40 protein-coding genes and 1 tRNA gene (2 of these 41 only partly in view) are annotated in these 57671 nt (G+C 40.6%); 16 read left to right on the top strand and 25 right to left on the bottom strand.

What is annotated here, in order from left to right:
- The 7 genes from ACEQ81_RS05205 to ACEQ81_RS05235 form a co-directional block, all read right to left on the bottom strand.
- Positions 1–1492, bottom strand: the 5' portion of a protein-coding gene (locus ACEQ81_RS05205) for a WD40/YVTN/BNR-like repeat-containing protein (RefSeq protein ID WP_411029787.1). It extends 1472 nt beyond the left edge of the window; the window shows 1492 of its 2964 coding nt (coding positions 1–1492); it begins with the start codon at positions 1490–1492; the stop codon falls past the left edge of the window.
- Between the two features lie 19 nt (positions 1493–1511).
- Entirely contained in the window at positions 1512–3080 is a 1569-nt protein-coding gene (locus tag ACEQ81_RS05210) for a hypothetical protein (RefSeq protein ID WP_411029788.1), read from the bottom strand.
- 10 nt (positions 3081–3090) lie between these two features.
- On the bottom strand, positions 3091–4308 hold the full coding sequence (locus ACEQ81_RS05215) for a dicarboxylate/amino acid:cation symporter (protein WP_411029789.1): 1218 nt from the start codon (positions 4306–4308) through the stop codon (positions 3091–3093).
- A 12-nt stretch (positions 4309–4320) separates the two neighbouring features.
- On the bottom strand, positions 4321–5493 hold the full coding sequence (locus tag ACEQ81_RS05220) for a pyridoxal phosphate-dependent aminotransferase (RefSeq protein ID WP_411029790.1): 1173 nt from the start codon (positions 5491–5493) through the stop codon (positions 4321–4323).
- A 107-nt stretch (positions 5494–5600) separates the two neighbouring features.
- Complete coding sequence (locus ACEQ81_RS05225) at positions 5601–6728, bottom strand: hypothetical protein (protein WP_411029791.1); 1128 nt, start codon at positions 6726–6728, stop codon at positions 5601–5603.
- A 28-nt stretch (positions 6729–6756) separates the two neighbouring features.
- A complete protein-coding gene (locus tag ACEQ81_RS05230; protein WP_411029792.1) occupies positions 6757–8226 on the bottom strand; it encodes a RagB/SusD family nutrient uptake outer membrane protein in 1470 nt (489 codons plus the stop codon).
- Between the two features lie 10 nt (positions 8227–8236).
- On the bottom strand, positions 8237–11197 hold the full coding sequence (locus ACEQ81_RS05235; protein ID WP_411029793.1) for a SusC/RagA family TonB-linked outer membrane protein: 2961 nt from the start codon (positions 11195–11197) through the stop codon (positions 8237–8239).
- A gap of 120 nt (positions 11198–11317) precedes the next feature.
- Between ACEQ81_RS05235 and ACEQ81_RS05240 the strand changes: the two genes are divergently transcribed.
- The 3 genes from ACEQ81_RS05240 to ACEQ81_RS05250 all read left to right on the top strand — a co-directional run bounded on the left by ACEQ81_RS05240 (position 11318) and on the right by ACEQ81_RS05250 (position 16798).
- A complete protein-coding gene (locus tag ACEQ81_RS05240; protein ID WP_411029794.1) occupies positions 11318–12448 on the top strand; it encodes a hypothetical protein in 1131 nt (376 codons plus the stop codon).
- A gap of 66 nt (positions 12449–12514) precedes the next feature.
- Complete coding sequence (dinB, locus tag ACEQ81_RS05245; protein ID WP_411029795.1) at positions 12515–13729, top strand: DNA polymerase IV; 1215 nt, start codon at positions 12515–12517, stop codon at positions 13727–13729.
- Positions 13730–13771: 42 nt separating this feature from the next.
- Positions 13772–16798, top strand: a complete 3027-nt coding sequence (locus ACEQ81_RS05250) for a DNA polymerase III subunit alpha (protein ID WP_411029796.1) — start codon at positions 13772–13774, stop codon at positions 16796–16798.
- On the opposite strand, the gene ACEQ81_RS05255 is transcribed toward ACEQ81_RS05250, so the two are convergent.
- A complete protein-coding gene (locus tag ACEQ81_RS05255; RefSeq protein ID WP_411029797.1) occupies positions 16751–17929 on the bottom strand; it encodes an acyl-CoA dehydrogenase family protein in 1179 nt (392 codons plus the stop codon). The genes ACEQ81_RS05250 and ACEQ81_RS05255 overlap by 48 nt on opposite strands.
- Positions 17930–18012: 83 nt before the next feature.
- The gene (locus ACEQ81_RS05260) at positions 18013–19101 is read right to left on the bottom strand and encodes an aromatic ring-hydroxylating oxygenase subunit alpha (protein ID WP_411029798.1); all 1089 of its coding nucleotides are present in this window, start codon (positions 19099–19101) and stop codon (positions 18013–18015) included.
- 77 nt (positions 19102–19178) lie between these two features.
- Here ACEQ81_RS05260 and ACEQ81_RS05265 point away from each other — a divergent pair, with 77 nt between their 5' ends.
- A complete protein-coding gene (locus ACEQ81_RS05265) occupies positions 19179–20495 on the top strand; it encodes an amino acid permease (protein ID WP_411029799.1) in 1317 nt (438 codons plus the stop codon).
- Between the two features lie 11 nt (positions 20496–20506).
- Positions 20507–21385: a dimethylarginine dimethylaminohydrolase family protein gene (locus ACEQ81_RS05270; protein ID WP_411029800.1), complete on the top strand. Its 879-nt coding sequence runs from the start codon at positions 20507–20509 to the stop codon at positions 21383–21385.
- 3 nt (positions 21386–21388) lie between these two features.
- Here ACEQ81_RS05270 and ACEQ81_RS05275 read toward each other — a convergent pair whose 3' ends face one another.
- From ACEQ81_RS05275 to ACEQ81_RS05290, 4 genes are all read right to left on the bottom strand, one after another.
- The gene (locus tag ACEQ81_RS05275; RefSeq protein ID WP_411029801.1) at positions 21389–22102 is read right to left on the bottom strand and encodes a tRNA1(Val) (adenine(37)-N6)-methyltransferase; all 714 of its coding nucleotides are present in this window, start codon (positions 22100–22102) and stop codon (positions 21389–21391) included.
- A gap of 5 nt (positions 22103–22107) precedes the next feature.
- Positions 22108–23532 carry a sulfatase gene (locus ACEQ81_RS05280; protein WP_411029802.1) on the bottom strand — a complete coding sequence of 475 codons (1425 nt, stop codon included), beginning with the start codon at positions 23530–23532 and terminating at the stop codon, positions 22108–22110.
- An 84-nt stretch (positions 23533–23616) separates the two neighbouring features.
- Positions 23617–24144, bottom strand: coding sequence for a ribosome maturation factor RimM (gene rimM, locus ACEQ81_RS05285; protein WP_411029803.1), 528 nt, complete (start codon positions 24142–24144; stop codon positions 23617–23619).
- 11 nt (positions 24145–24155) lie between these two features.
- Positions 24156–24845 carry a 30S ribosomal protein S16 gene (locus ACEQ81_RS05290; protein WP_411029804.1) on the bottom strand — a complete coding sequence of 230 codons (690 nt, stop codon included), beginning with the start codon at positions 24843–24845 and terminating at the stop codon, positions 24156–24158.
- A 221-nt stretch (positions 24846–25066) separates the two neighbouring features.
- On the opposite strand from ACEQ81_RS05290, the gene dnaE reads away from it, so the two are divergent.
- The 10 genes from dnaE to ACEQ81_RS05340 all read left to right on the top strand — a co-directional run bounded on the left by dnaE (position 25067) and on the right by ACEQ81_RS05340 (position 37962).
- Positions 25067–29452: a DNA polymerase III subunit alpha gene (gene dnaE / locus ACEQ81_RS05295; RefSeq protein ID WP_411029805.1), complete on the top strand. Its 4386-nt coding sequence runs from the start codon at positions 25067–25069 to the stop codon at positions 29450–29452.
- 152 nt (positions 29453–29604) lie between these two features.
- Entirely contained in the window at positions 29605–29922 is a 318-nt protein-coding gene (gene trxA / locus ACEQ81_RS05300) for a thioredoxin (RefSeq protein ID WP_411029806.1), read from the top strand.
- Positions 29923–30000: 78 nt separating this feature from the next.
- A complete protein-coding gene (locus ACEQ81_RS05305; protein WP_411029807.1) occupies positions 30001–30930 on the top strand; it encodes a DUF58 domain-containing protein in 930 nt (309 codons plus the stop codon).
- A gap of 107 nt (positions 30931–31037) precedes the next feature.
- Positions 31038–31111 (top strand) — tRNA-Asp (locus ACEQ81_RS05310).
- Between the two features lie 138 nt (positions 31112–31249).
- On the top strand, positions 31250–31405 hold the full coding sequence (locus tag ACEQ81_RS05315; RefSeq protein ID WP_411029808.1) for a hypothetical protein: 156 nt from the start codon (positions 31250–31252) through the stop codon (positions 31403–31405).
- A 305-nt stretch (positions 31406–31710) separates the two neighbouring features.
- Entirely contained in the window at positions 31711–32547 is an 837-nt protein-coding gene (locus ACEQ81_RS05320; protein WP_411029809.1) for a LytR/AlgR family response regulator transcription factor, read from the top strand.
- Positions 32548–32672: 125 nt separating this feature from the next.
- Entirely contained in the window at positions 32673–33335 is a 663-nt protein-coding gene (locus ACEQ81_RS05325) for a CPBP family intramembrane glutamic endopeptidase (protein WP_411029810.1), read from the top strand.
- Positions 33336–34163: 828 nt separating this feature from the next.
- Positions 34164–35297, top strand: coding sequence for a hypothetical protein (locus ACEQ81_RS05330; protein WP_411029811.1), 1134 nt, complete (start codon positions 34164–34166; stop codon positions 35295–35297).
- Between the two features lie 632 nt (positions 35298–35929).
- Complete coding sequence (locus ACEQ81_RS05335) at positions 35930–36781, top strand: DUF5694 domain-containing protein (RefSeq protein WP_411029812.1); 852 nt, start codon at positions 35930–35932, stop codon at positions 36779–36781.
- A gap of 167 nt (positions 36782–36948) precedes the next feature.
- Complete coding sequence (locus ACEQ81_RS05340) at positions 36949–37962, top strand: zinc-binding alcohol dehydrogenase family protein (RefSeq protein WP_411029813.1); 1014 nt, start codon at positions 36949–36951, stop codon at positions 37960–37962.
- A 104-nt stretch (positions 37963–38066) separates the two neighbouring features.
- Here the strand turns inward: ACEQ81_RS05340 and ACEQ81_RS05345 are convergent, their stop codons facing one another.
- The 6 genes from ACEQ81_RS05345 to ACEQ81_RS05370 form a co-directional block, all read right to left on the bottom strand.
- A complete protein-coding gene (locus tag ACEQ81_RS05345; protein WP_411029814.1) occupies positions 38067–38423 on the bottom strand; it encodes a hypothetical protein in 357 nt (118 codons plus the stop codon).
- A gap of 198 nt (positions 38424–38621) precedes the next feature.
- Positions 38622–40667, bottom strand: a complete 2046-nt coding sequence (locus ACEQ81_RS05350; RefSeq protein ID WP_411029815.1) for a c-type cytochrome domain-containing protein — start codon at positions 40665–40667, stop codon at positions 38622–38624.
- A 15-nt stretch (positions 40668–40682) separates the two neighbouring features.
- Positions 40683–41486 (bottom strand): chitobiase/beta-hexosaminidase C-terminal domain-containing protein, encoded by an 804-nt coding sequence (locus ACEQ81_RS05355; protein WP_411029816.1) that lies wholly within the window; start codon positions 41484–41486, stop codon positions 40683–40685.
- The gene (locus tag ACEQ81_RS05360) at positions 41483–42520 is read right to left on the bottom strand and encodes a 6-bladed beta-propeller (RefSeq protein ID WP_411029817.1); all 1038 of its coding nucleotides are present in this window, start codon (positions 42518–42520) and stop codon (positions 41483–41485) included. Before ACEQ81_RS05360 ends, ACEQ81_RS05355 begins: the two co-directional genes overlap by 4 nt.
- Positions 42517–44010 carry a DUF1501 domain-containing protein gene (locus tag ACEQ81_RS05365; protein WP_411029818.1) on the bottom strand — a complete coding sequence of 498 codons (1494 nt, stop codon included), beginning with the start codon at positions 44008–44010 and terminating at the stop codon, positions 42517–42519. Before ACEQ81_RS05365 ends, ACEQ81_RS05360 begins: the two co-directional genes overlap by 4 nt.
- A 1-nt stretch (position 44011) precedes the next feature.
- Positions 44012–46279, bottom strand: a complete 2268-nt coding sequence (locus tag ACEQ81_RS05370; RefSeq protein ID WP_411029819.1) for a PSD1 and planctomycete cytochrome C domain-containing protein — start codon at positions 46277–46279, stop codon at positions 44012–44014.
- Positions 46280–46665: 386 nt separating this feature from the next.
- Here ACEQ81_RS05370 and ACEQ81_RS05375 point away from each other — a divergent pair, with 386 nt between their 5' ends.
- Positions 46666–48228 carry a sulfatase gene (locus tag ACEQ81_RS05375; protein ID WP_411029820.1) on the top strand — a complete coding sequence of 521 codons (1563 nt, stop codon included), beginning with the start codon at positions 46666–46668 and terminating at the stop codon, positions 48226–48228.
- 14 nt (positions 48229–48242) lie between these two features.
- Here ACEQ81_RS05375 and ACEQ81_RS05380 read toward each other — a convergent pair whose 3' ends face one another.
- The 6 genes from ACEQ81_RS05380 to ACEQ81_RS05405 all read right to left on the bottom strand — a co-directional run.
- Positions 48243–50093 carry an FAD-dependent oxidoreductase gene (locus ACEQ81_RS05380; RefSeq protein ID WP_411029821.1) on the bottom strand — a complete coding sequence of 617 codons (1851 nt, stop codon included), beginning with the start codon at positions 50091–50093 and terminating at the stop codon, positions 48243–48245.
- Entirely contained in the window at positions 50090–51199 is a 1110-nt protein-coding gene (locus tag ACEQ81_RS05385) for a glycoside hydrolase family 10 protein (protein ID WP_411029822.1), read from the bottom strand. The genes ACEQ81_RS05380 and ACEQ81_RS05385 overlap by 4 nt, the downstream gene beginning before the upstream one ends.
- A complete protein-coding gene (locus ACEQ81_RS05390; RefSeq protein WP_411029823.1) occupies positions 51199–52368 on the bottom strand; it encodes an AGE family epimerase/isomerase in 1170 nt (389 codons plus the stop codon). The genes ACEQ81_RS05385 and ACEQ81_RS05390 overlap by 1 nt, the downstream gene beginning before the upstream one ends.
- 37 nt (positions 52369–52405) lie before the next feature.
- Complete coding sequence (locus tag ACEQ81_RS05395; protein WP_411029824.1) at positions 52406–53335, bottom strand: DUF4434 domain-containing protein; 930 nt, start codon at positions 53333–53335, stop codon at positions 52406–52408.
- A 1-nt stretch (position 53336) separates the two neighbouring features.
- Positions 53337–55166 (bottom strand): sodium:solute symporter family protein, encoded by a 1830-nt coding sequence (locus ACEQ81_RS05400; RefSeq protein ID WP_411029825.1) that lies wholly within the window; start codon positions 55164–55166, stop codon positions 53337–53339.
- 76 nt (positions 55167–55242) lie between these two features.
- Positions 55243–57671 carry the 3' portion of a DUF5107 domain-containing protein gene (locus tag ACEQ81_RS05405; RefSeq protein ID WP_411029826.1) on the bottom strand. The gene runs 709 nt beyond the window's last position, so 2429 of the gene's 3138 nt are visible here — the last part of the coding sequence; the start codon falls outside the window, past its right edge; the stop codon is at positions 55243–55245.

A 57671-nucleotide genomic window follows, 5' to 3' on the forward strand; every position in this document is an offset into this window, starting at 1 on the left:
TTCTATCATATACGCCAAATTGCCCTTTACAATTGGTGTATACAACGTTAGGATTGCCAGGTTTGGGCACTACGGGCCCCGTTTCGCATCCGCCTACACTTTCCCAATATTGCAAAGGAGATAACCCATGGGCATCATTGGAACTTAATACGTCTTCCCTAGGGCGTCTACTGGGTACACGGATTGTACTGTTATCTTGCTGTCCAGAATATAGGTAATACGGGTATTGATCGTCAACCTCCATGGAATACAATTCTGCTGTTGATTGATTGAACAAAGACGACCAATTTTGACCCGAGTCTACCGAAACACTGGCTCCGCCATCGTTGCCGCAGATAAAAACATTGGGGTTTGTGGGATTGATCCACATGGCATGATGATCTGCATGTGGATAAGATGGAATGGCTTTCCACGATTTGCCTCCGTCCTTGGAATTCCAAAAAACCTTGGTTCCGGACCACAACTCATCCGCATTTTTTGGGTTTGCAGATAAGTTTGTAAAATAAAAAGGGCGGTACATTATGGAAGTTTTGGTCTTCTTGGGCATAGGAACATATTCCCAGGATTCTCCATAGTCATCACTTTTATAAAGGCCTTCAATATTGGTCTCTGCCTGTACCAATGCCCAAACCCTATCTGGTTTTGCTTCGCTGACTGCAAAATCTATTTTCCCCATTGGGCCTTGCGGTAGTCCTTTGGTGATTTTTTTCCATGTTTCCCCTCCATCCACGGATTTGAAGATTCCACCGGTAGTATCTCCGCTTATGATTGTCCAGGGCCTACGTACCGCACGCCACATGGCGGCGTAAATTATGTTTGGGTTTTTCGGTGCAAATTCAATATCTACTGCCCCAACACTGTCAGATACAAACAGTTTGTTAACCCATGTTTTGCCAGCATCCTCTGACTTATAGATTCCCCTCTCCCTCGAATTACGAAAGGGTTGCCCTATCACTGCTGCAAATATGTTATTAGTATTTATGGGGTCTATTTCCAAAGCTCCTATCTGCCCCGCTTGGCTAAGTCCTAAAAAGTGCCATGTTTTGCCTGCATCTACAGACTTATAAATACCCTTCCCTACAATAACATTACTCCTAATTCCATCGGAACCCGTACCTACATAAACAATATTGGGGTTGGATTGATCTACGGCAATAGCACCTATGGACGGAGTTTCAAAAAAACCATCGGAAATGTTTTTCCAATGATTTCCATTATCTGAAGTTTTCCACAGACCACCACCGGTGGCTCCCATATAAAAAGTGCTAATACTGTCTTGTACACCACATACGGCGGTAACTCTCCCTCCACGGGAAGGTCCGATATTCTTAAACTGAAACACCTCTTTTTTGGCAATACTGTCCCTGCTCTTTGATGATAAGCTATCTTCTTTTTTATGGAACTCGTTTTCTTGGGAAAATACAAACATGCCCACCAATAGGAGTATTCCGTAGATTATCTTTTTGATTGTATTATGGCCCTTATTTTTCAAAATAGTGTGTTGGGGGTGTTTACTCCGCATCCAAAAGGGTCAATGCCTTTTGGAGTAGTATGTTTTTGTAATCTAAATAGTTTTCTTTCGTAACCGGGACGTATTCATCCACTTGGGCAGGGTTTCCTTCAAGTATTTGGCCATTTGGGCGAATGGTATGTCCAATATTCCACATAAATTGTGCTACCGGCTTTTTACTAATTGGGAATTGTAATTCTTCTTCCCACTCCCAAGTGTTGCTATATCCTCCAGAAGGCATGCCTATGGAATATCCCATGTCATTATCATTGATCATAGCCGAAAATTGATCCATATGGGATCCTCCCCAAGGCCCAGAAAAAAGAACAAGCTGGCCTGTAAAATGTTCTTTTGCAGGTTGCATTATCCAATCAGAATAGTACGGTAGGTGGGCGCATTTAAAAGGTACATTGTTACTATAGGCCTGTCTGTTGGCCAGCCCTTTAAGTACTGGGCCATGAAGCCACTCCATAAGGCGAGATCCGTCGTCCTCCGTTTCGGCAGATTCCCCATCCATAATGGCTTTTTGTTCTGTAAATCTTCGGGTGTTTTTCGCAATAAAATCGTCCGTGATATCGCTTAACTTCAGATTTCCACCGGTAGTTTTAAAGGGTTTGGGGCTAAAACGTGCCAACGCATAAGCTCCCTGACTGCCACCCCTGCTGTTAACGGCATCTATAATTAGGTCGTAATCCAGCATTTGGTGTTCTCTGGCATAATCCACTAACTTATTCGTAGCTTGTTGAAGATCACTTCGAAACCCGTACCACCAAAGTAACAGGGATTTGTTGTCAGTGTCGTTGGGAACATACAACCAAAATGTATCTGTTTTCCATGCCAAATTATACCCCTTATAATTCCTTAGGAATCTTCCATATTGCCATTCAACATCGTTCAAATAAGGTAAGGTAAGCGTATATTTTTTACCTTTTTTTGGTTTAAGGGTGATCTTAAAAGTATCGTTAAAAAACTTTTTGGGCAAATGAGGGCCTTTCTCTGAAATGGCGTCCGCACTGCGGATTAAAAAGTTCTTTAAGTTAGAAAATTTTGTATAAACTTTAATTTGATCGATATATTCTTCCAATGGAATTCCGTTGATATCAATAAGCTGGTCACCTATTTTTGGCAAAACCCCATTGCTGTGTGTACTTATATCCTTGCTAAAGTCAGAAATAAAGAAAACCGTTTTGTCTTTTGAGGAAAAATCGGGGTGAAAACGAATGGGGGCTTGTCCTTTCGCAATATCGGGTTCTTTAAGTCCGCCATCAACGACATCTATGTATAGATGCTTGTCGTGTCGGGCGGCGCTTAACTTCTTAAGTGCAAACCATAGTTCATTATTGGTGGTCGCATTTATAAATTCTTCCTCCAAAGCCATCATGTTTTGAACAGGGTCAAATTTTAAGGCCTTGTTCTTGGGTTCTGAAAAGGCTTCTCTTTCTTTGGTCTTGGCAATGATATAGTCAAAGAGTGCTTTTCTGTCTTCTTCGGTGCTTATGTTCCCTTTTTGAGCCTGCGTAAAAGAAGACAGAAAGATCGAAAACGATAATACTATGCAAATACGTTTCATAAGATGTGTTTTACTGCGTTTTTATTGGAACCCATTTCGTTTCATATTTAGATACTATAGTGGTTGCTACCATATCTCCCATGCAGTTTACCGTGGTATTTCCCATATCGATCAAACGATAAATGCCTCCAACAATCGCAACAATTTCCAGGGGGAGGTTAAACGCCTCCGCAAAGAGCATGGCTACTACCAAACCTCCACCAGGAATCCCAGATGACCCCTCAACCACTAACAAACCGATTAAAACAACTTGCACCAGTTCGGGGAAGCTAAAGTCCAAGCCCGCAGCTTGGGCCGTAAAGATCAAAATACCCGCTAACATTATGGATGTTCCGTCCTTATTGAACTGGGCTCCCATGGGAAGCGTAAAGGAGTATATTTTTTTGGGTAGCTTTAATTTGGTTTCGGCGATATCCAAGGCAACTGCCAAACTTGCTAAACTGCTACAGGTGGCAATGGTAGTGGCATACAATTCCTTGGTTTTTTTTAGGAACCACCCAATTGGCACTTTGCCTAGACCTTTTAGCAATATCATATAGACTACGACCATTAAAAACTGCCCCAAATAAATAGTTCCTATGAATTTTCCCAGGGAACCTAAGATTTTAGATCCAAATTCACCAAAGGTAGCGGCCATTAGAGCTCCTAGGCATATAGGTGATAGAAGTAATATATATTCTACCAGTTTCCGCATCAGTTCAGCAAGTTTATCATAGGCATTAACGATAGGATTTTTTTGTTTTTCGGGTAATTTTAATGTTACAATACCCAACAATACTGCAAATACCACTATCTGAATTAGGTTTCCTTCAGCAAATGATTTAAAGATATTTACAGGGATCATATTTAGAAGAAGATCTCCAATTGCGGGTATTTCACCAATATCGCCGGAAACCTCTCCTTTTAGTGTCATGCCTTCTCCTGCTTTGGAAAGCGTCATTAGACCAATTCCGATAACAATGGCCATAATGGTTGAAAAAATATACCACAACATTACGCGGCCACCTATTTTACCTAAGCTAGAAACATTGCCCAAGGACGAAATGCCCGAAAGCAAATTAAAAAACACTAATGGAATGGCGGCCATTATCAGTAAATTGAGAAAACCAATTCCCAGAGGTTTTACTATAAGGGCCTGTTCTTTTAGGACCAGACCAAGAATCGCCCCCAAAAGCATCCAAATTAGAACCCTTGTGGCAAATGGGATGCTCAGATATTTTTTTAACATTTAGTTATGTACTTAACTTAGATTATTGATGAATTTTTTAATTCGATTTAGACCTTCCTCTAGTTCTTCCCAAGATTTTACACAAGTAAAACGCACGTAGTTTTCGCCGTATTTACCAAAAGATGAACCGTGGACAATGGCAACCGATTCTTGATCTAAAAGTTGTTCCGTAAAAGATAGGGAATCGATCTGAAGTTCTGAAATATTGGTCCAGGCGTAAAACCCTCCTTCTGGCGTATGACAAGATAACCCAGGAATGTCATTTAAGTATTCCGTACAGTAATTTACTTTTTTCTCCCATTCCAACCAGTAATCCAATACCTCTTTTTGTGGCTCGCCACATGCTATGGCAGCACCGATCTGAACAAAAGAATTTACACTGGTAATGAGGTGCTGCTGCAATTTCTCCAATTCTTTGGCAATGGTTTCACAGGCGTAGATGAAGCCTATGCGCCACCCACCCATAGAGAAGCTTTTAGTAAAACTCATTAGCGTAATGGTGCGTTCTTTCATTCCGGGTAAGGACGCCAGATTGGTGTGGTGATGGCCTTTCCATACTACCCGCTCGTACACTTCGTCCGTAAGTACAATAAGATTGTTTTTTATAGCGATATCTGCCACTATTTGCAGATCATCCCGGGTATGGACAACACCAGTAGGATTGTGTGGGGAACACATTATTATGGCTTTGGTCTTGGCTGTGATGGCTTTGCTTAAATCTTTTTTGGTCCATCTAAAATTGTTTTCTGCCCGCAGCGGAACCTCAACTACCTTACCGCCTACGTATTGAATGGTTTGTTTGTAACTTACGAAGCAGGGATCCTCCACAATAACTTCGTCACCAGGGTTAATAGAGGCTATTAGTCCTATGGTAAGACCTTGTTTGCACCCCATGGTGGCTACGATTTCGGTTTCCGGATTGGCTTCAATACCATTATCTCTAATCAATTTATCTGCAATGGCATTTCTATAAAACGTTTTTCCCTTGGCCATTGTTTGGTGGGTATCCCCAGCGGTTATTGCGTCCATGGTTGCTTGGGCTATGTAAGAGGGGGTGGGTTCAAAAGCTCTTCCGGCCGAAAAATCATATACTGCCTTTCCTTGTTCCCTTATAAACTGTGCTTTATCCGCAATGCCCACAGTTGCGGAAAAACTAGAATTCAATACTCTTTTTGATAAAATCATTTAATAAACTTTAATGTTTTAAAATAAGCGGTAGATAGACTACCGCTTATTCTGACTAACTCAAACAATACCTAATTGAAAACAAAATCCAAAAAAATATGCTTGCACTATTTTAAACCTATTTTTATTGCATCTAAAAAAACTATCTCAGATCCCGAGTTATTGCCAATTTGTATAACCAGCCTACCGGTTTTGATATTTTGTACAAAGGCATTGAAGGTAAACCAAGCACCTTCTATGATGTTGCCCAGACCATCTGGTTGATCTGTCATATCTGCATCTGCATTACCACGAAACGAAAGCAGCAATTCATCGCCATCGGCGGTTCTCCAAAAAATATCGAATTCATCACTATCTTCCCAACTGCTGTCGGCAAAGTGGGTAGAAAGAGTTACGAGTAATATTTCGGAACCGGAAGGGATACTCACCTCGTCAAAAACAATTTCTGCCAAACCGTCCGCATCAGATGCCAAGTAGGCCTGTGCTCCATCTTGGAAAAAGGGAAGGTCCCACTCGTCCGGTTCGTTAAGTACATTGGTTACTCCCCAAAAAACTTCAGCATCCTCTCCCCCCTCTTCTCCTGGGATATAAGAAAAATCGAATCCCATTTCGCCTCCGGTTGAAGTATGGTCTACCGCATTTAACCCGTCCTTGTTTATTTGTTCTACCCCATCGTCCATGGCATAGTTATTTATTGCTCCAGCAATGGGCTCCTCAAAACCTGTGAAGGCAATAACATCCAAATTCTTGGTTCTATCCTCTACGGCTGCTGTAAACGCGCCGCTTCCATCTGCCAATCGCAAGCCACCGGTTACACTTTCCACTTCGAAGATTATGGAAAAATCCTTCACCTCGTCCGTTAAAATAGGGATAACCTGTATTGCAGATCCAGAGGATCCGGAATTGAGGGAAAGAACTATCTGTCCGGAAGATCCATCGGGTTCTGTTCTAAAATCCGTCCCATATGTTGCGCCGTTTTCTGAAGTGAGATTTATGGTTGCCGTAGCATTTTCGTTTAAAATGTAACCTATAGAAAAGGGAACAATAATGGTCTTGCCTTCATCTTCAAAAACAGTTTGGGTAAGTCCGCCGGCTATTCCGGCCACAAAATTTTGTCCATCTCTTGGTGCCACCTCGTTTACATCTTCATTATCACAAGAAAGTAAAAATGTAAGGCAGAATAATGTAAACATGCGAAAGCAGACTGACCCTACATATAATCTGGATGTGTTCATATTGTTGGCTTTAGTATTCAACTTTTTTTTAGTATCCATCATTTTGTATCATATTAGGGTTTCCATTAAATTCTGCTTGGGGTATGGGCCAAGCGTAAAGAAAAGTGGGATAATCCAAAGTGCAGATGTCGGCAGAACAATCATTTCTAATGAACCCTCGTTGTAAACGCTTAAGGTCGAACAGTCGGTTTCCTTCGAATGCCAGTTCTTTCCTTCTTTCCGTTATGATATCTTCTATCAACTGGTTTCCCGTTGAAGTTATTGAAGAAGCGTTTGCCCTTGCAGTGATTTGATTTACCAATCCTTGTGCTACAGCATCTTGCCCATTACGCGCTTCAATCTCGGCCTTCATCAAAACAAGTTCTGTAAGTCGGATAACCGAATAAGGGGTATCGTCGGGGGCTGCTCCAAATTCTCCGGGATATTTAAAAACATGCTGGTCCGTATCTTCTACCTTGTACCAGTTTAGCCTTAGGTCTTGGGCTTCATATAGATCAAACAGGTCAGCTGAAATAGCATGTGCTGCATTTCCATTGTTGGAAGTGTAAATATCTATTATAGAACGATTAGTGGTTGTTTCTTCCCCTGCTTCATTGATATATAATTGAAAGATGCTTTCCGGAACAACTATACTAGTACCTGTCCATTGATTTATAAATTCTAGATCGCCAAGACCGGCGGAGGGGAAGGTTCCTGTAGTGTATTGTGAAATTAGGCTGTAACGCCCAGAGTTGATAACTTGGTTTGCATCACTTAAAGCAGCCGCATAATTGGCGGTATAGAAATATATTTTGGCCCTTAAACTTAGGGCGGCAAAGTAATTTATAAAGTTAAAATCTTCGCCCGCCCGCTCAATAGCGTTGCTATTCTGTAAATCGGGAAGGGCTTCGTTAAATTCTTGAAAAATAAAGTTGAACACTTCCGAGGTGGTATTACGCTCTGGCTGATTTGACGCTCCCGTTGCGGTGACTATGGGAACCCCAAGATGTGTTTGGTCTGCGGTAAAATTATAATCTTGCGCAAATACCTGCATAAGGCAAAAATGTGCATACGCCCTAATTATGCGTGCTTCCGCTACAGCCTGAGTCTTGGCCTCATCGGACATGTCCGAAACACTTTCGATGCCTTCTAAAAACGTGTTGGTATTGTTGATCAATACATAGGCATCATCCCATAGGATAGATGTTGTATTGGCATTTAGATTTAATAAATAAGCATGCGGCATGCGGTCAGCATTGGCCCCTGCGTCTTCCCTATCGGAAGGAATTAAACCGTTATCCGAAGAGGCATCCCCGATAATCGCAAAATCTGTTCCATACAGCCCTTTTAACTTTAATGAGGTGTATATGCCATTTAGGGCTGCCAAGGCACCGTCTTGGGTCTGAAAAACCGAAGAGGAAGCCACTTGGGTTTCGGGTGCTACATCCAAATACTTCTCACACCCTGTCAGTCCAAACATAAAGAGAAGAATAAAGTATATTTTATAAATTGATTTCATAGTACAGTTTTTAAAATGATAGATTAACACCAAAGGTTATGGTTCTGGGAAGCGGGTATGATTCCGAAGTGGGATCGTACCCCGGAAAATCCGTTAAGGTCCATAAATTCTGGCCACTTAGCCTAAAGGAGATATTTTCCAAACCGATATTCCTAACTACTTCCCTGGGAATAGCGTATCCTAGTGTTACGTTTTGCAGACGAACATAAGAAGCGTCGTATAGAAAACGTGTGCTTTCCAGACCTCCGTTAGGATTGTTCAGTCTAACCCTTGGTACATTGGTAATATCGCCCGGCTGCTGCCAACGATTTAAGGCGATGGCCCATTGATTGGCGGGGAAGTTTTGTCCGTCACCGTTAAGGGTTTCTCCTAAATTGAAGTATTCCTGATTGCCTTCATTGAAGAAAACCATAAAAGACAGGCTTATATCCTTATATGTAAAGGTGTTGGTAACACTGCCATATGTGTCGGGACTCCTTTGTCCTACGATTGCCCGACTTTGTTCGCCGTCATAGTCCGATATTACATTACCGTCAACATCCAAGTAAAGGGGGTCGCCTGTAGCAGGGTCTACCCCGGCATAACGCTGGTAGAAAAAGTTGTCCGAACGTTCTCCTTCTTGCCAAATCCGGTCCGAAAAAACCACTTCCTCAGGGAGCTGCTGTATTTCCTGGTCATAGAAAGCGATGTTGGCATCTGCCCGCCACGAAAAATTATCAGTGCGTACTGGGTAGGCAGATAGGGAAATTTCGAACCCGGTATTCAATAACTCTGCATTGGAATTTACTGCCTGCTTTTCAAATCCTGTGGTCAGGGAAAGAGGTAGTTCAAATAAAAGGTCTTCCGAAACCCTTCTAAAATAGTCTATACTTCCAGATAATCTGTTGTTGAACAATCCAAAATCGAGGCCTACGTCCAACTGTAGGTTTTTCTCCCATCGTAGACTTCTGTTGGGTGCAAAAGAAACCGTTATTCCGGGGAGGAAGTCGGTAGGATTGATAGCAAAGTCCTTTTCCAGGGCAAAGAGATCTCTCCACAGGAAATTACCAAAGTCCAGGTCATCAGTGATGAAATCGTTATTTCCAGATGAGCCATAACTACCTCTTAGTTTTAAGTTGTTGATCCATTCGGAGTTTGGAAATAGATCTTCGGAAAATACATAACTAAGCCCAACGGCACCAAAAGTACCCCATCTACTGTCCGGGCCAAAGTTTGAAGCTCCGTCCCTTCGTAGGGAACCTTCCAAAAATGCCTTGTTCTTATAGCTATAATTGACCCGTCCAAAAAAACCGGCTACGGCATTGCCGTCAAAGGATGAGCTTACATCGGACGGGTCAATAGGCCCAGAAGCCAAACCTACGTCGTTGAGGTTGGCAAAAGTGAAACCTCTTCTTGCCACTTCCAGGGCATTGCTTCGGAAGCGGGTGGTTTCGAAGCCTGCTTTTATACCCAATTTGTGGTCTTCGCCAATAGTTGTGTTGTAAGCTAATGAACCTACAAAATTAAAGGTGTTTTCGGAAAATCGTGCTTCTTCGGAGTTTCCGTCTTCAGTTTCGGCCAAATAGGCTTTACCAATAGTTTCCTTATTTATGAAGGAGGCATAATAGTAGTTTCCCAATACTTCTGCTCGGAATTTGGGAGTAAAGTTGTATCCTAGATTAAGAGTGGAATTCACGCTCCAACTCTCGCTGTTATTGGAATTAAGAACGGCGGTAGCCACCGAATTGTGTTGGGCATTACTTGGGATATCAAAATTAAATCCTGCCCCTACGAGTGCCGGATCGGTTTCTGGGGTTCCAAAAATCGATTCTGTAGGAGCGGTATTGAAGGCTCCTGACAGTTGCCCCGATCTTCCACCTTCGGAGATCAGATTATCCCTATTTCTGTAATTTAGTTGCATTTTGACCCCAATATCGATCTTGTCGTTTAGATTATGATCCAGATTAAGGGTTCCATTGATTCTTTCAAAGCCGGTTCCTACAACGGTCCCTTCCTGATCGGTATACCCCAATCCGGCATAAAAGCTGGTGCTTTCGTTACCGCCCCTAGCAGAAAAGTCGTATTTTTTAAAGCTCCCGGTTTTAAATGCTTCGTTAACCCAGTCGGTATCAAATTGTTGGTTTATTGGCAAATAGAATCCGGTAGAGGGGTCATCGGGGTTTCTTCCGTTATTGATGAGGGCCTCACGATAATATTCTACATATTCTGCCGCATTCATTAGCCTAAAGTCATTGGGGTTGGTGTTTTCGGTAAACCCTGCTTCGGTATTTATGGTAAAGACCGTTTTTTGGTTTCGTCCTTTTTTCAAATTGATTAAAATAACCCCATTTGCTGCCCTAGAGCCATAAATAGAAGCGGAAGCTGCGTCTTTTAATACGTTGATGGATTCAATATCATTGGGGTTGATCTGTGAGAGTCCCCCGTTAAAAACGGCGCCGTCCAGTACAATTAATGGGTCCGCACCTGCTAGAAGCGATCCAATGCCGCGAATTCGAAATCCGGCCCCGGATCCTGGCTGACCATTGCCTTCAAATACTTGAAGCCCTGGGGCCAAACCTTGTAGGGCATTGGTGAAATTGGCTTGTGGTTGTTTAGAGATCTCTTCCGTTGTAACCACTTCCAATGCGCCCGTTAATGCTTTTTTGGTAGATGTGCCAAAGGCCACTACCACCACCTCGTCTAGTTCGCTTAAGTCTTCCAATAGAACGATGTTCAAAATATTGGAATTTACGGTCAATAACTTGGTCTTGTATCCCAAATAGCTATAGACAAGTACATCGCCAGTATTGGCCCTAATACTATAATTGCCATCAAAGTCTGAGGAAGTACCTGTGTTAGTTCCTTGTACTAAGATCGTTACCCCGATCAAAGGGAGTTGATCTATCCCGGTGATTTTTCCCTGAACCTGATTTTGGGCCTTTAGGTTGTAAAGGGAAAGAATCGTCATAAAAATGAGTAGTTTTACTTTCATTCCACTATGGAGTTAATTTGATAGAATTGATTTTTGGTAAATATTGAGGAAAATATGATTATCCACTGTTAAATTTTGAAAAAAGAAAATTATTTCAGAAATTTTCAAAAAAATTCTACAATGGAACGTTCAAATAAAGAAGTAGCACTACTCATAAAACATGTCATAGACTATCTTAAGAGCAAGAAAATTTCGCAGCAAGATATCGAGAGTAGAATCAACTATACCTCGTTAAGCAAAGCCAAGAATCTTGATAAATACCCACAACCAGTTATTGAAAAGAAAACCAGAGCAGAGCTTTTGGCCTTGCTTTTTGAAGAGTTTTCACTTTTTTATAACGAGGCAAACGAGCGGGTAGAATCTATGGAAGGGGCAACAATAAAGACCAACCTTAGCGATGTTCAATACTTTATTATGCATTATTACGCTTTTGCCCGTGGGGTTGTAGATAGAGCCTTGGTACAGGTGGTCAATAAACGCAAGGTAATTATGGATTATAGGATACAGGAACATTGGGAAGGTACCTATAATGTTGTGGAGAACTATACTTTTATAGAGGTTACAAAAATGGGATATGCCACTCCCGTAAAAAAATTACTTTCCCTTTTTTCCGGGACCATGAAATATGGGCATAACTATCTTTTGGGAACCTATTCTACAGTGAAGAGAGATGGTTTCCCCGCTGCAGGTCGGGTTATCCTTGAAAAAGCCAAAACCAAGACCGAAGCAGACCTAATACTCAATAGGGATAGTGATTATAGAATTGTAGGCTATTTAAAAGACAACGTATATCTTACTAAATTATCTACACCGAAAGATTTGGACGATATTGTTTCCACGCACCATAATCACTATTTAAAGTTAGTAGGTGCTTATAAATTTATAATCCCTACAAAACAGAATTCATGGTCAATGACCGAATTGATCATTAAAAAAGATTTTTCGGCCTATATGGAAATCAATGATGTGCAGTATGATGGGTATGCAAGTTTTATTAATATCAATGTGTTAAATTTAAAGTTCACCCGAAAAAAACAAGATAGTATCTCTATTCGAAAACAGATTTTGAATATGCACATCAATGTACGAAGAACTTCGGACAACCATGTTTATACTTGTGCGGCATCAAGTCCCATTATTCATGGAGAACCCAGTGCTTTTTCGGCCTATCTTGTTCTGCACAGTAATTTTAAAAAGAAATTACTGGATAATCTTGAACAGCGAATTTTTTTGGCAAAACCTTTGGATTAAAATAATATGGAATATTTCCAATTAATTGGAAATATTCCATATATTGTATCGCTTTATCAAACCATAGTGAATAAAACGATACTACATCTAGATCTAGATACTTTTTATGTATCCGTAGAGCGACTCATTAACACCGAGTTGCAAAACAGACCCTTACTTGTTGGGGGTACTAGCGACCGAGGTGTGGTGGCCGCTTGCAGTTATGAAACGCGTGGCTTTGGCATACACTCCGGAATGCCCATGAAAATGGCAAGGGAACTATGCCCCGAAGCTGTTGTAATAAGAGGCAATGCAGGTACCTATAGCAAACATTCCGATGTGGTTACCGATATCATTAAAGAGCATGTGCCCCTTTTTGAAAAATCGAGCATCGATGAATTCTATGCGGACCTTTCGGGAATGGACCGTTTCTTTGGCTGTTATCAATACGCCTCGGAGCTGCGCCAAAAAATAATCAAGGAAACCGGACTCCCCATTTCCTTTGGACTATCGGTCAATAAAGTAGTATCCAAAGTGGCCACTAACGAGGCCAAACCCAATAATCAGTTAAAAATAGATTACGGTTATGAGAAGCCGTTTTTAGCGCCCTTGTCCATAAAAAAAATCCCTATGGTAGGCGATAAGACCTATCAAACCTTAAGAAATTTAGGATTGCGAAAAATTAAAACAGTCCAAGAGATGCCTATGGATTTGATGCAAAGAGTATTGGGGGCCAATGGCAGGGTGATTTGGAAACGTGCCAATGGAATGGACAACACCCCGGTAGTTCCTTTCTGCGAACGGAAATCCATTTCTACGGAACGTACTTTCGATAAGGATACTATAGATGTGGTAAAACTGAAGGGCATCCTTATGGCCATGGCAGAAAATTTGGCATACCAATTACGGAGAGGAGAGAAATTAACAGCTTGTATTGCTGTAAAGATCAGGTATTCGAATTTTAATACCTATTCCAAACAATTACGGATTCCCTATACCAGTGCGGACCATATTTTGATTCCTAAAATTTTAAACCTGTTCAATACCCTATATAACAGAAGATTGTTGGTGCGTTTGGTGGGCATTCGCTTTAGCCACTTGGTACAGGGAAATTATCAAATCAACCTTTTTGATGATACCGAGGAAGTGCTAAATCTATATGCGGCAATGGATCATATTAGGGGACGTTATGGGGATAAAAGTGTCATACGGGCCTCGGCAATGGATGCCAGAACCATTGGAAGAATGCACAACCCGTTCAATGGGCAACCCCCAATAGTATTGGCACATCGAAAACAATAACAAAGAAAAATAAAGGCCCTTAAAATAAGGCAAACCTAAAACATGTACCTAAACTGTCACACATATTATAGCATGCGTTATGGTGCGTTTTCAGAAATTGAGCTGCTACAATTGGCCCAAGAAAACCATGTTACCCAGTTAGTGCTTACAGATATCAATAACACTTCGGCCTGTCTAAACTTTGTGCGAAAGGCAGAAGAGTTTGGTGTAAGACCCATTTTGGGCATCGATTTTAGGAACGGGGCGGAACAGTGTTATGTGGGGATTGCAAAAAATAATAAAGGTTATCAGGAGTTGAATTCTTTTCTTTCGGAATATCTACATCTAGACAAAGAGTTTCCGCCCATTGCCCCCAAATTTGATGATGCCTATATCGTTTATCCTTTTGAGAAGGTATTACTGAACGATCAAAATACATTTGCCCCGCACGAATATGTTGGTGTATCCATTACTGATTTAAGGCGATTGCCATTTTCTAGGTTAATGGCGTGCAAAGATAAATTAGTGGTACAACAACCCGTTACGTTTCGGAACAAGCGCGACTTTAATGCGCACCGATTGTTAAGGGCCATAGACAACAATGTTTTGTTGAGTATGCTTCCCAAAAGCGAAGTGGCCCATGAGGATGAAAAAATGTTCCCTATCCAAAACTTGGCGGCAGCTTTTTCCGAATATAGTTTTATTCTGGAAAATACAGAACAATTACTACGCTTGTGCAGTATCAATTTCGATTTTTCCGAAGGACGGCGACCACAAAATTTAAGTACCTACACCGGAACACGGGAAGAAGATGAGCGCTTAATTCAAAAATTATGCGACGAGGGGTTGCCCTATCGCTATCCCGATGGAGGGAATATTATCATGGAGCGCTTGGAAAAAGAACTAAAACTCATTAAAAAAATGGGTTTTGTATCCTACTTTCTAATCAATTGGGATATTGTATCAGAAGCAAGGAAACGTGGGTTCTTCTATGTGGGCAGGGGCAGTGGGGCCAATAGTATTGTGGCTTACCTGTTACGGATTACGGATGTAGATCCTATAGAGTTAGATCTCTATTTTGAGCGTTTTATCAATCTTTATAGGGCCAATCCGCCCGATTTTGATATCGATTTTTCATGGAAAGACAGGCCGGCAATGACGGAATATATTTTTGAACGGTTCAAAAATGTAGCCCTATTGGGTACCTATGTTACATTTAAGGAAAAAGGGGTGGTCAGGGAATTGGGGAAAGTGTTTGGGCTTCCCAAAAGCGAAATCGATTTTTTAAGTGGTGGCCGATACCAAGTTTCAAAGTTGGACGAGGTTTCCCAATTGGTCTTAAAATACGGAAGATTGATAAAAGGGCTGCCCAATTATTTAAGTATCCATGCCGGAGGTATTTTAATCAGTGAGCGGCCATTACACTATTTCTCGGCCACCCACCTACCCCCAAAAGGATTTGCCACTACACAGTTTGATATGGTAATTGCAGAAGACGTAGGCCTTTATAAGTTTGATATTTTGGGACAGCGGGGCCTTGGAAAAATTAAGGAAGCCATGGAAATAGTGGCCTATAATAGACCAAGCGAGTTTACTGCTCTGGATATCCACAACATAAAAAAGTTTAAAACAGATCCACAAATAAACGACCTGATCAAAACCGCACAATGTATGGGCTGTTTTTATGTGGAATCGCCAGCCATGCGCATGCTGTTAAAGAAATTGGAAGTAGACAACTATTTGGGGCTGGTGGCAGCTAGCTCTATTATACGCCCCGGGGTTGCCAAGAGCGGTATGATGCGCGAGTATATTCTACGTCACCGAAATGAAGGTAGGGCAGAAAAACAGGCACATCCGGTGATGTTGAATATTATGCCCGATACTTATGGGGTTATGGTCTACCAGGAAGATGTTATAAAAGTGGCCCACTATTTTGCAGATCTTACCTTAGGGGAAGCCGATGTATTACGACGTGGAATGAGTGGTAAGTTCCGTTCTCGTGAAGAGTTTCAAAAGGTAAAGGACAAGTTTATAGAGAATTGTCGCAAGAAAGGATATGCGGAAACACTGATCTTTGAGATTTGGAACCAAGTGGCCAGTTTTGCAGGTTATGCCTTTGCCAAGGGACATTCTGCCTCTTATGCGGTGGAGAGTTACCAAAGCCTATTTTTGCGGGCCTATTTTCCATTGGAATATATGGTGGCCGTGCTTAATAACGGAGGGGGATTTTACCGATCAGAATTCTATATTCATGAGGCTCGAATGCTTGGGGCAACAATACACCCGCCCTGTATCAATAAAAGCTTAATCATCAATTATATCTTGGAAAAAGACATTTATTTGGGATATATGTACCTTAAGGAAATGGAATCGAGGGTAATGGAACGTATCCTAAAGGAGCGACAGCAAAATGGATGTTTTGTTTCCTTGGAAGACTTTTTGGACCGTGTGCCCATATCCATAGAACAAGCAAGTATTTTAATACGCATAGATGCATTTAGGTTTACCCAAATCAATAAACATAGACTGTTGTGGAAAGCCCATTTATTACTGTCCAAAGGAACAGTAATGGATCATCCAAAACTGTTTCCGCCCAAACACCAAAATTTTAAGATACCCCAATTACATACCACGGATTTGGAAACGGCCTTTGAGCAGTTAGAGCTTTTAGGATTCTCTTTATGTAGTCCGTTTGAGCTTTTGACAACACCTCCGAAAAATAAAAATGGCAGCAAGGATTTGAATCGTTATTTAGGCAAACATATAGATATTTATGGTTATTTGGTTACAGTGAAGAACACTACTACCCATCATGGAAAACAGATGCATTTTGCCACTTTGGTAGATCAATGGGGTGAAGTTTTCGATACGGTACTTTTTCCGCCCGTGGCCGCCAAATATTTTTTTAGGGGCAAAGGAATCTACCGCTTTTATGGAAAAGTAGTCACAGAATTTGGGTTTCTGAGCATAGAAGTCGTTAAAATGCAAAAACAAGATTACATTCAAGACCCACGGTACGCGGAAATAAAGACCAGTGCTAAATTATTTGAACGCGCTGTGCCCCGTAATATCCATTCCGGTGATGAGTAAATGAATATCGTGTGTGCCCTCATAGGTAATAACGCTTTCCAGGTTCATCATATGTCTCATAATACTATACTCCCCTGTAATACCCATGCCTCCTAGTACCTGTCTGGCCTCGCGTGCTATTTTTATGGCCATGTCCACGTTGTTGCGCTTGGCCATGGATATTTGGGCACTTGTGGCACGCCCTTCGTTCTTAAGTTGTCCCAAACGGAAGGCCAATAGTTGTGCCTTTGTAATTTCGGTAATCATCTCGGCCAGTTTTTTTTGCTGCAATTGCGTAGCTGCAATAGGCTTTCCAAATTGAACACGTTCCTTGGCATAGCGAAGTGCTGTATCGTAACAATCCATAGCTGCACCAATAGCCCCCCAAGCAATACCATATCTGGCAGAATCCAAACAGCCCAATGGAGCTCCGAGGCCACTTTTATTGGGCAATAAATTTTCTTTGGGCACTTTTACATTATCAAAAATTAACTCCCCGGTAGCAGAAGCACGTAAGGACCATTTGTTATGGGTTTCTGGTGTAGAAAAGCCTTCCATACCGCGTTCAACAATGAGGCCATGTATTCGGCCTTCTTCATTTTTTGCCCATACCACCGCAATATCGGCAAAGGGAGAATTGGAAATCCATAGTTTGGCGCCATTTAGTAGATAATGATCGCCCTTGTCCTTAAAATTGGTAGTCATGCCCGAAGGATTGGAGCCATGATCGGGTTCGGTAAGACCAAAACATCCCATGAATTCTCCGGTAGCCAGTTTGGGCAAGTATTTTTTACGCTGTTCTTCGGTGCCATAGGCATAGATAGGATACATAACCAAGGAAGATTGCACAGAAGCGGTAGAACGTACACCACTATCCCCACGTTCAATTTCTTGCATTATTAGCCCATAGCTTATTTGGTCTAGTCCCGCACCACCGTATTCTGCCGGAATATAGGGTCCAAAAGCCCCTATCTCTGCCAAACCACCAATAATTTCCTTTGGAAATTCGGCCCGTTGTGCATAGTCCTCAATAATTGGGGAGATGTCTCTTTTAACCCATTGGCGAGCAGCATCGCGCACCAAAATATGTTCTTCGCTGAATAAATCGTCTAGATTATAGTAATCGGGTGCTTCAAATAAATCGGGCTTCATCCTAAAAATTTTGGTCAAAGGTAGCTAAAGAAATATAACAATACAAAGCACCATTGTTACATTTTTAAATAAATTTTGCTTTGCTAGTCGTTTAAAAAGCGGGCCAACAAACCGTGAAAATGATGTACCCCTTGTTCGCGGTCCGGGGAAAACCGTCCGGCTTTGTAAAATTTTGATCTTACCCCTATTTGTACCCCTTCCACCACTTCTTCGTCTTCTAGCTCTACCTTGTCTAAAATAGATCCTGCACCTTTATCCAATTTATCTGGGTCATAAACATAACTTAGGAAAGTAACTTTTGTACGGTTCAATCCAAGGGGATGCACAATGTTTACAGAAAGTCCCCATGGATAAAAATTGAACATCATATTGGGGAATACCCAATAATAGTAAGCAGCTATATGTTTGCCATAATCAATATGCCCTTTGGGAAGATCAAAGATGGTTTGGGATCCATCGGCATATCCAATTTGCACGTTTAAATAATCGTGGATCAGGGTATCATAATTACCATAATCCAAAACCTCATTTAGGTCTTCATGGACAAAGGGAATATGAAACCCCTCCAAATAATTATCACAGTAAAGGGCCCAATGGGCATTTACAAAATAGTTTTTGGATCGGCTTTCATCCAATACAAACTTCTGCAATGGTAAAAAGCCCACCCGTTCTTGCATGGTATCGATTACTTTTTGAAAATCGAAGGAGGGATTAAGGCCGGCAAATAGAAAAGGACCCCATTTGCGAAGCGGAAACTGATGCAGATTATCACACGGTTTAGGAAAATCAGTGGCTTTACTAAACTCGGGCATATGTTCAAAAGTGCCATCCAAGGAAAATCTTCTCCCGTGGTATCCGCAAATAAGCTTTTTTACTTTAGAGGCATCCCGTATAAGCAGATTGCCCCTATGGGTACAAACATTGGTGAGGCAATGGATGTTGTTTAAATCGTCTTTGGTAAGCAACATCGGTTCATCCAAATAGCCGTCCAAAAGTGTAAATGGTTGTGCTTGTCTGGGCAACTTCACATTATGCTCATGCCCAATCCATTGCCAAGAGGAGTAAAAAACCTTGTTTTTAATATCCTCAAATACTTTAGGGTCGCTATAGAAGGAAGCCGGTAAAGTGCTGGCTTTGGTGATATCGGGGTCTATATAAAAATTATCACGCATAAATATTGTAAATTGGGAAAGACTAGCTTCTCAAAAATAACCAATTTACAGGGATAATATGAATATCACCCGGCTTAATGAATAAAACCACAAGAGAAAAAGGACTGGGCCTTTGGATGAGTACTTCGCTTGTTGTGGGGAATATGGTTGGCGCCGGGGTCTTTTTAATGCCAGCAGCTTTGGCAACCTATGGAGGAATCAGTATTTTTGGTTGGATAGCCTCTGCCACAGGGGCATTGGTCTTAGCCAAGGTCTTTAGCAAACTTAGTGTACTTGTAGCAAATAAAAGTGGAGGACCCTACGCCTATACCAAGGCGGCCTTTGGAGATTTTATGGGGTTTTTAATAGCTTGGGGATACTGGATATCTATCTGGGTGAGCAATGCGGCAATCGCTATTGCCTTTGTGAGCGCATTAAGTGTTTTTATTCCTATTCTGGAGGAGAGCTCCTTCATTTCAATTATAACAGCATTAAGTGCTATTTGGTTTCTTACCTGGTTAAACTCTAGGGATATTAGGGAGTCGGGAAAAATGCAATTGATTACCACGGTTCTTAAGTTGGCGCCCCTGGTATTGATAATCTTTGGAGGTTTCTTCTTTTTTAATGTCGATAATTTTTTACCATTAAACGCTAGCGATACAAGTAGTTTTGGTGCCATTGCAATTACGGCCACAATGACGCTCTATGCATTTTTGGGAATAGAGAGTGCAACCATCCCCGCGGAAAATGTGCAAAATCCCAAAAAAACCATTGCCCGCGCAACCATGATCGGGACCATTGTTACTACCATAATCTATATTTTGGGCACCGTTGCTGTAATGGGAATGATTCCCATGCTCCAACTGGCGCAATCACCTGCTCCCTTTGCAGATGCTATGGGCATTATGACAGGGGAATGGGGTCGTAACTTGGTAGCTGCAGGAGCTGCAATAGCGGCATTTGGAGCTCTTAACGGATGGATATTGGTTATGGGGCAGGTACCTAGGGCATCGGCTAAGGACAATCTTTTCCCGAGGATTTTTAAAAAGGAAAATTCTAATGGAATGCCCATTTTGGGGATTATTATTGGTAGTGCTTTAACTTCTTTGGTTATGCTTATGAATTATAGCGAAGGCCTTGTGGGGAAGTTTAGGTTTTTGATCTTATTGACTACTTTATGCACTTTGGTACCCTACCTCTTTACCTCGGCCGCATATCTTTTGATTATGGCGGAGAAAAAACTTGGTGCAAACAAGCGGTGGTCCGTTATTGCTTTGGGAGGAATTGCCTTTTTATTCTCGCTTTGGGCTATTTATGGCGCTGGGGAAAAGGCGGTTTTTTGGGGCTTTATCTTGCTGTTGACCGGAATTCCGTTTTACATCTTAATGAAAAAAAGGAATAAAGAAGTCGACTAAATGTTTATGATATGGAATTTACGGCACAATCGGAATACCACACTTTGGATTCGGTTTTTCTTAAACCGGTTATGCAGGCTTTTATAGATGATTTTACCCTGAGCAACGAATGGGAATCACTGAATTACCTTGCTAAGCCCGATTTTAAGATGGCTGTGAAAGAGTACAAAGCGTTTGAATCACTGTTGATACAACTTGGATGTAAAACCACAAATTTTCCCAAAGACGATAAAGTTACTATAGATGCTATATACTGCAGGGATGCATCTATAGTAACCGATTACGGGGTTGTGCTTTGTAATATGGGCAAAGCGGAAAGAAGTTTAGAGCCAAAGGCCCAGGAGTCCATGTACAGAAAGCAGAATATAAATATCCTTGGAAGTATAGAAGCTCCGGGTACTTTGGAAGGTGGCGATGTGGCTTGGCTAAACAAAAACACACTTGCGGTAGGGCAAACGTATAGAACAAATGCCGAAGGGATAAGACAATTGGAAAGATTACTTACCCCATTAGGTATTGAAATCATCATAGTCAACCTGCCCCATTATAAAGGACCTTTGGATGTGTTTCATTTAATGTCCATATTAAGTCCGGTAGATAAAGATTTGGCTGTAGTATATTCACCCTTAATGCCTATAAGGTTTAGAAATAGGCTTTTAGAAATGGGATATGAGTTTGTGGAAGTTGCCGAAGAAGAGTTTGAAAGTATGGGATGTAATGTCTTGGCCGTTGCGCCTAGAAAATGTATTATGGTACAAGGTAATCCGAAGACCGAAGAAGCCCTTAGGCGAGCGGGGTGTCAGGTATTCACGTATTCGGGCAATGAAATCAGTATCAAGGGTGGGGGTGGACCAACATGCCTTACCAGACCTATGTTAAGACGATTGTAGAAATTACATTTTTAGGTAAAATTCCTTGGTCAGTTCAATATATGCATCACTATACCTATGACGTTCCAATTCTATGGTAAGCTCGTTGCGGGAAACTTCGGTTTTCTTGAAAGCAAATTCAATCAAACTCCTTTTAACCGGTGATATAGAAGTGCCCTTTACATGGGTAATGCGCGTTGGATATAAATTAAAAGTAGCTGCCAATTGTACAAAGTTTACCTCCTGGTTATACGGAACAATGATACTAAGAACACCGTTGGCATTAAGCAGATAGCTACTGCTTTGCAACAAGGTTTCAAACGGTAACGACAGATTTTGCCTTGCCAGATCCCTGGCCCGGTTTCTGCTGGACACCTCTTCGGAATAGAAAGGCGGATTTGAAATGATGAGGTCGTATTTGTCATCTATTTCCTCCGTAAATTCATCCAGACCAGCATGATAGCAAAATAGTCGGTCTGCCCATGGCGAAGCCTCAAAATTCTCTACGCATTGTTCATAGGCATCCCCATCAATTTCTATGGCATCTATAACTTCCGCATCGCTTCTTTGTGCCAGCATTAAAGAAATTAATCCAGTGCCGGCACCAATATCCAAAATGGTGCTTGGCGTATTGCGCAACAAAGTCCAAGCACCGAGTAATACACCGTCGGTGCCTATTTTCATGGCGCATCGGTCTTGGTGAATACTAAATTGTTTGAATTTGAAGGGTTTGCCCATCTTTCTTACTCAGCTTTCCCTGTCTCACGGGTTTCAGAGCCTTCTATTTCGGTTAAAGCATCGCCCAACCGAGACCGCATTTGGTTGGCTAAGGAATCAATTTTCGCTACTACTTCAGGAAAATTGTCCGCTACGTTTTTGGTTTCACTGATATCGTTGCTAAGATCGTATAATTCTATTTCCTCCAAATCTACATAGGCATAAGATCCGGGGAGCCCGTCACGCCCGGGCTTTTGTCCTTCCATAGTACGGTACCTATGTGGAAAGTACATTTTCCATTTATCATATCTTACTCCAAAAAGTTCGTTCACCCTATAATAAAAGAAATAGGCTTCCTGAGGGCTTTCAGTACTTTCTCCGCTAAGCACTTTTAGAACACTTTTACCATCAATAATAGTTTTGGGCAGGGCCGATTCCGTTAATTCAGCAATCGTTGGCAGCACATCTATGCCCATTACGGGCACATCAATAGTCTTGGGTTCTAATTTTTTTGGATACCTGATTATAAAAGGTTCCCGTTGGCCACCTTCCCAGGCGGTTCCCTTGCCCTCCCTAAAAGGTAGGGCACTGCCGGCGTGGTTGCCATAGGAGAGCCATGGACCATTGTCCGAGGTAAATATAACTATGGTATTTTCTTCCAGACCATTGGTTTTTAATGCCTCCATGATCTGTCCCACGGACCAATCTATTTCCATAATTACATCTCCGTACAATCCTCTTTTTGATTTTCCTTTAAATTTATCCGAAACATATAAGGGTACATGGGGTTGGGGGTGTGGTACATACAAAAAGAAAGGACTGTCGGCATTTCTGTTGATAAAATCCACACTGTGTTCCGTAATCCTAGTGGTGAGCAAAGACTGATCGGTAAGTGTATCTATTACTTTTTCGTTTTGGTAGAGTGGCAACGGCCCAAAATTAAAGATAGGCCCCTGTTGTGGGTGTAATGGCCACATATCATTGGAATAGGGAATGCCATAATATTCATCGAAACCATGTTTGGTAGGAAGAAACTTGGGGTGGTCTCCCAAATGCCACTTTCCAAAGATGGCGGTTTTGTATCCACGTTCTTGTAACATTTCGGCAAGGGTGGTTTCGGAAGGATGAAGGCCTATTTTGCTATCTGGCATCATGGCATTGTGTATACCTATTCTATTGGGGTAGCATCCTGTTAAAATTCCTGCTCTGGATGCAGAGCAAACTGCTTGGGGCGCGTAATAACTAGTAAGCCTTACGCCATTTGCCGCCAGACCATCTAAATGGGGAGTATCAATATCTGGGGATCCGTATACCGCGAGATCTTGATATCCCTGATCGTCTGTTAATATAAGAACAACATTCGGCGGGCCATCTACTTGTTTGGGTACGGGTTGTTGCTGTTTACAGGAGAAAATACAGAAAACGAACAAAACTGCATATAATTTGAACATGGCATTGTTGTTAAGGTGAAATGTAAAGATATCCAAAATAGGAAAGGGGTTAGTGTTTGGTTATTTTGAATTTGAAACTTAGAATCAGTTCAAATAAAGATCTACCAAACCTTCTGGTGTAGTAACATAAATGGTTTTATTTTCCCGATCTACCTTGGTGATGATATCATCGTTTATGGGAATCAGTAGTTGTTTGTCACCTTTTTCTACCTCAAATAACGCCTGATTGGTGGTATCATTGACACTTTTAACAATACCGATATCGCCATGGACGCTATCTTGCAGGTTAAAACCTATAATTTCGTGGAAATAGAATTTGTTGCCTTCCAATTTGGGCAAAAAGTCCAAAGGTAAATACAATTTAGCTCCCATTATCTTATCTGCATCTGCCTCATTGGCGACTTCTTCAAAGCGAATCCGTAACAAGCTGGATTTGTGCAAGGAACATCTTTCAATAAAAAAAGGAACCAGATTGTTTCCTAAAGAAACAAATACTGATTCCATATTTTCGTAGAGTTCGGGTTCGTCCGTATCTAATTTTACTAAGACTTCTCCCTTATAACTATATTTTGAAACGACTTTGCCGAGGTAGAAACAAGCTGATTTCTGCATCGTTCAAAGGGCTATTCCTCTTCAGAGGCAGCTGCTTTTTTGTCTTCAGTAGCTTCAGGAGCTGCTTCTTCAGCAACGGCTTCCGCTTCTTCGGCAACAGGAGCTGCTTCCTCAGCAACAGGGGCTGCTTCTTCGGCAACGACTTCTTCTTTTGTGGCTTCTTCGGTAGCAGCAACTTCCTCAACAGCAGTTTCTGCTTCCTCCACTATGGGGGCTGCTTCTTCCACTACTGCTTCTGCTTCTGGAGCTTCAACTTCAGCGGCAGCAAGGGCGCGCTTTTCATTTACTTCTTTCTCGGCTTGTAAAGCTTTGGCTTTAGCATCTGCCTTAACCTTGTCTAGGCCATCTACTTTGGATGCTACGGATTTTTCTTTTTCGGCAAGCCAAGCGTTGAATTTTTCTTCCGCTTGTTCCTCGGTTAGAGCACCTTTGCGAACCCCACCTAATAAATGATGCTTTAGAAGCACACCTTTATAGGATAATATTCTTTTGGCAGTATCAGAAGGCTGTGCCCCATTTTGCAACCAAGTTACAGAATTGTCTACTTTAAGATCTATGGTGGCCGGATTGGTGTTTGGGTTGTAAGTACCCAATTTTTCTAGAAATTTTCCATCTCTTTTTGAGCGAGAATCGGCTGCAACGATCCAATAAAAAGGTTTTCCTTTTTTTCCGTGTCTTTGTAATCTAATTTTAACTGGCATATCACATTAATTTGTAGGGTGCCCGACCCCGATTATTAATTCTTTATTGTTTTTCCCTTTTAAAAGGGGTGCAAATATAGGACATTTCCATAAATGACCAATGCTTTTCAATAAATATTCTTTTGATAACTTAGGTTGATAACTCCTAATAAATACTCTTTTTCCGTTTAGCTCGATTACATATTTTTATACGTTGTTTTTTTTGAACGAAACGCTACTTTATGTTCCTGATTTTTGATACCGAAACCACGGGTTTGCCCAAACGCTGGGATGCCCCTATTACCGACACCGATAATTGGCCCCGTTGCATCCAGATTGCTTGGCAATTGCACGATGAGATGGGAAATTTGGTTGATCATCAGGACTACCTTGTCCGTCCCGATGGGTTTAATATTCCCTACGACGCTGAGAAAATACATGGTATCTCCACGGCTTTGGCAGAAGAAAAAGGGGTTCCTTTGGCCGAGGTGTTACAAAAATTTGATGAAGCGCTTGCCAAAACCAAATTTGTAGTTGGGCAAAATGTGGGCTTCGATGTAAACATAATGGGTGCGGAGTTCTACCGCCTGAAAGTGGAAAATAAATTGCAAGAGCTTCCGGTATTGGATACCTGTACGGAGGAAACTGCCTTACTATGTCAAATTCCGGGAGGAAGAGGTGGAAAGTTTAAACTGCCCACACTCACGGAACTGCATCAATATCTTTTTAACGAGCCCTTTGCCGAAGCACACAATGCCACAGCAGATGTTGAAGCTACCACCCGATGTTTTTTGGAGTTGGTACGCAGAAATAACTTTTCCCAAGAACAGTTGGATGTGCCGCCTGGGTACTTTCGGGATTTTTCCGAAGCCAATCCACAGGAAATTGAGCTTATAGGACTCAATCACATTAATTTAAAAGAGGCTTCAAAAAAAATTGCGGACAAGTTATGGCAGCAAGATACCGCTGAAATTTCTGGGGAAGAAATCAAGGAGAATATAGAAAGTCTTGCCGATGCAACTTTTGCACACCTACATAACCATTCTCAATTTTCCGTACTTCAGTCTACAATAAATATTAAGGATTTGGTACAATCTGCTGCTAAAGAGAAAATGAAAGCAGTAGCATTGACAGATCATGCAAACATGATGGGAGCCTTTCATTTTGTAAAGGAAGTGAAGGCATACAATGCAGGCGTAAAACAAAGAAATACTGAAGCTACCGAGGCAGGGGAAGCTACTGTGGAAGAAGAAATTATCCCCATAATAGGTTGTGAGTTCTTTGTTTGCGATGATCATACCAACAAAAATGTAAAAGATCACGGATACCAGATTGTACTATTGGCAAAGAATAAAAACGGCTACCACAATTTGGCCAAAATGTCTTCCATAGCGTATACGGACGGGTTTTATTATGTACCAAGAATAGATAGGAAGGTAATTCAACAGTATAAAGAAGATATCATTGTACTTACTGGGAACCTTTACGGAGAGGTGCCTGGTAAAGTGTTGAATGTGGGCGAGAACCAAGCCGAAGATGCCCTCTTATGGTGGAAGGAACAATTTGGGGAAGACCTATATCTAGAAATAATGCGGCACGGCCAAGAGGATGAAGACCGTGTAAACCAGGTGCTGCTTGCCTTTTCAAAAAAACATGAAGTAAAAACTGTTGCCACCAACAATACATACTATTGTGCCAAAGAAGATGCCGAGGCCCACGATGTACTATTGTGCGTTAAGGATGGAGAGAAACAGGCTACGCCAATAGGAAAGGGAAGGGGTTATCGTTACGGCCTTCCCAATCAGGAATATTACTTTAAGTCCTCAGAGGAAATGAAGACGCTGTTCCGAGATATTCCGAAATCTATCCTTAATATACAAGAGATCATAGAAAAAATAGAACCCTATGATTTGGCGAGGGACGTGTTACTTCCAAATTTTGAAATCCCAGAAGATTTTAAAGTGAATGAAGATGATGTGGATGGGGGTAAACGTGGAGAAAACGCTTATCTAAGACATATTACCTATGAAGGCGCAAAAAATCGTTATGGAACTATTACCGAAGAAATTAGGGAACGTATAGATTTTGAGCTAAAAACCATTGAAAACTCTGGGTATCCTGGGTATTTTCTTATTGTTGAAGACTTCATCCGAGAAGCGCGGAACATGAACGTTTCCGTTGGTCCGGGTAGGGGTTCCGCTGCGGGGTCAGTAGTTGCCTATTGCTTAAAAATCACCAATATAGATCCTCTAAAATACGATTTGCTGTTTGAGCGGTTCCTAAACCCCGATCGGGTTTCCATGCCCGATATCGACATCGATTTTGATGATGAGGGTAGAGGCAAGGTCATGGATTATGTGATAGATAAATACGGTGCAAACCAAGTTGCCCAGATTATCACCTATGGTACTATGGCCGCCAAATCTTCCATTCGCGATACGGCAAGGGTCTTGGATCTGCCCTTGGGAGACGCGGACCGCATTGCCAAACTAATTCCTACCATGTCCAAGTTGGGGAAGATATTTGGGCTAGAAGAATCGGAGCTTAAGAAAAAATTCCGTTCAGACGATTTGGAGAAGGTTCACCAATTGCTAAATATCTCCGAGGGTGACGATCTGGAAGGCCAGACCTTAAAAATGGCCAGGGTTTTGGAAGGTTCTCTTAGGAATACAGGGATACATGCCTGTGGGGTGATAATTACCCCGGATGACATCACCAATTTTGTGCCAGTGGCAACGGCCAAAGATTCGGATCTCTATGTAACGCAGTTCGATAACTCGGTTGTTGAGAACGCCGGATTGCTAAAAATGGATTTTTTGGGATTAAAGACCCTAACATTAATAAAGGATACCGTAAAAATTGTAAAGGCCAAGCACGGTGTGGAACTAGTGCCAGATGATTTCCCTTTGGATGACAAACTTACTTATGAGTTGTTTCAAAAAGGGGATACAGTAGGTATTTTCCAGTACGAATCCGTAGGGATGCAAAAACACCTGAAAGACCTTAAACCAACAGTCTTTGATGATTTAATCGCCATGAATGCCCTATATCGCCCAGGGCCAATGGAGTACATTCCCACCTTTATTTCGAGAAAAAATGGGATAGCAGAAATTACCTATGACCTTCCCGAAATGGAAGAATACCTTAAGGAAACCTATGGTATAACAGTATACCAAGAACAGGTGATGCTACTCTCCCAAAAACTTGCGGGTTTTACCAAAGGTGAGGCTGACGTATTACGAAAAGCAATGGGTAAAAAGATTTTTGCCCTGCTACAGAAATTAAGACCGCAGTTTTTGGATGGTGGAGAGAAGAACGGTCACCCAAGGGATATCCTAGAAAAGATATGGAAAGACTGGGAGGCTTTTGCTTCCTATGCCTTCAATAAAAGTCACTCTACCTGTTATGCCTATATCGCTTATCAGACCGCATACCTAAAGGCACATTATCCTGCAGAATACATGGCTGCCGTGCTCTCCAATAACATGAACGATATTAAACAGGTGACCTTTTTTATGGAGGAATGTAAACGCATGGGACTAGAAGTACTAGGACCAGACGTAAACGAATCCTACTATAAATTTGCCGTAAACAAGGATAATGCCATACGTTTTGGTATGGGAGCTGTTAAAGGCGTTGGCCGTTCCGCGGTAGAAACCATTGTAGGTCTGCGCAAAGAAGATGGGTCTTATAAATCGGTCTTCGACTTGGCGAAAAGGGTAGACCTAAGGGCAGCCAATAAGAAATCTTTTGAAAACCTGGCAGTCGCAGGTGGCTTCGATTCTTTCGGGGTTACCCATAGGGCACAGTATTTTCATGATGATGGAGATGGCATAAGCTTTTTGGAAAAGGTAATTAAGTATGGGGCCAAATTTCAAGAAAACGAAAACTCGTCACAGGTAAGTTTGTTTGGGGATGCCAGTGAAGTACAAATAGCTGAGCCTGTAGTACCACCCTGTGAGGAATGGGGAACTATGGAAAAACTTCGACGAGAGAAAGAAGTGGTAGGCATCTATATCTCAGGTCATCCTTTGGACGACTTTAAGACCGAAATCAATACCTTTTGTAATGCCAATGTTTCTGCTTTTGCCAACTTGGAAGACTACGTAAACAGAGAACTGTCGTTTGCAGGCGTTATTACCGATGTGCAGCATAGGGTGTCTAAAAATGGCAAAGGTTGGGCCTCTTTTACTATGGAAGATTATACAGATTCGTTCGAGTTTAGGATCTTTGGGGAAGAATACCTAAAACACAGGCACTTTTTAATGATCAATTCCTTTGCCTATATCAAAGCATTTGTACGCGATGGATGGGTAAATAGGGACACCGGTAAGAAAGGAGATCCACGGTTACAATTCAACAGTTTTATGTTGTTGCAGGATGTAATGGAGACTTATGCAAAAAAATTGACCATAAAACTCGATATAGATCGTTTGGAAGAACAAGGTATTCTTGATCTTAAAGATACGCTTACGGCACACAAGGGGAACCACGCACTTAACTTTGTGGTGTATGAAATGGAGGAAGAAATTAAAGTAAACATGCTCGCCAGAAAGCAAAAAGTGCAGATTTCCAGTGAACTTTTAATGACTTTAAAGGAAAAAGAGGTACATTATAAATTAAATTAACGCTTGGCGGACGCAACTGCCTGTGCAAAAGGCATCCAAGGCCTGTACATCCATAAGGTTTGCCAATGTTATCATAGGTAAAACGAATATATGTGAGGTAAGGAAAAGGCAAAATAAATGACTAAATTTGCGTAATATTAAAACTAAATAACATGGCATTAGAGATAACAGATGCTACTTTTGATGAGGTAGTCTTAAAAAGTGATAAACCCGTAGTCGTTGATTTTTGGGCAGCTTGGTGCGGCCCTTGTAGAATGGTGGGTCCAATTATAGATGAGGTTAGTAATGAATATGACGGTAAGGCCGTTGTAGGCAAGGTAGATGTTGATGCAAATCAGGAATTTGCCGCTAAATATGGTGTACGGAACATTCCTACCGTATTGGTATTTAAAGGTGGTGAAATTGTGAATAGACAAGTTGGAGTTTCTCCAAAAAAGGTCTATACAGATGCAATAGACGCATTGCTATAACCTGCAAAGAATATTAATTAAGAAAGGTTTGACATCGAATATTCGGGGTCAAACCTTTTTTTATTTTATATTGCTTCCATGAATTTGCAGTCGGAGTTACATAAGGCATCCTTGTTCCAAAATTTGGAACTGCTGGCAGGCCAGGTTGTGGAAGGTTTTATAAGCGGTATACACAAAAGCCCCTTCCATGGGTTTTCTGCAGAGTTTGCCGAGCATAAGATTTACAATACCGGAGAAAGTACAAAGCATATCGATTGGAAATTGTTTGCCAAAACCGATAAGCTCTATACAAAACGCTATGAGGAGGAGACAAATTTAAGGTGTCATATGATATTGGACAACTCCGCTTCCATGTATTATCCCAAAGTAGATAAACTGAATATCGATAACTTAAACAAAATAGGTTTTGGGGTTTTGGCCATAGCGGCTTTGATGAACATACTAAAGCGACAACGAGATGCTGTGGGGTTAAGCGTATATTCTGGCACATATGATTTTTATTCGGCCGAAAAGAGCAGTGAACGACATCACCAGATGCTTTTGGCAAAGCTCAGTGAAATAAGTATGGAGACCAAGCCTTCACCTCAGACAGAGACCTATACCTATCTGCACCAGATAGCCGAAAAAGTGCATCGCAGGAGCCTTATTTTCCTATTTACCGATATGTTTCAGACCACAACGGATGAGGACAAATTGTTCGATGCGCTCCGACACTTAAAATACAATAAGCACGAGGTGGTACTTTTTCATCTATTGGATAGGGACAAGGAATTTCATTTTAACTTCGATAATGCACCCAAACGTTTTGTAGATGTGGAAACGGGTGCTCATGTAGATTTGTACGCCGATACTGTAAAAGAGGCTTATGAGGGAGGAGTTGGCGATTATTTGGATACCCTAAAATTGAAATGTGCGCAGTACAGGATAAAGTATGTTGATGTAGATATTCATGCCAATTTTTCAAAAGTACTGAACACTTACATGATAGAACGTCAAAAATTCCTCTAGGGAACCATAATTTTGCTTAAAATTGTTTGCGAAATTCAATTACCGATGTATATTTGCACCCGCCTATGTAGCTTATGGCAGTTTAGGCGAAAATTGCACAATGCAACGGTCTGGTAGTTCAGTTGGTTAGAATACCTGCCTGTCACGCAGGGGGTCGCGGGTTCGAGTCCCGTCCAGACCGCTAGAAATTGTTCAAAATTTCACAAAAAGCCTGTAAATCAATGATTTGCAGGCTTTTTCATTTTATTTAATGCCAAAAAACACCTCTAAAACCATATAAAAAGTGAGGAATTCGGTGCGTATTTCAAAACACTCGCCGATGTATGGCAAAATAAACATCCTATTTTACCCCAAAAAATTAAAGTCTGATACTGATGGAAAAGCCATGATTTATACTTGTGTAACCATTAATCGTAAACGTAGCGAGTTTAGTCTAGGTCGCCGCGTAGATGAGCACAGATGTGAATCAATCTGAAACAAGAGAGATAAGTTTGGATTATGGGTGGATGTAACTATTTAAGTTCATTAAAGTAGGTGACTCCGTTACCAAGTAGAAGAAATCCTTGGATATGAGGTTAAGAAGGAATGAATTAGACACGATTATTAGGCTTAGTTTTTCAAACATCAAGAACAGTTGGGACTATATTGATTTCTTGCATTAATTAGATAGTATAAACACTAAAAATGAGTTTAAAGAATGACGACCAATATTCTTGGCAAAAATTCTATTGAGAAATTATTCTTTACTTTGGAATCTGACAAAAAAAGAACTTCTAATTCATGAGTACCACACAACCAACCAAGGGTAGAGTAAAAACGATAAGGTATACATTTATCAGTAGTTCTGCATGGCGTTGGTTTCAGATAGTAGTTGTATTGACAATTTTATCTTTAGTGGTCAATCATTTAGCATCACGCGATAGTTTTCCAGATAGTGAATCGTATAGATTTCCCATTGAAGGATTTCTGGCGTCTATTATTTTATCCGCTTTCATTGGAATCATAGCGCATCTTAATTTTAAGTTTTACAAGAAGAAGTATTTTTCTAAAAAAGTAGAAACCGCTACTATTGCGCGGTTTCTGGCTTCCACTTTAGGATATATTACCATCATGTATATTCCTGTAAATATTATTTTGAATATAATTGTAGCAGCGCAAACAATATTCTATTATATACTAATAGGTTTGTTACTTACCTTATTACTTAGTTTTATTGGTGTCATATTGGTTTATGCACGCGATATTTACAAATTGTATTCAGCATCGATAAAAAGCGCTGAAATCACGATTGAAAGTGGTGCAAAAACAACCAAACTTACTTATGAAGATATTGCATGCTTTTATAGCGAAAATAAAATTGTATATGCTGTTCAAAATGATGGCACAACAATTAACACCGATTTTACATTGAATGAGCTCGAAGAAAAAATAAACGATCAATTGTTTTTTAGAGCCAATCGGAAAATTATCATTCACAAAGATGCTGTAGACCAAATTGAAAAGATTGAAAATGGCAAGTTGCGTATTCGGTTAAAAGCTTCTGTTGAAAACGATGCAATTGCTGAAATCAATATCAGTCGTTACAAGCGAAAAGCATTTATGAATTGGTTTCAATAAAAGATGCCAAAAACGATCGACTATTCAGATATAAATTCACGACCATTCAGTAAAAACATTAGTGTTTAAAGGGATTTTCAGAGATTTTGTTCATTATTTCGCTTAGAATTTAAAATCAACGAAAAATGAACAAACTAACCTTAAGACAAACATTAACCCCATTAATTACCATTGCAATCATCTGCTTTTTATGGTTTGGACCAATCCGTATTAGCTACATAGAAAATGTCATAATTTCTATATTAATCATTATAGCGAATTACATAGAATACAAAGGAAAACCATTTTTAGCACTTGGTTTTCAACGTGAAAAATTCACATTCAAAAACATTTTCGTACTTGCCCCATTAGTTGCACTAGGGCTCTTTGTTTTTTATGTCTTTGCATTGGTTCCTGGAATTACAGAACTCACAGGAGTTCCAATAGATTATTCAAGTTTTGATCAATTGAAAGGAAATCTTCCAGCCTGTTTAGTTGCTTTATTAATAGTTTGGGCTTCTGCGGGATTTGGAGAAGAAATTATCTTTCGTGGTTATTTCATGCGACAATTTGTAAAATTCTTTGGAGAAAGCAAAGTCAGTATTGTGCTTAATATTCTACTACTTGCTTGCTTTTTTGGCTTTATGCACAGTTATCAAGGAATTACAGGGCAGCTTGTTACAGGGGCAATCGGAGCCATCGTAGCGCTGATATTCTACCTGCGTAAATACGATTTGTGGTTTGTTGTTGCTGTACACGGTTTTTTTGACACCATTGCTTTAATTTGTGTTTACTTTGGTCTGGTGTAACGATGCTAAGTAATCAGACTTACCCAGTGAATTTACTCAATAAAACACATTTACATTTCTCTATATTTGAGTTCTCCCTTACTTTAAGAACAAAAAATAACGGCTAAAAATACGTCCATAAAAAGGACGTATTTTTCATACACAAGACCTTTACAAAGATTAAATAAACGATTGATTACGAACTAGTTTTTAGTATAGAAATATTAAACTTTGTTAAAAGGCTAGCATCCCGGTGCACCCAAAAATCGACTCCTTAGCAGGCCTTGGAAACAGGGCGTTTCAGGAAAAGTTCGAGTCCCGTCGAAATCGCGAAAAGCCTTCAACATTTGTTGAAGGCTTTTTTGTTATCAAGCGTTCATGCTATTTTTCAAGGACTTAGTGCTGTTTTTAAAATTGAGGCAATCTCTTTGTTGCCAGTTGTACGGCATGAGCCGATGAGAGCGTTTATTCCGCTCAAAAATAAAAGTTGATTATTGGTTTTATTGAACTCAATATAAGATAGCAACTTTCGATAATAGTCATAAAAACTAAACGATGCCTAAGAGACAACATCAAGTTTTATTCAAAAGAGTGTTTACGGAGAACACTTTAAACAGCATAAGTCTGGTTACAGAAAAAGATAACGCCCTTACTTTGAGCGTTAGTGGTCATACCAATCTTCGACTAAATTGCTGCTTGTCATATGGAAACCATGCTTCTGATCAAATATTTTTCTTTTGCACCTACTATCTGTGCTAAACCTACTCCAAAAATGTATTCAAATTATAGGATAAGTAAGTTTATTAAAATATCTTTATAACACAACAATCCATTTATTGGGAGTATATTATGAAAGAGCATCTCAAGTACATGTTTTGCCGTGTTTTCATCCTGACTAACTTAGTCCTCTTTTGCCATTCCGTAACTGCTCAAAAAATTGAAGTACAAAAGAGTGTTTATATTTCTGGAGAACCTGTGGTTGTTCAATTTTCAGACCTCCCGGCTTATGATCAAAATTGGATAACTATTGTGCCCCATGGGACACCCCAAGATAACTACGGGGAATGGTACTATACTTCTGGGGCGGTCAGTGGCTCAAAGACATTTAATAGACACCTAGAACCGGGCAAATATGAAGTTCGACTCTACTATAACTGGGATGGAGGTAGTGAACAAGGTGGTGGTTATAATATAGTTTTACGACATTTTTTTGAAATAAAACTTCAAAACGATGAAGGTGAGACGGATGATTTGCTCTTAGAAAATCATCTTTATCAGCCAGATCAGCCAATGAATTTTGAAACGGGTGAAGGATTCCCAGAATGGTGGACAGAAGAAGATACCGAGAAGTTTTTGGATAGTCTACCTGGACAGCTTGAAAAAGAATTAAAAAATGCTGCAACAGAAAAAGCTATTGAACGAGGGATTGAGAAAGCCACCCGTAAATTGATTGCGCGTAAGTTAGCAGAAGGGGAGGCAAGAATTGTCCTTGATAGACTAATCAAGAAAGGTAAAAGCCCAGAAGCAGCGACAAAAATTGCAAAACGCTTAGCTCAAAGACTAGAAAAGGAATATCTCTACAAACGCCCAGACCTTTTAACTAGGGCTACCCCGTTCAAACAAGGTATTAAAAGTCTACGAAAATTAGTTAAGTCACCAAAACCATGGTTACGATGGAAAATAGGCAAGGTTTTCACCAAAGGTTTGGGAAAACTTGGAAGTCGTGCTTTTGCTGTTGCAGGACTTGTGGATGATATTTATACTATTGGTAAAGCCACTTGGCTTGGCTACCAAGCACATAAGGCCGAAAAAGGTGCGAAGGAAGCTTGGAAACAGGCAAATGAAATACACCAAGATCTTATAGATTTTCGAAAAAGCCTCAACGATGAACAGCGCCTCAAAATTGAAGATCTTTATAAACGAGAACAAGAATATTTTAAAAGGGCGCGACAAAATAAAATGCCAATAGTAGTGGAGTCATGAATCATTTAAAAGTCCCGAAATCGATTAATTTGAGTCCACAAGATTTTTTGGTTTTTATAAATTGTTATTTAGTTGCGTAAATTCCTCATCCTACACAAAGATACTTGCGATGTTGAATGGTTTTTTCGCCTTTTCAGCACATTGTTCAAAACAATATCCCAAGTATTTCATGCTTCCAAAATAATTATCAGCTGAAGTCAAAAGCTCAAATAAACGATGCCTAAGAGACAATATTAAGTTTACGTTATAGAGTTATCCAAAAGAGTGTTTACGGAGAACGCTTCAAACAGCATAAGTCTGATTACAGAAATAAAAAAGGCCATAAGCTCTCGTCAAGTGTGGTTCAAAAGTACGGTATGTATTTAAGACCCAGCCTTTACAATCATATAGGTCCTATGTCAACAAGATTAGAAGCTCTTAAAATGGAAGAAAGGCTGGCTTTAGAATTAAGGAGACAGCGATATGCGGTATGGTTCAATTAGTACGAAACAAGTATAACATTTGTCTCGAAGAATTAAATTTGAAAAAGTTCAAACAAACTATAATCAAATACATCGATTTCATTCCTTTTTGGGAGTATAAAGATGTATTTTACATCCACAATAGCAAGTTGTAACCAATTAAAACATCAAATGAATATTTCAAAAACGGTATTGAACATTCTGATTCTATCTCTCTTTTTCTCTTGTAATAATCTTCAAAAGACTAAAGAGAAGAATGATAAGCCTGTAGTTATTGAGCTTAAAGATTCTCCAATCAAAGTATTGAATTTTGCAACTTTTCATATGGGTTATACAAGCGATGCTCGTTCTATCGAATTTGATGAAAATAATAAGAAAAATGTAGATTCAATTCATCAAATAGCTAAAGTACTTTCCGCTTTTGGACCAACAGTTATCGTTGTAGAAACTGCCCCTGATTACGATGAAACTTTACAAAGGAACTACGCTACTTATTTAAAAAACCCGAAAGCGGTTTTTGAAGGGCCAAATGAAGTTGAACTTCTTGCCTTTGAAGTCGGAAGATTAGCAGCTGTTGAACGAATTTATGGAATTGACCACAAATTGGAATATAACTATGGAATTGGTTCGGAAATTATAAATTCAATTGATTCATTAACTCACAACAGTTTTAAGTCAAATCCGTTCCGGTCAATTCCGAACTTGAATATGTTTGAGAATGGTTTATCACTAAATGAAAAATTACTACGAATAAATCATCCTAAAGTGCTGGATTTACTTATAACTGCAAATGCAGATATTTTAACTTACGTAGGTACTGAAAATGGTTTCGAAGGAGCAGATGAAGCTGCAAAGTATTATCAAAGAAATTTAAGAATTTATTCAAATCTAAATAGACTAAAATTAGATAACAAGGATAGGGTGTTTATTCTCTCAGGAGGGAGTCATACAGCTTTCTTACGAGAATTTATGAACAGAGATGAAACATATGAAATGGTCAATACTTTCGACTATTTAAAATAAAAACAAATTAAATACTACTAAAGATAGGTCGCTCCTTCATAAAAATACAAATAGCTTCTTATCTTAGTAGTTCAAAAGAGCATTTAAAATCAATACTACTCCTATTGATTATCTTATATAGATTTTGGGCAAATTTACTAGTGACTAACCTTAACAACTAAGTTTTTATGAAATATATTGTTTGCCAAGAACCCGGTAATTTTGTTCTTAAAGAAAAGGAAAGGCCCACAAGAAAAGCCGGGGAAGCCCTTTTGAAGGTTAAGAAAGTAGGAATTTGTGGAACCGACCTGCATGCCTATGCCGGGAATCAGGCGTTTTTTTCCTATCCAAGGATTTTGGGGCATGAATTGGCCACTCAGGTTATTGAAATAGAGGAAAATGACAAAGGAATCAGAGTAGGGGACAATGTAATTGTTATGCCCTATAAAAGTTGTGGAAGTTGTGTGGCATGTGTTAACGGACAAACCAATTGTTGTACAGAAATTAGTGTTATGGGTGTGCATTCCGATGGAGGTATGCAGGAAGAAATTGCGGTTCCTTTGGATTTGATTTTGCCGGCAAAAGAACTCAGCGATGATGAAATGACAATTGTTGAACCTCTTGCCATTGGGGCGCATGCCATCCGCAGGTCTTATTTAAACCCCAAGGAAACCGTTGTTGTTATGGGTTGTGGCCCCATTGGAATTGGTATCATGAAGTTAGCCCAAATAAAAGGGGCAAAGGTTATTGCAATGGACATAGACCAGGGTCGTTTGGATTATGCAAAAGAAAAGATAGGTGTAGACCATGTTGTTCTAGTAGGAGAGCATACCGAAGAAAAAATAGCAGCATTCACCAATGGGGATATGGCAAACGTGGTATTTGATGCCACTGGAAATAGAAAAGCGCTCGAATCTGGGATAAATTATATGGCTCACGGTGGAAGGTATGTCCTAGTAGGATTGTCCAAGGGAGATTTGCTATTCTCCCATCCGGGGATCCATGCAAAGGAAACTACATTAATGTGCAGCAGAAATGCCACAAATGAAGACTTCCAATTGGTCATTGACATATTAAAAATAGGAAAATTCCCTACCAGCTCATTTATAACGCATAATGTGGATTTTTCGGAAATGATAAACCACTTCGACACTTGGTTGGATCCGGCCAATGGAGTTATTAAAGCTACCGTTAATTTTTAAAATTATACAGACTGGGTAAAGTTCAAAAAAGGAAAGCAAAAACCCTCTGTCTTTAAATAAAGACAAAGGGTTTGATATAAGCTATCTAAATGGGAATGCATAAATTACATATGGTAATAGCGCTCTCTATAAATTTTTCCGTCTTTCCACTCGGTAGCCACGGTCTGTTCCGAAAGCATGGTGCTGCCGTCTTTTAATTTCAATTCCATTACCGCATCATAAAAAGAATGATTTCCCTTTATGGCATAATTGTTTACATCATACCTGATAAATTCTGCAAGTTGATTGTCTATAAAATCTTGCTCAAACTTCACATTAAGAGCTTTGCCTTTTTTTGGATCATCATTACCTTCCCTTAATTCTACATCGTCGTGTAAATAGGTTTCCATGGCCTCAATGAACGCTCCTTGTGATAATAGTTGATGAATGTGGGTAAGGTTTTTTTCAATTGTACTTTCCATAATTTCTATATTTTTTAGGTTACTATTTTTGTACATGCGCTAAACGGCTGCACTTATAATTTGATAGTACAAAGATGCTATGGTAATTGCGGGTATAAAATGGCATTATTTCCCTAATGCTTGTAGAATGTTCCCTAAATAGAAGATTTGTATAGGTGAAAACGCGGGTATAATGTGGGTAAGCGGGAGCCTCGGGTACTAATTGAGTACAATTTCATCCAAAAAAATAAAACTATCCCCACCAGGGGCCTGGTGCCATTCGGGATTTTTAAGAGGACTTTGTACAAGAATTTTTATCTTTTTTAGCAATACCGGATCAAAATTGATATCATAGGCATTGCGTTCCACGATTATAGATGGTTCTAACTTCGGTAGTTTTACCGTTTTTAGCTTTTTGTAACTTGTACCGTCCGTAGACCCCCAAACGGTATAACCCACAGGAGGGAAAATCCAATTGCCCGGTACAGAAAGGCTACCAACGGAAACATTGGAAACCCGGTAGGCCTTTTTAAGTTCTATAATGGCAGTCATATGCTGTCTTTCATATCCTAACCAATTACCATCCACAAAATTAGTGCTACCACGTTTTAAGTCCATCAGCGTTAACCCTTCTTTCCCCGTATATTTAGGGTGCGGATTGTTTACAAGCGAAATACTGCTGATTTCTACCTTACTCTTTAAAAAATCCGCCGAACTGGGAAGACTTGGTTCCCAGTCGTCCTTAACTGCAAAGCTTTTTAGTTTGGTAGTCTCTTTAAGATAAAAAGGTTCTGTATATTCTTTAGGAATGGTATCATTTTTAGAATTTTCGGTCTTATAAAATATTTTCGCCCCATCAAAATACTGCTCCAAGGTTATTTTAATAGAGTCTTGAAATATTTCGCTATCCGCAATAATAACAGGGGGAGCTAAGGTGCTTGCTGTAAAAATGCTATCGGCTATCTTACTTTGTATTGTTAACTCCGAATTCTTATTTTGAAACTGGGCCAATGCATCATTGGTGATGTTGGTCTGCCATACAAAGACACGTTTTAGGTGGGGAAGTTTCACCAATTTTTCTAACAAAGAATTATCAACCTCCGTATTCAAAAGGTTGAGAGAGGTTAAAAATTCAAACTTTTCAAATATCACATTACTGGCCGCGGTAATACCGGTATGTTGCAGTTGTAATTTGGTAAGATGTTTAAAGGATTTCAACTGCGCTCCTAGTTCATCGCTCAAATTGGTATGGCCAAGGTTCATTTCAACCACATTGTCCCCATATTTCTTTAGTAGATCAAAATCTTCCTTAGTGAGGTCTTTACGTCTTAAAAAGTTTACGGACAACAAGGGCATTTCTTCAGAGATTAATTTGGCCGAAATACGGTGTTCTTTTAAAGAAGCTATAAAATCCTCTGGCACGGCATCTACCTTTTTTGCAATTAATGCCTTAGGGCTAGTGTCTTCTTCCAAGGAACTTAGTATGGCATCCAACTTATCTGTAGTGGGTAAATTTTTAACGATACAATCAAAGCAGTTGCCCTGTTGTATCCACCAGTCCATTAATAGAATTTCCTCAGCGGTAAGTTGAACTTTTCCTTTCGGGGGCATATGCTCCTTTTCTTCTATAGGAAGTTTAAGACGATGTGTCAACAAAGAAGATTTTTCAACTTCCAGGGTATCGAAAAGTGATCCGGAGTCTCCTCCGGCCATTAGTTCACTTTTAGAGGTAAGCAAAAGACCACCTTTAATTTTACTGGAATTATGACAACTTGTACATTTTTTATTAAAAATTGGCTGTATAATTTCAGCGTATACCCTGGCGTTATCCACGTTCTCAATGATGGGTTCTTCATAGGCTTCCTTAAACAAGAAATCTTCCCCATGGGTAAGACTTCCTCCAAAGTGACCGGCAAGCGTCAGAAGAGCCAGCACAACACCAAAAAATGGCAAATATGCCCTCTGCATTGTTTTGTTTGAAGACTTCTTAAGGAAAAATAATAGCAAGGTGCCAATGGTGAAGGCAATGGCAATCCATTTATGTCTAAAAAGTATTTCGGCATCGTAATCTCCCCCGTCCCCAAGCAACCAACCAGATACTGCCGAAAAAAGGGAACTTATTGCGCCAAGACCCAATGCAAATAAGATAGTGCCATTGTCTTTTGGTTTTGGTTTTTTTCGATAATAGAGTTCCATCAAAAATGCCAAGACTATAATGCCAATGGGCAGGTGAACAAATAATGGATGTAAATTACCTAATTGCATAGTATACGTTTAATTCTATTCGATCATAATTTCATCAACAAATGTCCAAGGAACTGTTCCTTTTCCGGCATGCCAATCGGGTATTTCCGTTAGGGGCATCACCAACACCCTAAACTCATGATACGCTTTTTTGTTTATTGGCACGGTTATGAAATCCATTTTTTTGCTGCCTGCTTTGTGGCTGTCCGTTAATTCTAAACTACCTATTTGTTCTCCGGCACTACTAACCGTTATATGAGCAGGATAAAATATCCACGAATCTTGATCTTGAAGCGTACTTACGATTAAATTTTCCGCCGAAATGGGTTGAGCCAACTTTAACTCAATTAGAATAGTGTCCGTTTGAAAACCCAACCAATATGCGCCATTCCTAAAACTTGTAGTTCCTTTTAGTTGATCCGTCAATGAGGAAGGACCTTGTGCGGTATAATTTTCATTGGGTTCTGGCGAAATTGCTACTTTCGCCGATGAGATAATTTGCTTTATTTTTCTAATGCTAACTTTTTGTATTTCACTTGATTTATAATTGGGATAGAAGGCTTTTGCCATTAACCGTGTTGTTTTGTTTAAGGTCAGGGGCGCGGTGTACAAAAGTGCCTCTTCGGTAACCATACTTCCGTCTGTGGTATATCTTACCTGGGCAGATCCTAGGTCAAAATCGATTTTTACCTTTGCCCCATTCTTGAAAAGGAGCGAATCTACCAAAATTTTTGGAGGTGCCAATTGAATAGTATCCGTAGTTAAAAAAGTGGCTTTTTTGGAGCCACAAGAAACTAACGTAAATACCAAGGTACCCAGTAATACCAGTGTTTTGGTCATACTCGATACAATTTTATTGGGTAGGTACCCCATGAATTCCATTGTGCTATATACAGATTTTCATCGTCATCCACGCAAACATCGTGTGGGTGCCGAAAAACTTTTAGCGTTTGGTACATTGGGTTTAAACTGTTGTTCTCATATACTGGGGCACTGCCTCCGGGGGCAGATATCAACTTATTATTTTCATCTAGGATAGAGACAAAGCCGGTACCTTCCGAGCCATCACCAGACCATATGGTAGCGAGATATACATGTTTGTTGTGTATTACGGGCCTGCATATATAAGCTCCCGGCAAATCGATTGAGTTTAGGTACTCGCCATCTAGCGTAAATCGTTTTAATTTATTTTGCTGACGGGCGGTTATCAGCAGGGTAGGATTTTTTGGATTACGATCATCAATACAAATACCATGGGCATTGTTAAAAAGATGTTCTTCGTTGCCTTTACCCCCAAAAATGCCTTTGATGTTACCTTTGGCATCGTAATGGGTAATGTATTGCGAACCGTAACCATCTGCCACATAGACATCCCCATTTGCGGCAATGGTAGTCTCTGTAGGAACATATTGCTCTTTTTTATCATATTTCCCGGTTTCCTGAGGAAACGGAAATACTTGGATGACTTTACCTTCTAGCGTAGTTTTTATTACTTCGTGCCGTTCATTATCACAGATATATAAAAACTCCGTGCCGTTTTCGTTGTGCAAGGTAAGTCCATGTGCACCGGGATATTCAGTGCCCCAACTTTGGAGCAATTTTCCAGATTTATCGTAGATTAATACATTGTTTTTGGTATGGTTGGTCAATAAGAGAATTCTGCCTTTGGCATCTTGCACCATCTCATGACAGTCTTTCACCGGAAAGCGCTTGCTATTAAGAAGTCCCCAGTTTACGTCAATTTTATAACGATGACTTCCATGACCAATGATAGCGTCTTCACTATGGGACAACGAACCTGGAAAAGCATTTAGAGAAGCCATTCCTAGGGTTGCCAAACTTGTTTGTTTTATAAATTTTCTTCTGGGCATCATGCTAAGATATCTTTAATCAAGTGTCCTTCCACATCGGTAAGTCTAAATCTCCTTCCTTGATATTTATAGGTAAGTCTTTCGTGGTCAATCCCCAAAAGATGTAATAGCGTGGCCTGAAAATCATGTACATGAACAGGGTTCTTCACGATATTATACCCAAACTCGTCGGTTTCACCATAAACAAACCCGGGTTTAATGCCGCCGCCTGCCATCCACATGGTGAAGCACCTTGGATGGTGGTCCCTACCGTAGTTGGTGTCCGTTAGCAAACCTTGCGAATAATTGGTTCTGCCAAATTCACCTCCCCAAACCACCAAGGTATCTTCCAACATGCCGCGTTGTTTTAGATCCGCTACTAGCGCTGCGGAAGCTTGGTCCACATCTTTTGCCTGTTTTTCAATGGCGGCTGGCAAATTATCGTGTTGGTCCCAGCCCATGTGGTACAATTGTATAAACCTAACATCTTGTTCTGCCAATCTTCTGGCCAGCAGGCAATTGGCTGCATAGGTGCCGGGTATTTTTGCATCGGCACCGTACATTTTATAAATATAATCGGGTTCTTTTTCCGTATTTATTACTTCCGGTACGGAAGTCTGCATTCTATAGGCCATCTCATATTGAGCAATCCTACTTTGTATTTCTGGGTCGCCAAATTCTTGATATTGTTTTTCATTTAGTTCTGCAAGGTTGTCCAAAATATGTCGCTTCGTTTGCTTGGAAATCCCTTGAGGGTCGTTTAAATAGAGCACAGGATCTTTTGCAGCCCTAAATTGTACCCCTTGGTGCAAGGAATGTAGAAAGCCATTGCCCCATAATCTGGTATAAAGCGGTTGCCCGTTTGGTCTTCCACTACCTCTGGATAATAAGACGGTAAAAGCGGGTAGGTTTTCATTCTCGCTTCCAAGACCATAACTTAACCAAGAGCCGATACTTGGTCTGCCAGGTTGTTGTGAGCCTGTTTGAAAAAAGGTAACCGCCGGGTCGTGGTTTATAGCCTCGGTGTACATGGATTTGACGATACAAAGCTCATCGACCATTTTTGCCGTGTAGGGCAATAGATCACTTATCCAAGTGCCATTTTTGCCGTGTTGTTTAAACCCAAAATTTGATCCTACAAGCGGGAAACTGTCTTGTCCGGAGGTCATTCCTGTTAGGCGCTGACCATTTCGGATCGATTCTGGTAAATCTTCTCCGCGCCGCTGGTTTAACATGGGTTTATAGTCAAAAAGCTCTAATTGCGACGGTCCGCCACTTTGGAATAGGTAAATAACTCGCTTTATTTTTGCCGCATGGTGAGGGGAGCTTAATACCCCCTTTATTCCTAAGGGATTATCTGTTTTGGTAATTAAGCCACCTCCTTCTTTTTTATAAAAATTGCAACCTAACAGAGATCCCAAGGCCAAACCTCCGACACCTAGGGCCGATTTTCCCAAAAAAGCCCTTCTGTTTAGATTTAAGGCACTGTCCGCGATGATTTTCTTTTCGCTCATATTATCCTCTTGAAATGGTTTCGTCTAAATTAAGTATGGTATGTGCTGTTAGGCACAATGCCGTTAGCTGATTGGAAGGAAGGGCTGCGTTATCCGCAAATTCTCCGATAGCAAGGTATTCATCCGGCAAAATTTCTCCGGTCTGTATCTTATCTAGTGTTGTGTTATAAAAAGTATTTAAAATTCCCAATTCCTCTTGCGAGGGTTTTCTAGAAGTGGCATTTTGAAAAATATAAGCTATCTGGTCATCGGTGTTTTGCTGTGTCATTTTTACCGCTTTGTTGGCCAAGGCACGGGCCGCTTCTATAATTTGGGGGTCGTTCAACAGCACCAGAGCCTGTAACGGGGTGTTGGTCTCTTGTCTTTTAACGGAACAAAGGTCCCTGGAAGACGCATCAAAGGTCATCATACTTGGCGGTGGTACCGTACGTTTCCAAAAAGTGTATAGGCTCTTTCGATAAAGATCTTTTCCTGAGCTTTGAACGTACGTAGACGTGCTTCCGCCACCTCCTCCTGTGGTTTCTTCCCAAATACCATCTGGTTGATAGGGTTTTACACTGGGCCCGCCAACTTCTTTGTGCAACAACCCGCTTATTTTTAAGGCCTGATCTCTTATAACCTCTGCCCCAAGCCTTAATCTAGAAGCTCTGGCGAGGTACGTGTTTTCGGGGTCTTTTTCCAAAAGTTCTTCGGAAACTTCGGTACTTTGCTGATAAGTGGCAGACATGACCATAAATTTGGTGATTTCCTTTAGGTCCCATCCCTCTTGTCTAAATTTAACCGCTAAATAATCCAATAGTTCCGGATGGGAGGGTAATGCTCCTTGATTACCGAAATCATATGAGCTTTCTACCAGTCCTTTGCCGAACATTTTTTGCCAGATACGATTAACGGCAACTCGGGCAGTAAGCGGATTGTCCTTGTTGAATAACCACTTTGCCAGCCCCAATCTGTTTTTTGGCAGATCTTCCGGAAATGGCAGTATGGCTTCGGGTGTGTTTGGAAATACCCTTTCCGTGGGCTGGTCGTATACACCCCTATTTAAAACAAAGGTCTCCCTAGGTTTGTCCATATCTTGCATCACCATCACCTCTACCTTAGGCGTGGGACTATTGGTCATATTTACAAAATTCAGAATATCTTCAGTATCCTTGGCGGTTAAGGTCATGTAGGGCTTGGGAATTACTTGCGCGTTGGGCATAAGTCCGTCTTCATCCACGTTATTGAAAAAACCGAACAACTCAAAATGGTTTTTTTGACTTAAGGGATCGTATTTATGATCATGGCAACGGGCACACTCCATTGTCATACCCAGAAAGGCCGTGCTAAAAGTATTGGTTCTGTCCTCTACATATTCAATTCTATATTCCTCAGGGATAACACCTCCCTCGGCAGTAATTTTATGGTTTCTGTTGAATCCGGTGGCCAAAATAGATTCCTTAGTAGTATTGGGCAGCATATCGCCGGCCAATTGGTAGGTAACAAAATCGTCATAGGGCATATTCTTGTTAAATGCATGGATTACCCAGTCTCGCCAGGGCCACATTATCCGTTCAAAATCGTCCTGGTAACCATGGGTATCTGCATACCTGGCAACATCCATCCAATCTGCCGCCATATGTTCCGCGTAATCCATGGTGTTCAACAAGGAATCTACAATTTTTTCGTAAGCATTTGGCGCATCGTCTTTCAAAAAAGCATTTATTTGCTCTACGCTTGGAGGCAAACCGGTAATGCTAAAGAACACTCGTCTAATAAGCTGTTCCTTAGTCGCCTTTTTGGAAGGTGCGAATCCTTTGGAGGCCAATTTTTCCAGAATAAATTTATCGATTTCATTTTGACCCCAACCGTCATTTTCCATTTTGGGTACCTTGGGGCTTACAGGTGCAATAAATGCCCAGTGTTTTTTGTATTCGGCACCTTGGGCGATCCATTTTTTCAACAGTTCTTTCTCATAGTCAGATAAGCTTAGATTAGATTCTGGGGGAGGCATCATTACGTTCGGATCTTCAGAAAATATCCGTTTTACCAACTCACTTTTTTCTAAATCACCAGGGACAATGGCATAACGGTCTTTTTCTTCGCCGAGTGCCATATAGGCATCTTCAGCAGTGTTCAACGAAAGTCCGCCTTCTACGGCATTTTTATCTGGGCCATGGCAGGCAAAACACCTGTCGGAAATAATTGGTTTGATATGAAAGGAAAAGTCAACGCTATCCGGGATTTTGACGCTCGATTGCGCTCTAGACATGTCGGAATACTTTTGCACATTATTTTGACAGCTTAAGGCTATACAACTTATAAGAACAAGCCCAAGCTTTATAACTTTATTTTTAACTACGAAAAAGGCAGGCATAAGTCTCTTTTTAAGTCCTGATTATACCTTTTAAACTAATGAGATAAACTGGAATAAAAAAAGAAATTTCGACCAATGACATGGGCGAAAAGACCAATGAAAAATTACAGATAGGTATTACACCTTATGTCCGACAACGAAATGACAGTTCTATACATTCCATGGGGCGAAACTTAATTGCATTCTTGTCTATCTGCAACTAAGGGCTATTGGCCATGAGGCTAAAATTGCTTTGTGGTTATTCAATTTATGGTTAAAATCTGTACCTTTTAGGTCTATATAGTGAAACGAACCAGATAATGAAAAATAGACACTTCGCAATAGTTGTTGTAATGGCAACGTTAATGCTATCTTACAAACCCTCCAAAGATGAACCGGTGCAACAGACAAGGCCCAATATCATCTTTATTATGTCCGATGATCATGCCCAACGTGCCATTAGTGCATATGATGGCAAGCTTATACAAACACCCAATATTGATCGTATTGCCAAGGAGGGGATGCTTTTTCGTAACAGTTTTGTGACCAATTCAATCTGCGCCCCAAGCAGGGCTACCATGCTTACGGGGAAATTTAGTCATATCAATGGAAAGAAAGATAATATTGATGTATTTGATGGTAGCCAGATGACCTTTCCCAAATTACTTCAGAAAGCGGGGTACGAAACTGCGGTTATCGGTAAATGGCATCTAAAAAGTGCACCACAAGGGTTCAATTATCACGATATACTAATAGGGCAGGGCGAATACTATCAACCGAGATTTGTTTCCGGAAAGGATACCAGTATCGTGGAAGGTTATGTAACCGATATTATTACGGATAAGGCCATACAGTTTGTGGCCAATAGGGATACGGAAAAACCATTTTGTATGCTTTACCATCATAAGGCTCCCCACCGCAACTGGATGCCCAATACCAAGGATTTGGAATACTTTAACGATGGCGATTTACCTATTCCTGATACTTTTTTCGACTCTTACGAAAATAGGCCTGCGGCCGAGGCAGCAGATATGCGGGTGGCTAACATGTATCTTTCCATGGATATGAAACTACATAAACAGATCTATGGCACGGAAACCGGCACAGGGGGAAACAAAAAATACAATGTGGAAGGCGCATGGGAGGCATCTTATAACAGCCTTACCCCCAAGCAAAAAAAGGCTTGGGATGCTCATTATGATACTATAAATACCAACTATAAAAATGCCCAGTTAACCGGCGACAAACTTACGAAGTGGAAGCTGCAGCGGTACCTTAAAGATTATCTAAGATGTATTAAATCTGTAGATGATAATGTAGGTAGATTGCTGAAATACTTGGATGACAATAATTTAACGGAAAATACGATAATCGTCTATACCTCGGATCAAGGTTTCTATTTAGGGGAACATGGGTGGTACGACAAACGGTTTATGTATGAAGAATCGTTACGGACGCCTTTAATGATACGCTACCCCAAGGAAATCTCTGCTAATTCCGTTACCGAAAAACTTGTCCAAAATGTAGATTATGCCCCCACTTTTTTAGATTTTGCCGGGGTAGAAATCCCTAAGGATATGCAGGGAACTTCCTTACGGGGACTGCTAACCGGTAAGGAAACCGGACACTGGCGAAACAGTATTTATTATCACTATTATGAGTATCCTATAGGTTGGCATTTTGTAAAAAAACATTATGGAGTGCGTACCGATCGCTATAAGCTGATACACTTTTATGACGATATTGATACCTGGGAGCTATACGATTTAAAAAGTGATCCCAAGGAACTTAATAATCTTTATGGCGTATCTAAATATAACGCCATACAAGAGGATTTGCACCGGCAACTAACGGATCTTAGGGATAAGTACGGAGACATTTAACAAAAAAGCGCCGCTTAATTATTGTTTAGCAATTTCCCGGAAAAATCTACCTCCATATCAAAGGGGTTAAGTGCTTTATCCGTAATGATACTTATTGTCCTTCGGGTTAGCGGGGTCTCCTGATCAAAGTTTTGAATTACACCCCATGATTTCCAGTTTTCCCTTAGTGAATGGAGCATATAGTCTGGGTGTACTTTTTTTATCACATCCTCTAAAAAAGAAATGGTTACCCCTTTGCCCGACGCCGGCAATGTTTCCAACTGCGGAAAATAAGTAAGAAGGCCTTGTTGCCATTCATATTCCGAGACAATACGCTCTGGATAAAACCATGTTTGGTTGGCCCATTTATAGGGTACGCCAAATCCTTTTAAAACGCCACTTGCGCCTATGCGCTGAATAGAAACAAAGGCCGGGTCATTGGGTTTAACATCTATAAAGGGCATTAGATAAGCTCTATTTTTAAGTAGGGCCTGCTGTACTTTTCTGACCGATACATCATTGGTTTTTTTGTTGTTGAGAACGGCAGTAGCGGCAACGGCACCGGCAGCTTGACCTATTCCCAATACCACAGGTTGCAAACGTGTTGTTCCATTAACGATGTTGGAAACGCTAATATTTTTTTCTGCTACCAGGAAGTTTTCAATTTTTTCAGGAATTAAACATCCCATGGGAATAGTATAGCTAGGTACTTTAATATTGATGAATTCTATTTGTGGTGTTTCCGGATTTTTGTCATGATGGTGGTCTATAGGGTAATCACCTACAGCTACACCGGTTTTATAAAAATCAAAATCATAAGGTCTTTCCAAATGATCTACGGTGAGAAATACCTGCCCCCGTATCCTTCTGGCCTCACGATCATAAGCAATCATTGGGAAGCCATCCTTGGTTGGAAATTCCTCTGCCAGACGAAGATTTTTAAATCCAAGTTCGTTTTGGATGTAGTATACAAAACCTTGGCTGAAGGCTTTTGCCTCTTTTAACTTTATGTTTCGTTCTTCAGATGTCAGTTCTGGCCAATTGAGGTAAAAATCATTGCCGCAGTTTGGCCAATTCATCATATACTTGTTGTTTGGCAATTTCCCGTAGTTCAACATTTGTTGGCAATCGGATACGGATCCAAACATTTCTCCACCTTCGCGTTTGCAGGCACATTCAAAATCGCTGGCGTTATAGCCAATCGGTTTTTTCACCAAACCTTGCTTACTTCTTATATTCCCTTTATCCTCTAGGATGACAACATAAGTAAGGTCTTGTACAATATTGTTAGGTTCTTCGGGAGCTTCCTTTTCACGGGTGTCGCTTTTGGCATCCATTCCCAATCTAAAACGGGCGCCTACCAATGGCAGCAGTTCTCCCGTTTCTGTAGCGTCTATCAGTATTTTGGCAGTTGTTATACCGGGCTTACCATTTTTTTCATAAAAAACCTTCCAGCTATCACCTTCCTTTTGTACGGAGGTAAAAGAAGTGTTGAAACTAACTTCTAAATTGGGAATATCTGCCATTTGTTGTAATATCGTATTGCCAACAGCGGGCTCAAACAACGTATGACTTACCCATCCTGTAGCAAGTGCCTTAGGACCTCCGTAATGGTCGTATAACTTTTGCCTAAAAGTTCCCCAAAGCCCTGAAGGCATTTCATGGTTTCCATCAATAGCAGAAACCCCGGCGGAAGTTAGCATACCCCCAAGCCAAGGAGTTTTCTCCAAAACCTTTACACGGGTTCCCATTTTGGCAGCCTGTATCCCTGCGGTAGTACCACCGGCTCCTCCGCCTACAATAAGAATATCTACTTGCTCTTGGGCGACAAGGTATGTCACCGTGCCCAAACTTGTCATTAAAAAAAGAACCAGTGCTTTCATCATTTTAAATCCTTATAAATATTACCAAAAAAATGAGGGTGTGCTTTTAACCCTTCATAAAAGAAAAATACTTCGCTATTCAACCCGCGCTTACGATTTGCTTTGACTATTTTTTTAAGGAACCGTTGAGAAGGAGAGTAGTCGTTAACTTTTAGTAAGACTCCAGGTACTAACTGATGTTTTTTGTCAGTAGGCATAATTCCTAGAGAAATATCCAAACTCCGAGTATACCGTTTAATGTTATACCGGTATACCTGTGGAATAATATAATCTATCCAGCCTTCCCGTACCCAGGTAGGCCAATCTTGCAAATATTCTTGTTTGCTCCAAGGAAAAATGCTTGGCGCCATGGTAACGATAATTTTTGGATCAACGGCCTTAGCGGTTTCGTAGATCTTTTTTGCAAAGAGATTTAGTTTTTGCGCGCGCCAATCAACCCATTTGGGGTCTTTGTAATCTTGAGGAGGGGATTTTCCGTTATGTTCTTTTTGATACAGCGCAATAGTTAAGGGATCGTAGCCCGCAAGAGATGGATTGGCCGGCATACGATCATCTCCTTGGATGCCATCTATATCGTAATTGGTTATTACTTCGGTAATTAGTGATAGTAAAAAATCTTGCACTTCTGGATTAAAGGCGTTCATCCATTGAAAACCGTTTTTAGACACCAGTTTTCCTTCATTGTCAATAGCTTTCCATTGGGGTTTTGCCCGCAATATATGACCACCATCGTCTTCTTGATAAGAACTGGAGAAACCAAATTCGAACCAAGCATGCACAAACAGGCCTTCCGCGTGTGCCGCTGTTATTAGCTCCTGTAATACGTCGTTATTGGCAAATCTAGGAGCTACCTTTTTTCCAAATGTTTTTTGCATCACCTCACTGGGATACAAGGTATATCCTCGGTTCCATACTACCACATAGATTTGATCTATCCCATAGGATTTACAGTGTTTAACAACCGCTTCGATACCCTCTTTAGAATCCAATGCCTTACTTGCTACATCGGTAAGCCAGATCCCTTTTTGTGATTGTGCCACACCTAAATTGGCAAACAACCAAAGTGTTGTAAGCACAAGAAGTTTGTATGGTTTTTTAAATCGTAGCATTATTTGTTCTCTGTTACCTTTTCCAGTGTTTTCCAAATTTCCAACAGGGCCCGGGGGACGTGAAAACAACCTTTCCATTTACCACCTTTTAGATTTAATGATACTTTACCCTCTCGGTTGAGATAGCCATACCATTCTCCGCCATTCTCTTTGTCCCTAAAATGGGTCCAAGTATAATTGTGAACCCGTTTAAACCATGCTTCGGCCTTTGGACTTTTGTTCCATGCATAGGTTTTGGCAAGGGCTACTAGGGTCTCTAAATGTACCCACCATAATTTTTGGTCCCATTCCAATTGTTGGGGAGGATGGCCTTTGTAATCCATAAAATAAAAAATTCCTCCGTATTCCTGGTCCCAACCGTGCTCTAATTGTTGGTACATTATCTGCTCGGCTTTTTTAACCAGATCATAATCTTTGTTTCGCAGTCCTAGATTCATAATAAACCACATGGCCTCAATGGCATGGCCCGGATTAAGCAGCCTACCTTCAAAACTATCTACAAATTTGCCCTCGTCAGAAACATTTTCCAATACCAATCCACTTTGTGCTTGGTAGAAATTGTTCATTATTAAGTCGATGACCGATTGTGTTACCTCTTGCACCGTATCGCTTCCTAGAATAGGCTCCATTTCCAGTGACAGATTGCATAGGATCATAGGTAAGGCGAAGTTCTGCAGGTTTCTTGTTCCGGGATAAACCTTGTTATATTTTCCTTTGGAATTACCTCTTCGATTTAAAATATTTTGAAATGTGCTTTTCGCTATTTGTTCATATTTTGCCAAAGGTTCTATTTGATGTAGCGCGCTAAATGCCATTGCCGCAAAACAATCGGAAAAAATATTATAGGGTTGTACCAAAGGTGCCCCATGCTGGTTTAATGAAAAATACCAATTTCCACCGGTATCCCGCCCATGGCTTTCGAGAAAATCAGCACCGTGTAGCGCCATTTTTTTCCAAGCATCATTAGGTTTCACCTTTTGATAAAGCGTGGCAAACATCCATATTTGCCGGGCTTGTAGCCACATAAACTTATCTGTATCGTACACAACCCCCTTATTGGTTATGCAGGTAAAATAACCCCCATATTTTTGGTCTACGGAATATTGTTCCCAAAAAGGAACAACTTCGTTTAAAAGTTCGGATTTATATATTTCAGCGTAATTATCCATGACAAAGAATAGTGTTGAACGCTACTTAATTACGTTGTTAAATTTGAAAATGCTCTTTATACCGATTGTATAAATGATGCGCTTGAGGATAAGCCGACTGTGGGCTCATGAAATGCGAAAATTCAAAGGTTATGGCTTTTTCGCAACCGGCACGTTTGGCGGCTTCCAACTTTAACAACATTTTTTCGAATTTAATTGGAAGGAACTTAATGGGCATGTCCCGATCCAATGCTTCGGTATTGGTCCAGGATTGCATTCCATACTTATCCGCCAATGCTTTGTTTACGGTTAAATAATCTTCTAACTCGTTATAATCTACATGACCGTCCTGGAAAGCAACAATATCAACAGCGCCTTTAATACCATCAAAGATCTCATCCCATTCTTTTTTGTGCAAATCAAGAGAAATACCATCTTCTTTGGTAAGCCTACTATCTGCCGCAACCACTGCTTTTTTACCATCGATCCAAGGAGATATCAATACAGGCAGTCCACCACTAATAGATTTGCAATGATGTCCCAATTGGGCAATTGAGGTTACTGCTCCCTTGGTTTTTCTGCTTAACTCCAAACTTAGGTACCAACCTCCAAAACTTTTGTAATGTCCGTACGTTTGGAAGACCTCTTCAATAACCGTTAGGTTTACATCAATTTCATGGCGCATATCACCGGTATCCCAATATTTTCCACTATCGTAAATACCAAAATAGAAAGTCATCCCATACTTATCGGAAAGGTTTAGGAACAGGTCAACAAGATCTATCGGGGGTTTAAAACACCCGTGTTTGCTGATGAGGTAAGGTGAAGGATAGGTGATAAAATTTCGGTAGCCGGCACGGATCAACACCACGGTATCTATACCTATTTTTTGCATATGGGCAAAGTCTTTTTCCCATTCTTTTGCTCCCCAATTCTGATGGGGGATATCATGACTTATTTCATCCAAAAAAGTTCCTGTGATACGCATATCAATCCGTTTTGTCCAAGTGGTTCCACCAGTACTTCTTCAACAAATAACTTGTAAAGATCAGTACAGCGCACCAGATAACCATTTCTGTATTTTGGCGCAACATAAAATACATAGGTATAACCACTTGTGCCATCTGCCATACAATTCCCACGAGCACGTTAAATCCGTCTCGTTTAAAATCCAAATTGGGGATAAAAGTTGGATCTTCTTGCATTACTTCTTGTTTAATAGGCCCCCAGAAGCCCCACGGCTTGGTCTGTTTGTAAAATTGTTTCACCTGATCCCTGTTTGGCAGTGGTTGCATATAGGTGCCTAGGATACAACCGGCCAAGGAGATCAATAAAATTATGGGAAATACAAAAATATCCACGTAGTGTTCAAAGAAGAATAACTTTACAGTTGATGCCACCAACCCAAATAACATTCCCCAAAAATAGCCTTGCCCGGTAAAACGCCACCATACCCATTTAAGCACATTTGCGGCCACATAACCCCCATAAAGACCTGAGCTTAACCATAAGATTAGGGAGTTCAATGAACCAGCGTTGAAACCAAAAATGATGCCTACCATTACTAAGGCAAGGGAGGAAATTATGCTTAACCGCACCAATTTTTTATCGGGTGCGCCGGGATTAATGTATTTCTTGTAAATATCGTTAACGATATATGCCGGGGCCGAATTTACAAAAGCGGCAAATGTACCCATAAAGGCGGCCAAAAACCCTGCCAACATCAATCCTTTTAGACCCACGGGTAAAAATTTATTAATGGCCAGGGGAAGTATCTGTTCAAAATCTACATGTTCGCCCATAGCGGCCAGTTCTGGCCCTAAATACACCAAAGACAGGGCCGCAAAACCGATAATCATGAAATAGCGCGGAATGAACAATACGCAAACGGTTAAAAAACTCATTTTTGCGGCTTCCGATGGTTTTCGGGTCGCTAAGATCCGTTGCATATCGTAGCTTGGCACGGGGCCGGCGATGGAAGCAAAAATACCTTTTAATACCATTAGCATAAAGAGAATGCCAAAAAGGTCGAAACCGTCGCTTTTTATTTTGTTGTTTACTTGGGGAAATGCACTGTTGCTCCAGTCTAGATTCAAATTCCACCCAAAGGAAAGGTCTTTCCAACCATTAGGAACCATTTGGCTTATTTGCTCTGCATCTACCATATTGTATGCAACAATACCAACACCAAAACAGGCAATGGTCATAATTACAAATTGCATTACTTCCGTGGCCACTACGCTATGCATACCACCCTTTATGGTGTATAGGGAGGTAAGGCCGCATATAATAAGAGCATAACTACGTGCCGAAGAAATCTCGTAACCCAATATTTCAAAGGCCATGTCCCAGGGGAGGATAGAAGTACAATATTTTCCTATGCCCTCAAAGAAATAAGCGATAAAACCCAATACGCTGATGACCGCGAAAATAACGATGATAATATGAGATAATTTAGCCCCTTTTCCATCACCAAAACGAAAGGTTATCCATTCGGCGCCCGTCATTACGTTGGAACGTCTCATCCAAACGGCCAGGTATACAAATACAAAGACTTGATTCCAAATTGGCCAGAGCCATGGCAACCAGGCACTTTTTAAGCCGTAAACGAAGAGAATGCCTACGGTCCACATGGTTCCCGAAATATCGAACATACCCGAGGCATTACTTAACCCTAGATAATACCACGGCAATTCGTTTCCTCCCAAGAAGTAAGATTCTAGATTTTTGGAGGATTTTTTGGATAAATAGAAACCTAAGGCCAGTACTCCAACCACATAAGTAACAACAATCCCTATATCCCAAAATGACAAATTCATATATGGTTGTGGTTAGGTGGGTTTATTTGATGCATTTAATTATTGGTTGTATTGGTCATTTTTATACGCAAATCTGCTACCAGGGATGCTCTATACAGTATTCCATTATTTTCCATGCAATAGGATCTGTGTTACCTTCCTTTTTTAGAGTGCCAAGTACAGCTTTGTCGTTGTTATAAAATGCGAGAATAAGTTGGGCTTTTGAGTCTGTTTTTGAAGTTTCCTTTAAGGAAGCGGTTAGTTGGTCCAATTTTGTGTTTAAGCCTAACTTTTTATAAGCCAAAAGACTAAACAGATGGCTTAGGTTGTTTTTGCTCAAATGACTATGATCATATTCCGAAATGGCTCTAAGGGATTCTTCAGCCAAAGCAGTTTCTCCCTGGGCATTTTGTCCAAGTGCCAACATATAATTCTGCATCCGCTCATCTGGCGAAAACGGTTTTCCCGACCCTATGTTTTCTGGCCATAGTTTAGATTGCTGTAAGATGGCTATGCCTTTTGTGAAATTGTTTTTTTCAAATAACGATTGGGCAAGGCCTAAATGGGCACTTTCATAAATTACCCTACTTTCGCTTGCGTGCTCATAGGGAAGCAGCCTAATATCTTTAAGTACATCTATGGTTTTTGAATATCTAGAGGTATTTACCAATGATTTGGCATGCGCCAGACCAATGTTGTAGTTGCCGGGATATTTCTTATAGGCTTTTAGCGACAATTTGTAGGCGTCATCAAATTTTTTATAAGATTGATAAAACTGTATCGTTTCTTCCCAAACCTTCCAATCTTTGGGATTTAATTGCATTGCCTTTTGGTAATCCTGAGCTTTGTTCTCGAAACTTTCGTCCTCTAGAATTTTAGCTCTAAATCTATAGAAGACATCAGAATCTGGTGTATTACCGAGAGACTTTATTAGAGATTTACCCTTGGCTCCTTGATTAAGGGCCAGGTAATTCTGGGCCAAATAATACTTCAATTTCCAATTTCCCAGTTGTTCCGAGGCCCATTGAAGTACCGGCAGTGTCTCTCTTCTATATGGAAAAACAAAATTCGAAGTGCTATTCATTGCCTCGTTTAGCACAGCATCACTTTTTGTTTTATCCGTATTGCGCAATAAATAGGCCGTCCATAATTTGCTCTTTACGGTCTTTGGTTTAAGGGATAATAATGCAAGGGCTTCGGTAGTCATCCCAAGATTTTGGTATTGCATGGCAACACCCATAAGGGTTTCAGCCGGAAACTCGTTGGTAATATGGCCAAAATGTTCTAGAGTAATAGAGGAGGAGGCTTTAAAGGCCTTTTCCGCTGCAGCAAAATGATTTAGAGGATCTATTTTTAAGAGTGCACCGATTTCTGTTTGAAATGTGGTATCACTACCTAGTTTTCTGGCAACTACGGCAAGCACACGTCTTGCATTTAAATTATAGGTATTAAAGTCCAAGGCCTTATGGGCATACATTTTGGCCCTTTGATACTCCTTTGCGGCCAAATGCAATTCTGCCATTTGTGCATAGGAAACGGACCTGTATTTGGCATCCCTAGCACTCCAACCAAAAGATTCTAGAGCGTTTAGAGCGTCTTTTTTTGCCCTGTAGGTAATTCCGGCCAAGTAATTGGCCGCTGAATTATAAGTATCCAGTCGCAATACGGTATTGGCATGCTCCAAAGCGGTGTCGTAATTGGCATTTCTATAAGCCAGCTCACCCAATTTAATAAGGCCCGCTTGGTGGGATGGATCTAGCTCTATAAGTTTTGACAAATTTTTATTGGCTTCATCATAGGCCCTATACTCTAGTGCTTCCGTACCTTCGAATAAGAGTTTTTCAGAGGAGGATACCTTTAAATTATCGTCCGGATAAAAAGGTCTTTTTAAAAGGTTGCGTTCAGGGTCGTTATTGTAATGAAGTTCGGTTCCTTCCACAGATACCTCAATTTTGTCGGACGCATTTGTGGTAATCGTTGTAGAAAGGATTTCCATAGGGTTTAAATTCAGTTTTTCCGAAAAAACCGTTTCCCCATTAACCACAATTTGGAGTTGTTGATCAAGCTTTTGTAGGGCATTGAGTCCTACAATGGTTTCATTATCCTTTATTTCAACATTAAGAACACCATGACCGGAAGCATCTACCATGCCGCCTATTTCTTTGTAGGGGAACCATATTTCACTCCAACGATCCATCATATAAGGGTCAAAACCTACCTGACTTATCGGATTGGTGGCGCCAGCAGAATATTGGTCGAAAAGCCTACCTGCCTGAAATTCTATGTATTGCCCATCGGAATCGGTAAGCAGGTCTTCCCAAATACCTCCTGCTCGGGAAAGGTCCCATAGCCAAAGCTTTTGCCCAGGCATTTCTTCATAAGGCGCCCACTGCCCAAAACCAAATTGGGAATCGTGGTAATAACCTCCGAAGAAATCATTGTACTCACCAACTATATGATAAGATTTTGAAGGTCCGAAAGTGTTATTTTTATAGAAAGACAAGTCCCTTGCTTTATCATCTACCG

The organism is Spongiimicrobium sp. 3-5, from assembly GCF_046557915.1.
Lineage (GTDB): Bacteria > Bacteroidota > Bacteroidia > Flavobacteriales > Flavobacteriaceae > JBHEBG01.

Excerpts from the sequence above, each read along its gene's own strand:
- ACEQ81_RS05210 (WP_411029788.1), bottom strand. The coding sequence starts at position 3,080 with ATGAAACGTATTTGCATAGTATTATCGTTTTCGATCTTTCTGTCTTCT.
- ACEQ81_RS05215 (WP_411029789.1), bottom strand. The coding sequence starts at position 4,308 with ATGTTAAAAAAATATCTGAGCATCCCATTTGCCACAAGGGTTCTAATT.
- ACEQ81_RS05220 (WP_411029790.1), bottom strand. The coding sequence starts at position 5,493 with ATGATTTTATCAAAAAGAGTATTGAATTCTAGTTTTTCCGCAACTGTG.
- ACEQ81_RS05225 (WP_411029791.1), bottom strand. The coding sequence starts at position 6,728 with ATGAACACATCCAGATTATATGTAGGGTCAGTCTGCTTTCGCATGTTT.
- ACEQ81_RS05230 (WP_411029792.1), bottom strand. The coding sequence starts at position 8,226 with ATGAAATCAATTTATAAAATATACTTTATTCTTCTCTTTATGTTTGGA.
- ACEQ81_RS05235 (WP_411029793.1), bottom strand. The coding sequence starts at position 11,197 with ATGAAAGTAAAACTACTCATTTTTATGACGATTCTTTCCCTTTACAAC.
- ACEQ81_RS05240 (WP_411029794.1), top strand. The coding sequence starts at position 11,318 with ATGGAACGTTCAAATAAAGAAGTAGCACTACTCATAAAACATGTCATA.
- ACEQ81_RS05250 (WP_411029796.1), top strand. The coding sequence starts at position 13,772 with ATGTACCTAAACTGTCACACATATTATAGCATGCGTTATGGTGCGTTT.
- ACEQ81_RS05255 (WP_411029797.1), bottom strand. The coding sequence starts at position 17,929 with ATGAAGCCCGATTTATTTGAAGCACCCGATTACTATAATCTAGACGAT.
- ACEQ81_RS05260 (WP_411029798.1), bottom strand. The coding sequence starts at position 19,101 with ATGCGTGATAATTTTTATATAGACCCCGATATCACCAAAGCCAGCACT.
- ACEQ81_RS05265 (WP_411029799.1), top strand. The coding sequence starts at position 19,179 with ATGAATAAAACCACAAGAGAAAAAGGACTGGGCCTTTGGATGAGTACT.
- ACEQ81_RS05270 (WP_411029800.1), top strand. The coding sequence starts at position 20,507 with ATGGAATTTACGGCACAATCGGAATACCACACTTTGGATTCGGTTTTT.
- ACEQ81_RS05275 (WP_411029801.1), bottom strand. The coding sequence starts at position 22,102 with ATGGGCAAACCCTTCAAATTCAAACAATTTAGTATTCACCAAGACCGA.
- ACEQ81_RS05280 (WP_411029802.1), bottom strand. The coding sequence starts at position 23,532 with ATGTTCAAATTATATGCAGTTTTGTTCGTTTTCTGTATTTTCTCCTGT.
- rimM (WP_411029803.1), bottom strand. The coding sequence starts at position 24,144 with ATGCAGAAATCAGCTTGTTTCTACCTCGGCAAAGTCGTTTCAAAATAT.
- ACEQ81_RS05290 (WP_411029804.1), bottom strand. The coding sequence starts at position 24,845 with ATGCCAGTTAAAATTAGATTACAAAGACACGGAAAAAAAGGAAAACCT.
- dnaE (WP_411029805.1), top strand. The coding sequence starts at position 25,067 with ATGTTCCTGATTTTTGATACCGAAACCACGGGTTTGCCCAAACGCTGG.
- trxA (WP_411029806.1), top strand. The coding sequence starts at position 29,605 with ATGGCATTAGAGATAACAGATGCTACTTTTGATGAGGTAGTCTTAAAA.
- ACEQ81_RS05305 (WP_411029807.1), top strand. The coding sequence starts at position 30,001 with ATGAATTTGCAGTCGGAGTTACATAAGGCATCCTTGTTCCAAAATTTG.
- ACEQ81_RS05315 (WP_411029808.1), top strand. The coding sequence starts at position 31,250 with ATGTATGGCAAAATAAACATCCTATTTTACCCCAAAAAATTAAAGTCT.
- ACEQ81_RS05320 (WP_411029809.1), top strand. The coding sequence starts at position 31,711 with ATGAGTACCACACAACCAACCAAGGGTAGAGTAAAAACGATAAGGTAT.
- ACEQ81_RS05325 (WP_411029810.1), top strand. The coding sequence starts at position 32,673 with ATGAACAAACTAACCTTAAGACAAACATTAACCCCATTAATTACCATT.
- ACEQ81_RS05330 (WP_411029811.1), top strand. The coding sequence starts at position 34,164 with ATGAAAGAGCATCTCAAGTACATGTTTTGCCGTGTTTTCATCCTGACT.
- ACEQ81_RS05335 (WP_411029812.1), top strand. The coding sequence starts at position 35,930 with ATGAATATTTCAAAAACGGTATTGAACATTCTGATTCTATCTCTCTTT.
- ACEQ81_RS05340 (WP_411029813.1), top strand. The coding sequence starts at position 36,949 with ATGAAATATATTGTTTGCCAAGAACCCGGTAATTTTGTTCTTAAAGAA.
- ACEQ81_RS05345 (WP_411029814.1), bottom strand. The coding sequence starts at position 38,423 with ATGGAAAGTACAATTGAAAAAAACCTTACCCACATTCATCAACTATTA.
- ACEQ81_RS05350 (WP_411029815.1), bottom strand. The coding sequence starts at position 40,667 with ATGCAATTAGGTAATTTACATCCATTATTTGTTCACCTGCCCATTGGC.
- ACEQ81_RS05355 (WP_411029816.1), bottom strand. The coding sequence starts at position 41,486 with ATGACCAAAACACTGGTATTACTGGGTACCTTGGTATTTACGTTAGTT.
- ACEQ81_RS05360 (WP_411029817.1), bottom strand. The coding sequence starts at position 42,520 with ATGATGCCCAGAAGAAAATTTATAAAACAAACAAGTTTGGCAACCCTA.
- ACEQ81_RS05365 (WP_411029818.1), bottom strand. The coding sequence starts at position 44,010 with ATGAGCGAAAAGAAAATCATCGCGGACAGTGCCTTAAATCTAAACAGA.
- ACEQ81_RS05375 (WP_411029820.1), top strand. The coding sequence starts at position 46,666 with ATGAAAAATAGACACTTCGCAATAGTTGTTGTAATGGCAACGTTAATG.
- ACEQ81_RS05380 (WP_411029821.1), bottom strand. The coding sequence starts at position 50,093 with ATGATGAAAGCACTGGTTCTTTTTTTAATGACAAGTTTGGGCACGGTG.
- ACEQ81_RS05385 (WP_411029822.1), bottom strand. The coding sequence starts at position 51,199 with ATGCTACGATTTAAAAAACCATACAAACTTCTTGTGCTTACAACACTT.
- ACEQ81_RS05390 (WP_411029823.1), bottom strand. The coding sequence starts at position 52,368 with ATGGATAATTACGCTGAAATATATAAATCCGAACTTTTAAACGAAGTT.
- ACEQ81_RS05395 (WP_411029824.1), bottom strand. The coding sequence starts at position 53,335 with ATGCGTATCACAGGAACTTTTTTGGATGAAATAAGTCATGATATCCCC.
- ACEQ81_RS05400 (WP_411029825.1), bottom strand. The coding sequence starts at position 55,166 with ATGAATTTGTCATTTTGGGATATAGGGATTGTTGTTACTTATGTGGTT.